45 protein-coding genes, 2 tRNA genes and 1 pseudogene (2 of these 48 running past the window's edge) are annotated in these 57,166 nt (G+C 68.9%); 20 read left to right on the top strand and 28 right to left on the bottom strand.

Annotation, left to right across the window (positions count from 1 at the left end):
- On the top strand, window positions 1-2,125 hold the 3' portion of the coding sequence (locus JTE92_RS07970; RefSeq protein ID WP_063240631.1) for a heavy metal translocating P-type ATPase. It extends 260 nt beyond the left edge of the window; only the last 2,125 of its 2,385 coding nucleotides appear in the window; its start codon lies off the left edge, out of view; its stop codon occupies window positions 2,123-2,125.
- 72 nt (window positions 2,126-2,197) lie between these two features.
- Here JTE92_RS07970 and JTE92_RS07965 read toward each other — a convergent pair whose 3' ends face one another.
- The 7 genes from JTE92_RS07965 to JTE92_RS07935 all read right to left on the bottom strand — a co-directional run bounded on the left by JTE92_RS07965 (window position 2,198) and on the right by JTE92_RS07935 (window position 9,462).
- Window positions 2,198-3,097: a polysaccharide deacetylase family protein gene (locus JTE92_RS07965; protein ID WP_063240630.1), complete on the bottom strand. Its 900-nt coding sequence runs from the start codon at window positions 3,095-3,097 to the stop codon at window positions 2,198-2,200.
- A gap of 12 nt (window positions 3,098-3,109) precedes the next feature.
- Window positions 3,110-4,162 carry a bifunctional UDP-4-keto-pentose/UDP-xylose synthase gene (locus JTE92_RS07960; RefSeq protein ID WP_063240629.1) on the bottom strand — a complete coding sequence of 351 codons (1,053 nt, stop codon included), beginning with the start codon at window positions 4,160-4,162 and terminating at the stop codon, window positions 3,110-3,112.
- Complete coding sequence (locus JTE92_RS07955) at window positions 4,159-5,088, bottom strand: formyltransferase (RefSeq protein ID WP_063240628.1); 930 nt, start codon at window positions 5,086-5,088, stop codon at window positions 4,159-4,161. The genes JTE92_RS07960 and JTE92_RS07955 overlap by 4 nt, the downstream gene beginning before the upstream one ends.
- Entirely contained in the window at window positions 5,088-6,083 is a 996-nt protein-coding gene (locus JTE92_RS07950; protein ID WP_063240627.1) for a glycosyltransferase, read from the bottom strand. The genes JTE92_RS07955 and JTE92_RS07950 overlap by 1 nt, the downstream gene beginning before the upstream one ends.
- Complete coding sequence (locus tag JTE92_RS07945; protein ID WP_063240626.1) at window positions 6,062-7,234, bottom strand: DegT/DnrJ/EryC1/StrS family aminotransferase; 1,173 nt, start codon at window positions 7,232-7,234, stop codon at window positions 6,062-6,064. Before JTE92_RS07945 ends, JTE92_RS07950 begins: the two co-directional genes overlap by 22 nt.
- 97 nt (window positions 7,235-7,331) lie before the next feature.
- Complete coding sequence (locus JTE92_RS07940) at window positions 7,332-7,703, bottom strand: EamA family transporter (RefSeq protein WP_063240625.1); 372 nt, start codon at window positions 7,701-7,703, stop codon at window positions 7,332-7,334.
- Window positions 7,704-7,722: 19 nt separating this feature from the next.
- Window positions 7,723-9,462, bottom strand: coding sequence for a glycosyltransferase family 39 protein (locus JTE92_RS07935; RefSeq protein ID WP_063240624.1), 1,740 nt, complete (start codon window positions 9,460-9,462; stop codon window positions 7,723-7,725).
- Window positions 9,463-9,863: 401 nt separating this feature from the next.
- Between JTE92_RS07935 and JTE92_RS07930 the strand changes: the two genes are divergently transcribed.
- Window positions 9,864-10,766: a hypothetical protein gene (locus tag JTE92_RS07930; protein ID WP_063240623.1), complete on the top strand. Its 903-nt coding sequence runs from the start codon at window positions 9,864-9,866 to the stop codon at window positions 10,764-10,766.
- A gap of 69 nt (window positions 10,767-10,835) precedes the next feature.
- On the opposite strand, the gene JTE92_RS07925 is transcribed toward JTE92_RS07930, so the two are convergent.
- The 3 genes from JTE92_RS07925 to JTE92_RS07915 form a co-directional block, all read right to left on the bottom strand.
- The gene (locus JTE92_RS07925) at window positions 10,836-11,144 is read right to left on the bottom strand and encodes a hypothetical protein (protein WP_063240622.1); all 309 of its coding nucleotides are present in this window, start codon (window positions 11,142-11,144) and stop codon (window positions 10,836-10,838) included.
- Between the two features lie 237 nt (window positions 11,145-11,381).
- A complete protein-coding gene (locus tag JTE92_RS07920) occupies window positions 11,382-11,669 on the bottom strand; it encodes a BrnA antitoxin family protein (RefSeq protein ID WP_063240621.1) in 288 nt (95 codons plus the stop codon).
- On the bottom strand, window positions 11,653-11,922 hold the full coding sequence (locus JTE92_RS07915) for a BrnT family toxin (RefSeq protein WP_063240620.1): 270 nt from the start codon (window positions 11,920-11,922) through the stop codon (window positions 11,653-11,655). The genes JTE92_RS07920 and JTE92_RS07915 overlap by 17 nt, the downstream gene beginning before the upstream one ends.
- Before the next feature lie 178 nt (window positions 11,923-12,100).
- On the opposite strand from JTE92_RS07915, the gene JTE92_RS07910 reads away from it, so the two are divergent.
- From JTE92_RS07910 to JTE92_RS07875, 8 genes are all read left to right on the top strand, one after another.
- Window positions 12,101-13,210, top strand: coding sequence for an acyltransferase family protein (locus JTE92_RS07910; protein WP_063240619.1), 1,110 nt, complete (start codon window positions 12,101-12,103; stop codon window positions 13,208-13,210).
- Window positions 13,211-13,443: 233 nt separating this feature from the next.
- The gene (locus tag JTE92_RS07905; protein WP_063240618.1) at window positions 13,444-14,682 is read left to right on the top strand and encodes a GTP cyclohydrolase II; all 1,239 of its coding nucleotides are present in this window, start codon (window positions 13,444-13,446) and stop codon (window positions 14,680-14,682) included.
- Window positions 14,679-16,001, top strand: coding sequence for a URC4/urg3 family protein (locus JTE92_RS07900; protein ID WP_063240617.1), 1,323 nt, complete (start codon window positions 14,679-14,681; stop codon window positions 15,999-16,001). Before JTE92_RS07905 ends, JTE92_RS07900 begins: the two co-directional genes overlap by 4 nt.
- A gap of 99 nt (window positions 16,002-16,100) precedes the next feature.
- The gene (gene upp / locus JTE92_RS07895; protein ID WP_063240616.1) at window positions 16,101-16,811 is read left to right on the top strand and encodes a uracil phosphoribosyltransferase; all 711 of its coding nucleotides are present in this window, start codon (window positions 16,101-16,103) and stop codon (window positions 16,809-16,811) included.
- The gene (locus JTE92_RS07890; protein ID WP_063240615.1) at window positions 16,811-17,533 is read left to right on the top strand and encodes a TetR/AcrR family transcriptional regulator; all 723 of its coding nucleotides are present in this window, start codon (window positions 16,811-16,813) and stop codon (window positions 17,531-17,533) included. Before upp ends, JTE92_RS07890 begins: the two co-directional genes overlap by 1 nt.
- Window positions 17,534-17,596: 63 nt before the next feature.
- Window positions 17,597-18,883 (top strand): amidohydrolase family protein, encoded by a 1,287-nt coding sequence (locus JTE92_RS07885; RefSeq protein ID WP_063240614.1) that lies wholly within the window; start codon window positions 17,597-17,599, stop codon window positions 18,881-18,883.
- 108 nt (window positions 18,884-18,991) lie between these two features.
- Window positions 18,992-19,078 (top strand) — tRNA-Leu (locus tag JTE92_RS07880).
- Window positions 19,079-19,458: 380 nt separating this feature from the next.
- Entirely contained in the window at window positions 19,459-20,361 is a 903-nt protein-coding gene (locus JTE92_RS07875; RefSeq protein ID WP_063240613.1) for a hypothetical protein, read from the top strand.
- A 183-nt stretch (window positions 20,362-20,544) separates the two neighbouring features.
- Here the strand turns inward: JTE92_RS07875 and JTE92_RS07870 are convergent, their stop codons facing one another.
- The 4 genes from JTE92_RS07870 to JTE92_RS07855 all read right to left on the bottom strand — a co-directional run bounded on the left by JTE92_RS07870 (window position 20,545) and on the right by JTE92_RS07855 (window position 23,129).
- Complete coding sequence (locus tag JTE92_RS07870) at window positions 20,545-20,718, bottom strand: hypothetical protein (RefSeq protein ID WP_157096934.1); 174 nt, start codon at window positions 20,716-20,718, stop codon at window positions 20,545-20,547.
- Window positions 20,715-20,945, bottom strand: a complete 231-nt coding sequence (locus JTE92_RS07865; protein WP_157096933.1) for a helix-turn-helix transcriptional regulator — start codon at window positions 20,943-20,945, stop codon at window positions 20,715-20,717. Before JTE92_RS07865 ends, JTE92_RS07870 begins: the two co-directional genes overlap by 4 nt.
- A 307-nt stretch (window positions 20,946-21,252) precedes the next feature.
- A tRNA-Arg gene (locus JTE92_RS07860) sits at window positions 21,253-21,329 on the bottom strand.
- Window positions 21,330-21,410: 81 nt separating this feature from the next.
- On the bottom strand, window positions 21,411-23,129 hold the full coding sequence (locus JTE92_RS07855) for an MBL fold metallo-hydrolase (RefSeq protein WP_063240612.1): 1,719 nt from the start codon (window positions 23,127-23,129) through the stop codon (window positions 21,411-21,413).
- A 218-nt stretch (window positions 23,130-23,347) separates the two neighbouring features.
- Between JTE92_RS07855 and JTE92_RS07850 the strand changes: the two genes are divergently transcribed.
- Together JTE92_RS07850 and JTE92_RS07845 are read left to right on the top strand one after the other, a co-directional pair.
- Window positions 23,348-23,725, top strand: coding sequence for a hypothetical protein (locus JTE92_RS07850; protein WP_063240611.1), 378 nt, complete (start codon window positions 23,348-23,350; stop codon window positions 23,723-23,725).
- Between the two features lie 253 nt (window positions 23,726-23,978).
- On the top strand, window positions 23,979-25,397 hold the full coding sequence (locus JTE92_RS07845; RefSeq protein ID WP_063240610.1) for a DUF1254 domain-containing protein: 1,419 nt from the start codon (window positions 23,979-23,981) through the stop codon (window positions 25,395-25,397).
- A gap of 139 nt (window positions 25,398-25,536) precedes the next feature.
- Here JTE92_RS07845 and metE read toward each other — a convergent pair whose 3' ends face one another.
- Window positions 25,537-27,912, bottom strand: coding sequence for a 5-methyltetrahydropteroyltriglutamate--homocysteine S-methyltransferase (gene metE / locus JTE92_RS07840; RefSeq protein WP_063240609.1), 2,376 nt, complete (start codon window positions 27,910-27,912; stop codon window positions 25,537-25,539).
- 135 nt (window positions 27,913-28,047) lie between these two features.
- Here metE and JTE92_RS07835 point away from each other — a divergent pair, with 135 nt between their 5' ends.
- Complete coding sequence (locus JTE92_RS07835; protein ID WP_063240608.1) at window positions 28,048-28,965, top strand: LysR family transcriptional regulator; 918 nt, start codon at window positions 28,048-28,050, stop codon at window positions 28,963-28,965.
- Between the two features lie 9 nt (window positions 28,966-28,974).
- On the opposite strand, the gene JTE92_RS07830 is transcribed toward JTE92_RS07835, so the two are convergent.
- Window positions 28,975-29,337, bottom strand: a complete 363-nt coding sequence (locus tag JTE92_RS07830) for a hypothetical protein (RefSeq protein ID WP_063240607.1) — start codon at window positions 29,335-29,337, stop codon at window positions 28,975-28,977.
- A gap of 152 nt (window positions 29,338-29,489) precedes the next feature.
- Between JTE92_RS07830 and JTE92_RS07825 the strand changes: the two genes are divergently transcribed.
- Complete coding sequence (locus JTE92_RS07825; RefSeq protein ID WP_063240606.1) at window positions 29,490-29,960, top strand: Lrp/AsnC family transcriptional regulator; 471 nt, start codon at window positions 29,490-29,492, stop codon at window positions 29,958-29,960.
- 180 nt (window positions 29,961-30,140) lie between these two features.
- Window positions 30,141-30,737, top strand: coding sequence for a GTP cyclohydrolase II (gene ribA / locus JTE92_RS07820; protein WP_063240605.1), 597 nt, complete (start codon window positions 30,141-30,143; stop codon window positions 30,735-30,737).
- Window positions 30,738-30,826: 89 nt separating this feature from the next.
- Here ribA and JTE92_RS07815 read toward each other — a convergent pair whose 3' ends face one another.
- Together JTE92_RS07815 and JTE92_RS07810 are read right to left on the bottom strand one after the other, a co-directional pair.
- A complete protein-coding gene (locus tag JTE92_RS07815; RefSeq protein WP_063240604.1) occupies window positions 30,827-31,156 on the bottom strand; it encodes a HigA family addiction module antitoxin in 330 nt (109 codons plus the stop codon).
- A gap of 10 nt (window positions 31,157-31,166) precedes the next feature.
- On the bottom strand, window positions 31,167-31,445 hold the full coding sequence (locus tag JTE92_RS07810; protein ID WP_063240603.1) for a type II toxin-antitoxin system RelE/ParE family toxin: 279 nt from the start codon (window positions 31,443-31,445) through the stop codon (window positions 31,167-31,169).
- A 296-nt stretch (window positions 31,446-31,741) separates the two neighbouring features.
- Here JTE92_RS07810 and uvrA point away from each other — a divergent pair, with 296 nt between their 5' ends.
- The 4 genes from uvrA (at window position 31,742) to JTE92_RS07790 (ending at window position 39,904) form a co-directional block, all read left to right on the top strand.
- On the top strand, window positions 31,742-37,648 hold the full coding sequence (gene uvrA, locus JTE92_RS07805) for an excinuclease ABC subunit UvrA (protein WP_116386924.1): 5,907 nt from the start codon (window positions 31,742-31,744) through the stop codon (window positions 37,646-37,648).
- Window positions 37,649-37,756: 108 nt separating this feature from the next.
- Window positions 37,757-38,107 carry a hypothetical protein gene (locus JTE92_RS07800; RefSeq protein WP_063240601.1) on the top strand — a complete coding sequence of 117 codons (351 nt, stop codon included), beginning with the start codon at window positions 37,757-37,759 and terminating at the stop codon, window positions 38,105-38,107.
- Window positions 38,108-38,221: 114 nt separating this feature from the next.
- On the top strand, window positions 38,222-39,115 hold the full coding sequence (locus JTE92_RS07795; protein WP_063240600.1) for an endonuclease/exonuclease/phosphatase family protein: 894 nt from the start codon (window positions 38,222-38,224) through the stop codon (window positions 39,113-39,115).
- 54 nt (window positions 39,116-39,169) lie between these two features.
- The gene (locus JTE92_RS07790) at window positions 39,170-39,904 is read left to right on the top strand and encodes a BON domain-containing protein (RefSeq protein ID WP_063240599.1); all 735 of its coding nucleotides are present in this window, start codon (window positions 39,170-39,172) and stop codon (window positions 39,902-39,904) included.
- Between the two features lie 133 nt (window positions 39,905-40,037).
- Here JTE92_RS07790 and JTE92_RS07785 read toward each other — a convergent pair whose 3' ends face one another.
- From JTE92_RS07785 to JTE92_RS07775, 3 genes are read right to left on the bottom strand one after another with little or no spacing between them, the layout of a single operon-like run.
- Complete coding sequence (locus JTE92_RS07785) at window positions 40,038-40,430, bottom strand: hypothetical protein (RefSeq protein WP_063240598.1); 393 nt, start codon at window positions 40,428-40,430, stop codon at window positions 40,038-40,040.
- A gap of 40 nt (window positions 40,431-40,470) precedes the next feature.
- Window positions 40,471-40,704 carry a hypothetical protein gene (locus JTE92_RS07780; protein WP_063240597.1) on the bottom strand — a complete coding sequence of 78 codons (234 nt, stop codon included), beginning with the start codon at window positions 40,702-40,704 and terminating at the stop codon, window positions 40,471-40,473.
- A 39-nt stretch (window positions 40,705-40,743) separates the two neighbouring features.
- Window positions 40,744-41,115 carry a BON domain-containing protein gene (locus JTE92_RS07775; RefSeq protein ID WP_063240596.1) on the bottom strand — a complete coding sequence of 124 codons (372 nt, stop codon included), beginning with the start codon at window positions 41,113-41,115 and terminating at the stop codon, window positions 40,744-40,746.
- 473 nt (window positions 41,116-41,588) lie between these two features.
- Here JTE92_RS07775 and JTE92_RS07770 point away from each other — a divergent pair.
- Window positions 41,589-42,116, top strand: a pseudogene (locus tag JTE92_RS07770) (malto-oligosyltrehalose synthase); the annotation flags it as partial.
- Between the two features lie 179 nt (window positions 42,117-42,295).
- On the opposite strand, the gene treY reads toward JTE92_RS07770, so the two are convergent.
- From treY to treS, 7 genes are all read right to left on the bottom strand, one after another.
- Entirely contained in the window at window positions 42,296-45,022 is a 2,727-nt protein-coding gene (gene treY, locus JTE92_RS07765) for a malto-oligosyltrehalose synthase (protein ID WP_063240595.1), read from the bottom strand.
- The gene (gene treZ, locus JTE92_RS07760) at window positions 45,022-47,019 is read right to left on the bottom strand and encodes a malto-oligosyltrehalose trehalohydrolase (RefSeq protein ID WP_063240594.1); all 1,998 of its coding nucleotides are present in this window, start codon (window positions 47,017-47,019) and stop codon (window positions 45,022-45,024) included. Before treZ ends, treY begins: the two co-directional genes overlap by 1 nt.
- Before the next feature lie 239 nt (window positions 47,020-47,258).
- Entirely contained in the window at window positions 47,259-49,802 is a 2,544-nt protein-coding gene (locus JTE92_RS07755) for a glycogen/starch/alpha-glucan phosphorylase (protein ID WP_063240593.1), read from the bottom strand.
- A gap of 114 nt (window positions 49,803-49,916) precedes the next feature.
- Entirely contained in the window at window positions 49,917-52,184 is a 2,268-nt protein-coding gene (malQ, locus tag JTE92_RS07750) for a 4-alpha-glucanotransferase (protein ID WP_063240592.1), read from the bottom strand.
- Window positions 52,181-54,424 (bottom strand): glycogen debranching protein GlgX, encoded by a 2,244-nt coding sequence (gene glgX, locus JTE92_RS07745; RefSeq protein ID WP_063240591.1) that lies wholly within the window; start codon window positions 54,422-54,424, stop codon window positions 52,181-52,183. Before glgX ends, malQ begins: the two co-directional genes overlap by 4 nt.
- On the bottom strand, window positions 54,421-56,709 hold the full coding sequence (gene glgB / locus JTE92_RS07740; RefSeq protein WP_063240590.1) for a 1,4-alpha-glucan branching protein GlgB: 2,289 nt from the start codon (window positions 56,707-56,709) through the stop codon (window positions 54,421-54,423). The genes glgX and glgB overlap by 4 nt, the downstream gene beginning before the upstream one ends.
- Window positions 56,706-57,166: the final stretch of a maltose alpha-D-glucosyltransferase gene (gene treS, locus JTE92_RS07735; RefSeq protein ID WP_063240589.1), read on the bottom strand. It continues 2,902 nt past the right edge of the window; only the last 461 of its 3,363 coding nucleotides appear in the window; its start codon lies beyond the right edge, outside the window; its stop codon occupies window positions 56,706-56,708. Before treS ends, glgB begins: the two co-directional genes overlap by 4 nt.

The raw sequence follows: 57,166 nt of genomic DNA, 5'->3' as shown, positions 1-57,166 counted from the left end.
CGCCTATCGCATCGACGCGATGGACTGCCCGACCGAGGAAACGCTGATCCGCAACAAGCTGGGCAATATGGCCGGCGTGGCGGCGCTGGAGTTCAACCTGATCCAGCGGGTGCTGACGGTCCACCATACGCTGCCGTCGCCGGAGCCGGTGGTCGCGGCCATCCGCAGCCTCGGCATGCAGGCGGTGCCGCTGGATGCCGAAGCCGCGCAGCAGGTGCTGCCCGAGACCACCGCACGCAAGCCGTGGTGGCCGCTGGCGCTGGCCGGCGTGGCAGCGGTCGGCGCGGAAGTGGCCGAATGGCTGGCGCTCGGCCTGCCCTGGTTGCCGGCCGCGCTGGCGCTGGCGGCGGTGGCGCTGGGCGGCCTGACCACTTACCGCAAGGGCTGGATCGCGCTGCGCAACGGCAACCTCAATATCAATGCGTTGATGAGCATCGCCGTCACCGGCGCGCTGCTGCTGCGCCTGTGGCCCGAAGCGGCGATGGTGATGGTGCTGTTCGCCCTGGCCGAGCGCATCGAGGCCGCCTCGCTGGACCGCGCGCGCAATGCGATCCGCGGGCTGATGGCGATGGCGCCGGAGCAGGCGACGGTGCGCCGCGACGACGGCAGCTGGGAAGCCGTGTCCGCGGCCAGCGTCGCCGTCGGCGCGCTGGTGCGGCTGCGCCCCGGCGAGCGCGTGGCGCTGGACGGCAAGGTCGTGCGCGGCCAGTCGGCGCTGGACCAGGCGCCCATCACCGGCGAAAGCGTGCCGGTCGACAAGGCCGAGGGCGACCCGCTCTTCGCCGGATCGATCAACCAGTCGGGCGAGCTGGAATACACCGTGACCGCGCCCGCCAGCGACTCGACGCTGGCGCGCATCATCCACGCGGTGGAAGCCGCGCAGGGCAGCCGCGCGCCGACGCAGCGCTTCGTCGACCGGTTCTCGCGCATCTACACCCCGACCGTGTTCGCGATTGCCGTGGCGGTGGCGGTGGTGCCGCCGCTGCTGGCCGGCGGCGGCTGGGTCGACTGGATCTACAAGGCGCTGGTGCTGCTGGTGATCGCCTGCCCGTGCGCGCTGGTGATCTCCACGCCGGTGACCATCGTCAGCGGCCTGGCGGCGGCCGCTCGCCGCGGCATCCTGGTCAAGGGCGGGGTCTACCTGGAGCAGGGCCGGCACCTGGCCTGGGTAGCGCTGGACAAGACCGGCACGATCACGCACGGCAAGCCGGTGCAGACCGGCCATGCGCTGCTGGCCGACGCGCCGCCGCAGGCGCGCGCCATCGCCGCCAGCCTGGCCGCGCGCTCGGACCACCCGGTGTCGCGCGCGGTGGCGGCCGCGGCGGCGGAAGCGGGCATTGCGACGCTGCCGGTGGACGATTTCGAGGCGCTCGCCGGACGCGGCACGCGCGGGAAGGTGCAGGGCGTTGAATACCAGCTGGGCAACCACCGGCTGGTGCATGACCTGGGCGCCTGCTCGCCGGCGCTGGAGGCGCGCCTGGAAGCGATCGAGCGCGAAGGTCGGACCGTGGTGCTGCTGGCGCGCGTCGAAGACAACGGCGCTGCCACCGCGCTGGCGCTCTTTGCGGTGGCCGACACGGTGCGCCAGACCAGCCGGCAGGCGATTGCCGAACTGCATGCGCTGGGCGTGAAGACGCTGATGCTGTCGGGCGACAACCCGCATACCGCGCAGGCCATCGCGGCCGAGGTCGGCATCGACGAGGTGCGCGGCAACCAGCTGCCGCAGGACAAGGCCGACGGCATCGCCGCCCTCACCGACGCCGCGCACGCGCGCGGCGGCCGCATCGGCATGGTCGGCGATGGCATCAACGACGCACCGGCGCTGGCGCGCGCCGATATCGGCTTCGCCATGGGCGCGGCCGGCACCGACACCGCCATCGAGACCGCCGACGTGGCGCTGATGGACGACGACCTGCGCAAGATCCCGGAGTTCGTCCGGCTGTCGCGCCGCACCTCGCGCATCCTGGTGCAGAACATCACGCTGGCGCTGGGCATCAAGGCGGTGTTCCTGGCGCTGACGGTGATGGGGATGGGGACGATGTGGATGGCGGTGTTCGCCGATATGGGGGCGAGCTTGCTGGTGGTGTTCAATGGGCTGCGGGTGGGGGCGCAGCGCGGGGCTTGACTACTGCTGACGGTTTGCTCCCTCTCCCGCTTGCGGAAGAGGGAGCACGCAATCGGTATAGGGGAGGCCTCGTCAGCGCACTGGCGGCTGGATAATCAACTCCCCGCTCCGCCCCGGAATCTCCCCCCACGTGACCGGCAACTGCGGCAACCCGCTCCGCTCCAGCCCGCGATACCACGCCGCCATCGACACCAGCTCGTGCCCCTGCGCGCGCCATCCCGCCAGCAGCCGCTCGAACACCGGCGCCAGCTTGCCGCCTTCGAGCTCGGTATGCAGCGTAAAGACATGGTCGCGCGGGCCTTCGGTCAGCTTCAGCAGCGCGGTATGGACATTGTCTTCGGCCAGCCCGTCCGTGCCGATCAGTTCGTCCAGCGTCGGCAGCGTGGTCGGCATCTGCACGTGCCGGCACGGCACGCCGCCGATCGTGGGAATATAAGGCGCCGTGCCGCGGCCATCCGACGCATAGGCCATGCCCCAGTCGTCGATCTGGCGGAACGCGTCCTCGTTCATCTGCCAGCCCGCTGCGCCATGCGTCGCCGGCGCTTCGCCGAAGACCTCGGTGTAGCGCGCGAAGGCCTGCTGCATCTGGCGCCGGGTCCATGCCGCATCGCGCTCGCGCACGTTGTCCTGCCAATAGACGTGGTCCCAGGTATGGATACCGCATTCATGGCCGGCGGCGCGGGCCGCGCGCATTTGTGCCGCGCCCTTGCGCCCGATGTCGGGGCCCGGCAGCAGCACACCGTACATCAGCGTGCGCAGGCCGTAGTTGGAGACCACCGAGGTGCGCGACACCTTCTTCAGGAAGCCGGGCCGGAAGACGCGCCGCAGCGCCCACCCGGTATGGTCAGGCCCGAGGCTGAACAGGAACGTGGCCTGCGCCTGCGCGGCCTCCAGCATCGACAGCAGCTTCGGCACGCCTTCGCGCGTGCCGCGCAGCGTGTCGACATCGACCTTCAGTGCAATGCGTGCCATCTGCGTGCGCGCTCAGTAGGCCGAGTCGACCAGCGTGCGGGCTTCGACCACCTTGCCGCGATACGCCTCGAAGATGCGCCGCAGCGACTGCTCCATCGTGACCTCGGGCTTCCAGCCCAGCTCTTCGATGGTGTTGTCGATCTTCGGCACGCGGTGCTGCACGTCCTGGTAGCCCTTGCCGTAGAAGTCGCCCGACGTGGTCTCGACGATCTGCGTCTTGCGCGCCTCCCCGGCGTATTCGGGATAATCCCCCGCCATTTTCAGCATCATCTCCGCCAGCTCTCGCACCGAATGGATATTGGCCGGATTGCCGATATTGAAGATCTTGCCGCTGGCGATGCCGTCGGGGTTCTCGATGATGCGCATCAGCGCGCCGATGCCGTCCGAGATATCGGCGAACGCACGCTTCTGCGCGCCGCCGTCGACCAGCCTGATCGGCTCGCCGCGCACGATATGGCCGAGGAACTGCGTCACCACGCGCGACGATCCTTCCTTCGACTCGAAGATCGAGTCCAGGCCCGCACCGATCCAGTTGAAGGGGCGGAACAGCGTGTAGTTCAGGCCCTGCTCCATGCCGTAGGCGTGGATCACGCGGTCCATCAGCTGCTTGGAGCACGCATAGATCCAGCGCGGCTTGTTGATCGGGCCGTAGACCAGCGGCGAGGCTTCGGGGTCGAACTCCTCGTCGGCGCACATGCCGTAGACCTCCGAGGTCGACGGGAACACCAGGTGCTTGCCGTACTTGACCGCGGCGCGCACGATCGGCAGGTTGGCCTCGAAATCCAGCTCGAACACGCGCAGCGGCTGGCGCACGTAGGTGGCCGGCGTGGCGATGGCGACCAGCGGCAGCACCACGTCGCACTTGCGGATGTTGTACTCGATCCACTCCTTGTTGATGGTGATGTCGCCTTCGAAGAAGTGCATGCGCGGGTGGTCGACGAGGTCGCCGAGGCGGTCCGCGTTCATGTCCATGCCGTAGACCTCCCACGGCGTGGTTTCCAGGATGCGGCGCGTCAGGTGATGGCCGATGAAGCCGTTGACGCCGAGAATCAGGACCTTTTTCATCGGCTTTCCTCGTTGGTCTGTTTTCTGAGAATCCGGGAAAAGGCATCGGGCGTGACCGGCGCCCCGTCATGCGCCAGCAATTCGGTCACGAGCACCGCACCGCCATCTCCGCACAGGCCAAGCAGCTTGCCGTCGTGCACGTGCAGGCCGGGCGGCAACCCGCCGGCGGTGCTTCCGGCCTGGAGGCGGCGCGCCCGCGCCACGATAAAGCGCGCTCCGGCCACCTCGGTGAACGCGCCGGGGTAGGGCGGCGCGACGGCGCGGATCAGGTTGTAGACGCTGGCAGCCGGCTGGCTCCAGTCGATGCGGCCGTCTTCCGGCTTGCGCCCCGAGAAATAGCTGCCTTCCGCAAGCCGGTTGGGCCGCTGCGGCGTGTGACCGGCGATCATCGCCGGCAACACGCGCCACAAGGTCTGCTCGGCCGCCACGGTGACCTTTTCGAAGACTTCGCCGGCGGTGTCGTCCGGCAGGATCGGCACGGCGGTCTGGTCGACGATATAGCCGGCGTCGGGCCTGGCCTCCATCGCATGCAGCGTCGCGCCGGTTTCGGTCTCGCCGTGCAGCACCGCCCAGTTCACCGGCACGCGGCCGCGGTACTTCGGCAGCAGCGAGCCGTGCATGTTGAAGGCGCCGCAAGGGGCCAGCGCCAGCACTGCCGCGGGGATCATCGCGCGGTAGTAGAAGGAAAAGATCACGTCCGGACGCGCATCGCGCACGGCCTGCGCGATCGCCGGATCGCAAGGATCCTCGCCGTAGAGAAAGGGAATGCCCAGCTCCGCGGCGGTGTCGGCAACACGGCGGAACCAGATGTTCTCGTCGGGGCGGTCGCGGTGGGTGATCACCAGCGCCACCTCCACGCCGCGCGCATGCAGCACGCGCAGGCAGCGGTCGCCGACATTGTGGTAGCCGAAGACGACGGCGCGCATCATGGCTCCACGCCCGTGCGGGCCGGTGTGGCGGGCGCCGGGTCAGCTTTTTCCAGCACCGCCTGGATGCGGTAGCGCGGGCGGCCGCGCACTTCCTGGTAGATGCGGCCGACATACTCGCCCAGCAGGCCCACGCCGAACAGCAGGATGCCGATCAGGAAGAAGTTCATGGCGAACAGCGTGAATACACCTTGCACTTCCGAGCCCAGTACGAAGCGGCGCAACAGCAGCATCACGAACAGCACGCCGGAGAACAGCGACAGGATCATGCCGATTGCCGAGAACCACTGCAGGGGCACGATCGAGAAGCCGGTCACCAGGTCGAAATTCAGGCGGATCAGCTGGTACAGCGAATACTTCGACTCACCCGCATGGCGCTGCTCGTGGCCGACCTCGATCTCGACCGGGTTGGCCGCAAAAGTGTAGGCCAGCGCGGGGATAAAGGTGTTGACCTCGCGGCAGGCGTTGATGGTGTCGATGACGTTGCGGTCATAGGCGCGCAGCATGCAGCCCTGGTCGGTCATGCGGATCTTGGTGATGCGTTCGCGCAGCCGGTTCATCGCGCGCGACGCGTAGCGGCGGAACGCCGTGTCGTTGCGCTGGCGGCGGATGGTGCCGACGTAGTCATGGCCGGCGCGCATCGCTTCGACCAGGCGCGGGATTTCTTCCGGCGGGTTTTGCAGGTCGGCGTCGAGGGTGATCACGATCTTGCCGCGGGTATGCTCGAAGCCCGCCAGGATCGCCATATGCTGGCCGAAGTTGCCGTTGAACAGCACCACCCGGGTCACCTCCGGGCGCTTGTGGAACTGCGCGGCCAGCAGCGCCGCCGAGCGGTCGGTGCTGCCGTCGTTGATGAAGATGATCTCGTACGAGGCGCCAAGGCCATCCAGCGCCGGGTAAAGGCGGTCGAACAGGGCTTGCAGCCCGTCTTCTTCGTTGTAGACCGGAATGACGACCGAAACTTCGACCGGGCTCATTTGGAGAGACGTTTGCATGTTTCGCTGAGGGTTGCGCAGACCCGCTCGACGTCGGCGGCTTGCATCGCCGGGAACAGCGGCAGCGTGACGATGCCGCGCCCGATGCGTTCGGCATGCGGCAGCATGCCTTCGCGCCAGCCGAGCGAGCGGTAGTAGGTAAAAAGATGGATGGGCGGGTAGTGCACGCCGGTGCCGATGCCGCGCTCGCGCATGGCTTCCATGACCTGCTGGCGCGCCTGCGCCGGGCCGCCCTGCAGGCGCCCGGTCGGCAGCACCACCTGGAACATGTGCCAGTTGGTGGTGGCGGCCTGGGCATCGAGCGGCAGCGGCAGCTCGATGCCCAGTCCGGCGAGCCCGTGGTCGGCGGCACAGCGGAAATAGGTTTCGGCCAGTTCGGCGCGGCGCGCGGTAATGGCGTCGAGCTTGTCGAGCTGGGCCAGGCCCACGGCGGCGTTGACGTCGGTCAGGTTGAACTTGCCGCCGGGTTCTTCCACGTCCATGCCGTCCATGCCGGTGCGGATCACGCCCTGCAGCCGCAGGCGTTCGGCGCGCACCGCTTCTTCCGGCGTGTTCATCACCAGGCAGCCGCCCTCGATGGTGGTGATGTTCTTGTTGGCCTGGAAGCTGAAGCTGACCAGGTCGCCGAAGGCGCCGATGCGCTGGCCCTGCCAGCGCGAGTCGATTGCCTGCGCGGCGTCTTCGATCACGCGCAGGCCATGCTTCGCAGCCATGGCGTAGAGCCGGTCCATGTCGACCGGCAGGCCCGACAGGTACACCGGCATGATCGCGCGCGTGCGCGGCGTGATCGCGGCCTCGACCGCGTCCAGGTCCAGGTTGCGCGTGCGCGGGTCGATGTCGACGAACACCGGGCGCGCGCCGACCGCGATCACCACGTTGGCGGTGGCGACCCAGGTGACCGGGGTGGTGATGACTTCATCGCCGGGGCCGATATCCGCAATGCGCAGCGCGATTTCCATCGTCGCCGAGCCGTTGGCGAAGGTGCGCACCGGGCGTCCGCCGAACAGGTCCGACAGCGCGGCCTCGAAGGCCTGCATTTTCGGCCCGGAGGTGATCCAGCCGGAGGCCAGCACCTTGCCGACGTCGGCAATGGCGGCGGCATCGATTTCGGGCCGGACGAAGGGCAGGAAGTCGGGAGCAGGAGCAGTCATGGGCTTAAGAACGAAAGATCGGCGAAAAATCGGCGAAAAATCCGCGAAAAAGCGGTCCCGGTCGGTGAGGGAGGGCAGGCAAGCCAGGGCGGCCAGGTCAGGAGCGGGCGATCAGGAAGACGCCAGCCAGTATCAGCAGGATGCCGGCCACGCGCAAGGGGCCGATCATCTCGCCGAACAGCCACCAGGCGGCGAGCGCGTTGACCACGTAGCCGAGCGACAGCATCGGGTAGGCGACCGACACGTCCACGCGCGACAGCCCCACGATCCACACGCCGACGCTGACCACGTACAGGGTCAGGCCGGCCAGCACCGGCCATTGCGTCAGCACGCGCAGCGCCGTGACGAGCAGCGTGCCGCGCTCCAGCGTGATCGCACCGATGGCGTTGACGCCGGCCTTGAGCAGCAGTTGGGCGGCTGCGTTGAGCAGCACGCCGGTCACGATAAACAGGAAAGTCGAAAGCGTCATGGCGCCGGGGCGTACTGGGTTACTGTCCTTGGGAGGGGGCTTGCGGGGCTTCGCCCGGCAGTGCGAAGTTGGCGACCGCCACGCGCCGGCGGTCGCCGGCGATCCGGTGCATCGGCACGCCGCGCGCTGCCAGCATCTCGTAGGTATCGGGCATCATGATCGCCACGGCGCGCTGCCCGTCCTGCCAGCGCGAGATAAAGCCGTCGATGGTGGGAAGCCACTTCTGCGGCTCCTGGCCGATGCCGAATGCCAGTTCGTCCTGGTGCGCGACCATGATGGCGGTGCGGCGCAGGTAGAACGGCAGCGTATGGTCCAGCATGCCGACGCTGTACAACGGCATCTGCGGCGTCAGCACGGCGTTGATCGCCGGCACCAGGTCCGCGCCGGAACTGGGCCGGCCCATCGCCTCGTGGCCACGCAGCGCCACCGTGCAGCACGCAAACATCGCCAGCGCGTACACCACGATGCTGGGAAACACGCCGCGCGTGCGCAGCAGCCGCCGGGCGGCCACGGCCCCGGCCAGCATGATGGCAAAGGCAATGGCGATCCAGAAGGTGAATTCGCGGTACACGGCATTGGGCGTGCTGGGCTTGTCCAGCATGGCGACGAAGGGGCACGCCAGCAGCCCGATCACGCCCAGCACAATCATGGCATTGACCTGCCAGCGCCACGCGCGTTCCGTGACCGTGTCCAGCGCCACGCCCGCCAGCAACGCCAGCGCCGGGAAGATCGGCACGATATAGCCCGGCAGCTTGGAGCCCGACAGGCTGAAGAACACGAAGATCGCCACGGCCCACAGCGCCGCCAGCAGCGCGGGCTGGAACGGCCGCGGCGAAGTGCCGCGCGCGACGCCGGCGCGCTCGCGCACCGCCTGCCACATCTGTGGCGCCAGCCCCAGCCAGGGCAGGAATCCGGCCAGCAGCAGCGGCACGAAGAACCAGATCGCGCCTTCGCGCTGGTGGACGTGCGAGGTATAGCGCTGCCAGTGCTCGTGGATAAAGAAGAAATGCGGGAATTCCGGGTTGCGCACCGATACCAGCCAGAACCACGGCACGGTGACCGCGAGCAGCACCGCCGTGCCGGCCAGCAGATGAAGCCTGCGCCACAGGCCGGGATCGCGCGTGGCGAGGGTATAGACCACCAGCACCAGCCCGGGCAGCGCCAGGCCGACCAGCCCCTTGACCAGCACCGCCACGCCCATGGCGGCCCAGCACGCCAGCATCCAGGCGCGGCGCGCCGCGGGCGTGGTGTCCGGGTGCTGCGCCAGCAGCATGCAGGCCAGCACGCACGCCATCGCGCCGGCTAGGGTCATGTCCAGCGAATTGAAATGCCCGGCGACATTCCACATCGGCGCCGCCACCAGCGCCAGGCCGGCCAGCAGCGCCACGCGCTGCCCGTACCACCGCGCCGCGGCCAGCATGGTCACGCCCAGGCCAAGCAGGCCGGACAACGCTACGCACAGGCGCGCCTGCCAGTCGCCGACGCCGAACAGCGAATAGGCCAGCGCGGTCACCCACAGGTGGAAGGGCGGTTTCTCGAAGTACTTGAGTTCGTGGTAGCGGATCGTCACCCAGTCGCCGGTGACGAACATCTCGCGCGCGATCTCGGCGTAGCGGCCCTCGTCGGAGCGCAGCAGGTGGCGCATGTCGAGCGTGCCGAACCAGACCAGCAGGACGGCAAGGCTGACCAGCACGACAGCACTGGTGGTGGTGGCACCAACGGACAGCCCGGCATACCGCGAGGTCGATGAACTACGCATGGAACTCCTGGAAAGACGACGGATTGGGATGGTCTTGCGTGGGGTGCGCGATGACGGGAAGCCATCACAACGCATCGTGCCGCCCTTTGGTGGACAGCCAACCGGAGGTTTGTTCAAAGCCAGGCCGGAAGCCATGCCGGTTGACTGCGCCGATGGCCGTTGCCGGGCGCCTGGAACGCCACAGCCGCGGCAGGGCCATGCGCGGCGGGCAATGGTAGCACGGCGGCTGGGGTGCCCCTTGAGACGCCGCGACCCGGTCGACAGGCAGCGACGGCCGGTGGGCCAAGGGTCAGCGAGATAGCCACTTGCACGAAAAACACGAATAATCTGAGTGGTCAGGCGGACGCCTGGCAGCCGGGCGCGATATCGGGGGCGCCAGGACATTCTAAACAGGGATTCATGTGAAGACAAAGGCGCCGCAGTTCCCGCTTGCAAGCCTTGCCGCGGTGGCAGGCATGCTGCTGGCCATGCCGGCGGCGGCACAGCCGGAGGCATCCGCCGGTGCGGCCGCGGCAGCCGTCAGCGCCGCCGCGCAGGTGGCCGCCACGCAGACGGCCGCGTCGGCGGCGGCCGTGCTGTGCAACGCGCCCTGGTTCCGCTCCGGCTCCCATGTGCAGATGGAGGGCGACGGCGCCTTGCCAATGTCGATCCGCATGACGCTGCGCGACGTCGGGCGCAGCGCATCCGGCTGCCGCGCGCAGCTGACGGTCAGCTCCAAGTCGGCGATGTCGGCGTTGATGGGGCCGCCGGTGATCATGGAACAGGTGCATGAGGTCGTGATCGACCGGCGCACGCCCAATGACCAGACCAGCATCGAAAGCCAGCATGCGGTCATCAATGCCCGCGCGCGCTATGCGCGCATGTACGGCGAAGCCTCGTTCCGGGGCAAGGGCGTTTTCAACTATGCCGGCATGGACCTGCGCGAAGGCAGCACGCTCGACGGCGAGACGTTTCAGTCCAGCGTATCGCTCAAGGTCTACCCCCTCGGCTCCGACGAAGTGGTCAGCACCATGCGCGCGCTGCATGCGTCGATCCATATCGGCTCGCGCCAGGTCGGCCGGCGCCAGGTGATCGAGACCGTCATGGGGCGCAAGGAGTGCCTGCCGATCACCTATGAGAAGCGCACTTCGCTGGGGCCGGTGTTGGTGGGCGAGGAAGTCGTGCAGGTCGAACCCTCGGTGATGCACGTGACCGACTGGTACTGCCCGTCCGATGCCTTCGTGCTGCGCACGGAGGTGCGGCAGGATGGCAATGTGCAGCGCATCGACGTCACCGCGCTGGAGCGCGACACGCAGGCTCCCTAAACAGGCTTTGGCCCGCGCAGGATACAAAAAACCCGCCGAGGCGGGTTCTTTCGTGGGAGCCGTTGCCGTTCAGCTGGCGGCCGGCGCGGGAGCGGCCTTCTTCTTTGCCTTCGGCTTGGATGACTTCTTGGCCGGCTTTTGCTCGGTGGCTGGCGCGGCCGGGTTCAGGTCGCTGCGCGTGCTCTTGTTCGCGCCCTGGCTGTACGGGTCGAACTTGTCGCCGGCCTTGGCACCCTGCGAGTACGGGTCGAACTTCTCGCCCGACTTGGCACCCTGGGAATACGGATCGAACTGCTTCTTGCCGGTACCCTGCGCGTGGACGGCCAGCGAGGCGGCGCCGAGGCAGAGCGCGATCGCGGTCGCGACAAACTTGTTCATGGTTTCTCCTGAGAAATGCCGCCGTCGGGCGGTCGTGTATGTGGCCTATCCCACGCAGGGATGGCTCGGGCCAGTGTCGCCAACATCGTTTGTCGCTGTCAACTTGGGGCTTGCCCGGCACGGCACTCTCATGGAAACCCTGAATTGCGGTGCCGCGGCAGCCGATCGGCTGCCGGAACCAGCGCTTGTGCGGCGCGATCACGTCCGGGCCGGTGAAGGCCGTGGCTGCTGCGCAACTTATGGCCTGTGCGTGCGAAGCCACTCTTTGAGTGCGCTGTTCATTCGTGTCTGCCAGCCTTCTCCGCTCGCACGGAAAGCTTCCAGAACTTCGGCATCGTAGCGGATGCTGACGAGTTCCTTGGTGTTGCCCAGTCTTGGCCGGCCCCGGCCGCGTTTGCCAAGAGGCTTCATCGCCATCATTTCATCGGCCGACACTTCATAGGTGTCCGGATCGGTGGCGATGCCGCGGTTGATTGCCGCGTCCTCCTCGTCGGTCGGCATCACGATCTTAGGTTTGCTCGACATAGTTTCGTACCTCGCGTTGGTTGGCCTTGCGCAGGCTGATGATGTGCATCGCATCCCCACGCTGAGTGAACACCACACAATAGAGGCGATCGGCAATCACGCCAAAGCCGATTTCGCGCACCTCCCTGTAGTCCCGTCTGGTATCAACGCCCGCCATGACCGCTGGCCAGTCCAGTTGAGCGGCCACGCGTAGCGATAAGCCGTGCTTGGAAAGATTGGCGGCGTCCTTGGCTACATCAAAGGTGATGTCCATGCGAATAATCGTAGCTATGAATATTCGGGGGCGCAATAATTTTTGTAGCTACGAATATAGCTCTGATGCTTAGGGAAGTATGTAACCAATCCGCAATTTGTGGATATTGCGCCGCATGTCACTCGGGGCAAACAGTTAGAATCGCGCCTTCCGTGCGCTTTGCCAGATTCCAAGAACAATGAGCCCCCGTCCGTCACGCCTGCCCTGCATCGACGCGCTCAAGGCGGTCAGTTCCCAGTTGATCGTGCTGCACCACCTCGCTTTCTACGGTCCGATGTCCGACACGGCATACCGCCTCGCCCCGGGGCTGGTGGACTGGCTGTACGACTACGCCCGCATCGCGGTCCAGGTGTTCCTGGTGATCAGCGGCTTCCTGGCGGCGCGCAGCCTGGCACCGCACGGCAGGCTGGAAATCCGCGAACATCCGCTGGCGATGCTGTGGCGCCGTTACCTGAAGCTGGTGGTGCCCTTCGCCGCCGCGCTGCTGCTGAGCATCGCCGGCGCCGCGCTGGCGCGGCAGTGGATGAGCCATGAATCGATCCCGGCACCTGCGCAGCTGATGCAGTTCCTGGCGCACCTCACGCTGCTGCATAACGTGCTGGGCGTCGATGCGCTCTCGGCCGGTGTCTGGTACGTCGCGATCGACCTGCAACTGTTCGGCCTGCTGCTGCTGGCGCTGTGGGCGGCCCGCACCTTTGCGCCGCGCCAGGCACAGGCCGGTGCCGTTGCCGGCATCGGCGTGGTTGCGCTGCTGGCGCTCGCGTCGCTGTTCTGGTTCAACCGGGATGCCGCCTGGGATATCTGGGCGGTGTACTTCTTCGGCGCCTATGGCATGGGTACGCTGGCATGGTGGGCCTCGAACCCGGGCCGGTTGGCCATGCCGCTGCTGGTGCTCGGCGCGGTGGCGCTGGCGGCGCTGAGCGTCGATTTCCGCCTGCGTATCGCCGTGGCGCTGGCCACCGCGCTGCTGCTGGCGGTCGCCCGCCGCGGCGGCTGGATGGAACGCTGGCCGCGCGGCCATGTGATCGGCTTCTTCGGCCGCATTTCCTATTCGGTCTTCCTGGTGCATTTCCCGGTGTGCCTGCTGGCCAATGCGCTGGTGTCGAACCTTGCGCCGGGGCAGCCGGTGCTGAACGCGCTGGGCATGGCGGCTGCGTGGGCGCTGAGCAACGTTGCCGGCGCGCTGTTCCATCGCTACGTGGAAAGCGCAAGCCCGCTGGCCGCGCTGCGCGCGGCGTGGGACTGGCTGTCGGACGCGCGCGGCTCGGCGAGCCGTCCTACCATGTAAGCCTTGCAAGGCTGCGCGCGCGGCAGGCTGCCTCTTGCCGGTGCGCGCGCACCGTCGGCGTCATGTCCGCGGCACGCCCTGCGTGCATGCGTGCCATCCCGTTAGCGTACGGCGCCATACAGAGCGCGGCAAAACTCGCGTAAACCGGCATTGGGCGATGGCATGAACGTTGCCTAGTATGGAATCGTAAACCTGACCGTTTGGTCAGGATTCCATCGGTAACCGAGGGTGCCATGTCCGACCATATCGTCCTCACTTCGCACGCCCGCCGCGACAAGCCGGCCGAGCCGATCCACTGGGGTGCGCCCACCGCCGCCGAACGCGGGCCAGTGATCGCCAGCCTGGCGAATCCCGCGCAGCGCAATGTGATCGGCACCCATGCCGGCGCCTATGCCATCTACCGCGCACTGGCGGTCGCCAGCGGCTCGCTGCAGCGCGACCATCGTCCCGACCTGACCGATACCGCCCCCGCCGAGTCCATCGGCCCGCACCCGCAATGGGCCGATCCGGAAAAGATCGTCTCGCTCGATCCCTGGGGCCACCTCGTTTCCGCGGTCTTCGCCGACCGCATCGCGGCGGGCGTGGATATCCGCCCGACCATCGCCGTCACGCGCGCGCATATCAACATGCCCGAACTGATATCGGCGATGGCAGCCGGCCGGCTGACGCCGGACGGCAGCATCCTCTATGCCAATGGCGACGTGCGCGTGACCAAGGCCGCGGTCGATCCGGTCTGGTACCTGCCGGGGCTGGCGGCGCGCTTCGGCATCAAGGAAAGCGCGTTGCGGCGCGGCCTGTTCGAGCAGACCGGCGGCATGTTCCCCGAGCTGGTCACGCGGCCCGACCTGAAAGTGTTCCTGCCGCCAATCGGCGGCATGACGCTGTACTTTTTCGGCGACGTCAGCCAACTCGGCAAGCCCGAGACAAAAGTGGCCTGCCGCGTGCACGATGAATGCAACGGATCCGACGTGTTCGGGTCAGACATCTGTACCTGCCGGCCATACCTGGCACATGGCATCGAGGTGTGCATCGAGATGGCGCAGCAGGGCGGTGTCGGGCTGGTGGTCTACAACCGCAAGGAGGGCCGCGCGCTGGGCGAGGTGACCAAGTTCCTGGTCTACAACGCCCGCAAGCGGCAGGCGGGCGGCGACCGGGCCGAGACTTACTTTGCCCGCACCGAATGCGTGGCAGGCGTGCAGGACATGCGTTTCCAGGAGCTGATGCCGGATGTGTTCCACTGGCTGGGCATCCGCCGCATCGACCGCTGGGCGTCGATGAGCAACATGAAGCATGGCGCGCTGGTGGCGCAGGGCATCGAGGTGGTCGAGCAGGTGGCGATCCCCGAAGCCCTGATCCCGGCCGACGCCCGTGTCGAGATCGACGCCAAGGTGGCGGCGGGCTACTTTACGCACTACACGCCGCCGGATGCCGATGAACTGGCCCTGGCAAAGGGCAGGGGGTTGAACGAATGACAATGTATCCCGAAGAGGATCGTGGCGGCATGGACCGTCGGGGAGCAGACGAGGAAATGCGTCCGGGCGGGGGCTGGCTGAGCCCCGTGCCGGAAGGGCACCCCGCTTCCGCGCTGCTGTGCGCGGAGGCCGTGCGCACGCATTGCGCGGCGATCACCGAGCATGTGGCCAGCGGCGCGTCCGAGCTGTTCACCTGGCATCCCGACCGTGTCCATGCGATCGCCGATTACGTGGCCAGCACCATCCGGCAGCGCTATCCGGACCTGCAGGTGCCGTACCACAGCCGCTGGCGCCACTTCGAGAGCGGCGGCGTCGACCAGCGCGCGGATCGCTGGCAGGTGCTGTGCGAGCGCGCCGGCCTGAGCGGGCCCGAGCACCGCGAAGAGCGCGCGCGCATCGGCATCGACCTGGTGGTCCCGAGCGTGCTGCTCGACGCCGGCGCGGGGCCCGACTGGCGCTACCGCGACCCGGCCAGCGACCTGGTGCTGACCCGGTCCGAGGGGCTGGGCGTGGCCAGCTTCGACCTGTTCGCACGCGGTGGCTTCTCCGCGGCGCCCGGCGACCCGCTGCGCGCGGATGCCGAGCGGCTGCAGCGCATCGACGCCGACAGCATCGCCCACGCCTTCCAGGTGGCGCAGCACAACCCGCTGGTGGGGCTGGAAGGCCGCGCCGGGCTGCTGCGCCGGCTGGGCGAGGTGATGGAGGCTACGCCGGCGCTGTTCGGGCGGCCCGCGCGCCTGGGCAACCTGTTCGACTACCTGAAGGCGCATGCGGTCAACGAGCGGCTCGATGCCAGCTTCCTGCTGCGCACGCTGCTGGTGGGGCTGGGGCCGGTCTGGCCGGGGCGCATCGTGATCGAGGGTGTGTCGCTGGGCGATTGCTGGCGTCATCCGGCCGCGCCGGGCGGACTGGTCCCGTTCCACAAGCTCACGCAATGGCTGACCTATTCGCTGCTGGAACCGCTGGAAGATGCGGGCCTGACGGTCACCGGGCTGGATGCGCTGACCGGGCTGCCCGAATACCGCAATGGCGGCCTGCTGTTCGACTTCGAACTGATGGTGCCGCGCGATGCATCCTTTGCCGCCGAGCCGCATGCGGTGGACGAGCCCGTGATCGTCGAATGGCGCGCGCTGACCGTGACCGGCCTGGACCTGGTGGCCGATGGCGTGCGCCAGGCGCTGGGACTGGCGGAAGCCGACTTCCCGTTGGCGCGCGTGCTGGAGGGCGGCACCTGGGCCGCAGGCCGGCGCATCGCCGCCAAGCGGCGCCCGGGCGGGGCGCCACCGTTCAGCATCGCCAGCGACGGCACGGTGTTCTGAGCAGGGCGGGCGCCCCGTGCGCCCGCCGCGATTGCGTCCGCAATCGGCAAGGTTTGCATTGGATAACGTGGCATCAAACATGGCATCAGGAGCGTCCCCATGAACGACATGTCCGCTGTTCCCGCCGCTGTTCCCACCGCTGTTCCCAGTGTAGCCGCCCGCGACGACGACGCTGCCGGCATGCCCGGCGTGCTGGTCGTCGACCATCCGCTCGTGCAGCACAAGGTCACGCTGGTGCGCAGCGAGGAAACCACCACCGACAATTTTCGCCGCCTGGTGCGCGAGATCAGCCAGTTGCTGACCTACGAAGCCACGCGCGACCTGGCGATGGAGACCATCGCCATCCGCACCCCGATCGCGCCGACGCAATCGCGCGTGCTGTCGGGCAAGAAGCTGTGCCTGGTGTCGATCCTGCGTGCCGGCAACGGTTTCATCGACGGCATGCTGGAGCTGCTGCCGGCGGCGCGCGTCGGCCATATCGGGCTGTACCGCGACCCCGAGACGCTGGAGCCGATCGAGTACTACTTCAAGATGCCCGAAGATATCCACGAGCGCATGGTCATCGTGGTGGATCCGATGCTGGCCACCGGCAATTCCGCCATTGCCGCGCTGAACCGGTTGAAGGAGGCGGGCGTCACCACCATGAAATACGTGTGCCTGATCGCCTCGCGTCCCGGCTTGCGCGCGCTGCGTGCCGCGCATCCCGAGGTGGGCATCGTCACCGCCGCGATCGACGACACGCTCAACGAGCACGGCTATATCGTGCCCGGCCTGGGCGATGCCGGCGACCGCCTCTACGGCACACGCTGATGGACCCGCGCGCCAGCGCCACCCTGCGGCGGGCGCTGTCGGCGCATGGCACGCCGCTTGCGCACGAAAGTCCCGCCGGCCGTATCCGGCAGGAGAACCAGGCCATGATCCTGCGCGCGGCCGAGCACGTGTTCGCGCGCGCGGGGTTTGCCGGCGCCACCATGGCCGAGATCGCGACGCGCGCCGGCGTGCCCAAGTCGAACCTGCACTACTACTTCCGCACCAAGCAGGCGCTGTACCGTGCGGTGCTGGCCCACACGCTGCAGCTGTGGCTGTCGGAGACCGATATCATCCGCGCCGAACTGCCGCCGCAGGTGGCGCTGGAGCAGTACATCCGCGCCAAGATGCGGCTGTCCGCCAGCCATCCCGATGCCTCGCGCGTGTTCGCCAACGAGTTGCTGCACGGCGCGCCGGAGATCGGCGAGATCCTGCGCCATGCGCTGCGCGAGCTGGTGGCGCGCAAGGCCGCGGTGGTGCAGCAATGGATCGACAGCGGCCAGATGGCGCCGGTGGACCCGCAGCACCTGTTCTTCACCATCTGGGCCGCAACGCAGACCTATGCCGATTTCGAGTCGCAGGTCTGCGCCGTGCTCGGCGTGAGCCGGCTGGGGCGGCAGGACTATGCGCAGGCGACCGAGCACCTGGTGGCGCTGCTGCTGCGCGGCTGCGGCCTCGCGCCCGAGGCCATGGCCATGCAGGTGCTGGCTGACAGGCAGGGGTGAGCGCATCGGCCATGCGATCATGCGCCGTGCTTTTCGTCCGAACCGTTCCCATCCAGAGACGCCATGCTCGACCTGATCCTGCGGCACTGCAACCTGCCCGACGGGCGCACCGGCATCGATATCGGCATTGCCAATGGCCGCATCGCCGCGGTGGAACCCGCGCTGGCCGCGCGGGCCGCCGAGGAGATCGATGCCGCCGGCCAATTGGTGACGCCGCCATTCGTCGACGCGCATTTCCATATGGACTCGACGCTGTCGTACGGGCTGCCCCGCGTGAACCAGTCCGGCACGCTGCTCGAAGGGATTGCGCTGTGGGGTGAACTCAAGCCGATGCTGACGCAGGAGGCGCTGGTCGAACGCGCGCTGGCCTACTGCGACTGGGCAGTCGCGCGCGGGCTGCTGGCGATCCGCTCGCACGTCGACATTTGCGACCCGCGCCTGCTCGCGGTGGAAGCGCTGCTGCATGTGCGCGAGCGCGTGCGTCCCTACCTCGACCTGCAACTGGTGGCGTTCCCGCAGGACGGCGTGCTGCGCGCGCCCGGCGCGCTGCAGAACCTGACGCGCGCGCTCGACATGGGCGTCGACGTGGTCGGCGGCATCCCGCATTTCGAGCGCACCATGGCGCAGGGCGCGGAATCGGTGCGGCTGCTGTGCGAGCTGGCGGCCGGGCGCGGGCTGCGCGTCGACATGCATTGCGACGAAAGCGACGACCCGCTGTCGCGCCATATCGAGACGCTGGCGAGCGAGACGGTGCGGCTCGGCCTGCATGGCCGCGTGGCCGGCTCGCACCTGACCTCGATGCACTCGATGGACAACTACTACGTGTCCAAGCTGATCCCGCTGATGCGCGAGGCCGGCGTCGCGGCGATCGCCAACCCGCTGATCAACATCACGCTGCAGGGGCGGCACGACAGCTACCCCAGGCGCCGCGGTATGACGCGCGTGCCCGAACTGCTGGCGGCGGGCGTGCCGGTCGCGTTCGGCCACGACTGCGTGATGGACCCGTGGTACGGCCTGGGCTCGGGCGACATGCTCGAAGTCGCGCATATGGGCCTGCATGTGGCGCAGATGACAGGGCAGGAGGCAATGCGTGCCTGCTTTGCCGCGGTGACCGCGACGCCGGCGCAAATCCTTGGCCTGGACGGCTACGGCATCGCGCCGGGCTGCCGGGCCGACCTGGTGCTGCTGCAGGCGCGCGACCCGGTCGAGGCGATCCGGCTGCGCGCCACGCGGCTGCGTGTGCTGCGGGCCGGCAGGACCATCGCCGCCACGCCGCCGGCGACGGCGGCGCTGCAGTTGCCCGGACGGCCGGCGCAAGTGGATTTCATGCGGCGGGGCGGCGAGGAGTAGGTTCACGCAGCATGGCCACGAAGATTTTCACCTGGGGCTGTTGACAGCGCGGGGCACTGGCGGCATAATTTCGTTCTTCGCATCGCAGCAGCAATGCAGCGAAACGAAGCCCAGATGGCGGAATTGGTAGACGCACTAGGTTCAGGTCCTAGCGGTGGCAACACTGTGGAGGTTCGAGTCCTCTTCTGGGCACCAATATTCGGAAAGGCTCGCGCAAGCGAGCCTTTCGTCGTTTACGGTCTCGGGCTTCGGATCCCGGGCCGCGGTGAAGGCCTCGCCGATCGAAATCCCTACGGCAAGCTCAGGTCCCCGGCGCGCTCAGCCGGATCGCTTCCATGTCGCGTTCTGCAAGGGGGCGCGGCCAGCCGGTCGCGCCATCGTGCCATGGATTCTGCTCCCGGCCGCCGATCTCCGGCCGCCAATCTCCGGTCGCCAATCTCCGGCCGCGGGCGTCGTCCGAAACGCGGCCATTGCCACCGCGCGGACACGAACATTCCGCGCTAACGCAAGCAGGCGGATTGACCTATGCTCAAGCTCATCGGGCAGGCAGACATAACGTCCCGAAGGTGGTTGCCATGACTATGGTCTTGTCATCATCAAACGAGAAGGAGGAAGCGGGACCTTGCCCCGGCTGGCACCCGTGTGCCGCGCATCCGGGCCCGATCCTGCACCACCTGCAATGCTGCAGCATCCTGGCCGTGCTGATGTGTGCGCTGGCCCATGCGGATGATGCGGTTCCCGAATGGGGGAGCGGCAGCCAGGGCGGCCTCTCCGGCTGGGACCAGCCGCTGCAGGCTCAGGCCGCGGAGGTGCCGGACGCGCTGATGGCCGCGACCGACGTACCGGCCGGTGCGCCCACTTTCTCCAGTGCTCCCGAACCGGTCGCCGTCGAGTATGCGGCGCGAATGCCCGAGCCCTTGCCGATGGCAATGGGTGCGGGGCCGGACTACGATGCACCGGGCCTCGCCGCGGTGGACCGCGATCTCGCCGCCATGGCCGAACGTCCGCGACGCGTGACGCTGCACCTGGACGATGTCACCAGCGCCGGCGGCTTCGTCGACAGCCGCGTGCGCACGATGGCGCTGGCGGTCGATGCAGTGGTGCCGCGCGGCGGCGGCCTGACGATCCAGCCGCGGCTGCAACTGGCCTACCAGCCCGGCATGTCCCCCGTCAGCGGCGAGCAGGCGCAGGGCATGCCCGGCGATTCCAGCGCCACCGGCATCGGCGTACGGCTCTATGGCGCGCAGCCGACGCGGCTGGCCGGCATCTACCCGTTCGTAGAGGCCGACTGGTGGCAGGACAGCCGCAAGCAAAGCATCAACATCAACGGCACCAAGATCGATGCCGACCTGCTGCGCGGGCTGTTCTCTTTCAATATCGGCGCGCACGGCAACACGGCTACCGGCGTGAAGCTGTGGTTCAAAGTGAGGGCGGGGCGCAATCCGGGCGGTACGGTAGGTGCGAGGTACCGCTGGTAGTTTCAGAACAGCGCGACGCGTGAGCGCGCTGGGGTCGGGAACGGGAACGCCTGACCGGCCCGGCGCCGACGTCCGACGCAACGGAGAACGAACCGCGCATCGCTGTCGCCGCCTAACGGCAGCAGCAACGAAGAAGCCCGCCATATCGGCGGGCTTGTTCGTTTGACAAAGCAACTCTCCCTATCAGTTGGGGCGATACGCTTTTAGTTTTCTAATGTCCGCCAAGACATAGTAAAGACGGATGAATGGCCGATTCTTCGTCGGGGGAAACTCCCCAACGAACGCCCCAACAGCAAACGCGGCGCTACCCTGACCGTTCGCAGCCGCCAGAAGCCGGGCTTCATCGCTGATGCTCATTCGTTCTCCTCATTGTGAAGAACGATTTCAATTTGGCAATTGCCGTTCGGCCCCAACTTGACCGACTGCGGCAGCGTGCCTGCCTTCATGCCCGCATATAGAGTCGGCTCACTGATCCGCAGCGGCGCGACGACTACTGTACGACCCGCATGATCTGCGGGGAATTCGATAGACGGCTTCGCATCCCCTGCAGGGACGCAGTTCGTCGTCGGGTACGAACAGGTCATTCCGCTGCTGCACGCCGTGCTGGAGAACACGCTGAAGCGCGTCGACGATCTGGAAGCGGAAGTCAGCTGCGCTGAAGATGAAGGCGGCGCAATGATGAACCCTGCACGGTTTGTCGACGCGTGTGTGTCTTCGATGGAACTGCGCGCGAATGGGCGGGATGACCCGGACAGGCAGGGGAAGACGGAGGGAAACGGGGAGGCGGAGACGCGACCCCGTCGACCGGGCAAGGTGGCCGAAGTCGGTACAGAATCGGTAACAAGAAAAAGGGGGTTAGTAATTACTAACCCCCAAACTCTTACTAATAGGTGGCGCGGCTGGCAGGATTCGAACCCACGACCCCTTGGTTCGTAGCCAAGTACTCTATCCAACTGAGCTACAGCCGCACACGAGAGGCCGAATTGTAGCGGAATTTCGGGATTGCGCAAGAGGTGCCCGAAAAAAACTTTTGCGGCCGCTTACGGCGGCTACGCCGCCACCTCCGACCAGCTTCCGTCCGCTTCGCGTGCCTTGCCTTCCTCCCGCAGCTTGAGCAGGTGCGCCAGCAGCGAGCGTTGCGCGACCGGGTGCATGCGTGGCGGCACGTCGTCATAGACGCGCAGCACCAGCGCTTCGATCGGCGCGGGCCCCAGTTCGCGCAGCGCGGCCGCGACCTTGGCTTCACGCTGCAGCCGGTGGCGGACCAGGAGGCGGATCGCGTCCTGCGGGCGCGCGATCAGGAAGCCGTGCCCGGGGGCGAGCCATTCCAGGTCTTCTTCCTGCAGGGCAGCCAGCGAATCGAGGTAGGCCCGCATGTCTCCGTCAGGCGGTCCGATCACGACCGTCGAGCCCTGCATCACGTGGTCCCCGGTAAACAGCGTCTTCTCTTCCTCGAGCAGGTAGCACAGGTGGTTCGACGCGTGGCCCGGCGTATGGCAGACGCGCAGCGTGCAGCCGTCGCCGATGGCGATGCGCTCGCCGTGCGCGAGTTCGCGCTGCGGCGCGAAGCTCGCATCCTGCCACTGGCCTGCGGGCGCGCCACGGCCCAGCACGGTTGCGCCGGTTGCAGCCTGCAGCGCGGCCGCCGCGGGCGAATGGTCGAGGTGCGTGTGCGTGGCGAAGATCCAGCGGACCGGACCCGGCGCAGCGGCCAGGATGGCGCGCACATGCCCGGCGTCATCGGGGCCGGGATCGATCACGGCCCATTCGTTGCGCGCGCCGCCGCCGACCAGGTAGGTGTTGGTGCCGGGGCCGGTCATCACGCTGCCGTTGTTCGCGGTCACGCGCCAGACGCGCTCGGACAGCTGCACCGGCAAGCCGGGGCACAGCTCGTAACGGCCATGGTGCCGGCCTTCGGGATCGATGCGGCCGATCTCGGCATAGCACGCCTCGTTGGGCATCACCGGGCGCATGCCCGCGGCGCCGGTGGCCAGGCGCGGCATGATGCAGGCGATGCCGCGCAATTGCGCTGCATACGCGAAGCAGGCCTCGGCGTTCTCGAATTGCGCGATCGCCGCCAGCGTGCGGCGCGTGACGTGCATCATCGGCAGGCCGCTGGCGGGATCGGCGGCTTCGGCAGGGCGGATCCAGCGGTGTTCGACGACCTCGTTGCCATCGGCGATCACCTGCTGGCCTTCCGGCGCGATCGCGACGAAGAAGCGCGTATCGAAGCGCTTGGGCAGGCCCGGCGGCGTGAGCCAGTAGCTGTGGTAGGCCAGCCGGTCGGCTGCCAGCCGCAGCCCGAGCTGCTCGCATGCATGCGCCAGGCCGGGTCCGCCGCGCTGCACGGCGGCGCGCAGCAGCGCCTGCTGTCCGGCGTCGAGGGCATCGGGAGGCAGCAGGCGTCCGTCGCTGCCACAGGCGAACAGCAGTCCGGCTTCTTCGAAGCATTCGCGTACCGCCGCAACATAGAAGTCCAGGCCGCCGGCGGGCAGCCCCAGGCGCTCGCTCGCGGCGATGTCGTCGAGGCCGTGGGCATGCGCATGCAGCGCCTTGTCGTGCAGCGCGTCGAGCGTGCCGCCGGGAAACACATAGGCGCCGCTGCTGCGGTCGTTGGCGCGCTCGACGCGGCGGACCAGCAGGACTTCCATGCCGGCGGGCGCGTCGCGCACGACCAGCAGGCTGGCGGCATTGCGCAGCAATGGCGCGGGGGTGGCGGTGGCGGCGGCGGTGGCAGGGCGTGCGCCGCTTGTCTCTGTGGTTGTCATTGTGTCGGCATCGTGGTGTCTTGCGGCGCCGCGCGCTGCGCGCTGCGCGCCGGGAGCCGATAGTTTAGCCGCGTTAGAAGATTCGCAATCGCGGGCAAATCCGGAGGCGCCAGGGATGCCCGGCTTTGGCTTTTCCGCCCGAAGGCATTAATCTGATAGCTCCGCTTCACTTTTTGGGAGGGCGCCAGGGTGCGCGCTTCCGCTGGGAGGAGGTCCGCGTGATCCGAGCTTCAATCCTGTGCCTGCCGCTGGCGTGCCTGCTGGCCGCCTGCGAGACGCCGCCGCAAACCGCGCCGCGCCCGGTCCCGCCCGCCACGACGCGCATCACGGTCGATCCCCAGGCCGTGTCCAGGGCGGCCTCTGCCGCCTGCGAGCCGGCCGTCGCCGAAGCGCTCAAGCGCCGCTATCCGCAGCCGGGCAGCGTCATGCTGATGGCCGATCGCGAGCAGTACTACCAGCGCCCGAACGCGCAGATGTCGGTCAACGGCGAAGGTGTGTTCGAGCCGGACGACAGCTCGTCGGCGATCGGTTTCCACTATGCCTGCCTGTACAACGCGCGCACGGGCAAGGTCGACGATGTGCAGATGCGGTACTGAGCGGTCGGTACCGGGCGCTGGTTCCGGGCTCCTGATCGGGTGATTCCGTCGTGCTGTGGCGGTGCCTTATCATCCACGTTCCGCAGCCGGCCGTCCTCTTCCGTGTGATCGCCCTCGCTCTCGTGCGTGCAAGGAATTGACATGGCGCAGGGGGAGGGACAAGATGCGGTAGCAAACAGATGCGCCTCCGGGACGACATGCCGGCAGTCATAGCCGCGCCTCCCGGACGGTCGCAAGAATTGGGATCGGGGTCATGAAGCCTTCATTTCGTCTTATGGCGAGCGCGGTCACGCTCGCTGTCATGCTGTCCGGCTGCGCCAGCGCGCCGGATTCAGCCGCCATCCAAACCGCCGCCGTCGAGCAGCCGCCGACCGACCAGGCCATGAAGGCCCTGTCGGCCGAGGTCTTTACCTATGCCTATCCGCTGGTGCTGATGGACGTGACGCGCGAGCTGATGACGCTGCGCACGCCGGTCAACACCTTCAGCCACAAGCGCACGTTCCCGGACGCCAGCTTCACCGACGTGGTCAGCCCCAATGCCGATACGCTGCATTCGTCGGCATGGCTGGACCTGTCGCGCGAGCCGGTGATCCTGTCCGTGCCCGACACGCAAGGGCGCTATTACCTGATGCCGCTGATGGATGCGTGGACCAATGTGTTTGCCTCGCCGGGCAAGCGCACCACCGGCACCCGCCGCGGCAATTTCGCCATCACCGGACCCGACTGGCGCGGCACGCTGCCCAAGGGCGTGCAGGAAATCCGTGCGCCGACGTCGACGGTCTGGCTGATCGGCCGTACCCAGGTCAATGGCAAGAAGGATCTCCCGGCCGTGCACCGGCTGCAGGACCAGTACCGGCTGACGCCGCTGTCCGCCTGGGGCGGCGGCCGCCGCGTGCCGGAGCGGCCCGCGCCGCGCGCCGCTGCGGTCGACACGCAGAGTTCGCCGGTGGAGCAGGTCGCGGCGATGGACGCGCAGGCCTTCTTCACGCGCTTTGCCGCGTTGCTGCCGGCCAATCCCCCGGCGCCGGCCGACAGCGCCATGGTGGAGAAACTGCGCCGCATGGGCATCCACCCGGGCGTGCCGTTCAAGACCACGGTGATGGAACCGACCACCGCGCGCGCGGTGCAGGAGGGCGCGACCGCGGCGCTGGCGGCGATCGTGCAGGGCGCGCGCAAGGGCAATGCCGATGCCGGCAACGGCTGGGTCATGCACCGCGATCTCGGCAACTATGGCACCAACTACGCCCGCCGCGCGGTGACCGCGTGGGTGGGGCTGGGCGCCAACCTGCCGGAGGATGCGATCTACGCATCGACACGCACCGATGCCAACGGCACGCCGCTGCAGGGTGGCGCGCGCTATGTGCTGCATTTCGACAAAAGCCAGCTGCCGCCGGCACGGGCGTTCTGGTCGCTGACGCTCTACAACGACCGGCAGGCGTTTGTGCCCAACCCGATCCACCGCTACGCCATCGGCAGCCGCGACCGCCTGCGTTACAACCGCGATGGCTCGCTCGACATCTATATCCAGCACGAACGCCCGACGGGATCCAGGGCCGCCAACTGGCTGCCGGCCCCGCCCGACGGCCTGAACATGATGCTGCGCGCGTACTGGCCGGAGCAGGCGCTGCTCGACGGCAACTGGATGCCGCCGGCGGTGATGCGGGTGAACTAGGTAGCCGACTACGCTTGTTTTCCCGCTTGTTTGCTCCCTCTCCCGCGTGCGGGAGAGGGAGCGCACCATCAGCACGCTGGTGCTGCCGCAGTGCCCACAGCAAGATTCCCCTTTGTTGGCGGATGCTGCGCGCCGTCGCTCAGTGCGCGTGCGTCGCGCACCCGGTGCAAGCGGTGCCGCCCACAGGCGTCGCGGCGGCATGGCCGGCCGGCTTGCCGATCCGCTTCCACGCCATCGTGCCGGTGCTGGACCAGCGCTCGCGCAGCGCGCGCGCCGCGCTGACCATGTTGGCCAGCGCCGCCTCGGTCTCTTCCCAGGCGCGCGTCTTCAGGCCGCAGTCAGGGTTGACCCACAGGCGCTGCGGCGGCACCACCTCGCAGGCACGGTCGAGCAGCCGCTCCATCGCCTGCACCGACGGCACGCGCGGCGAGTGGATGTCGTAGACGCCGGGCCCGATCTCGTTCGGGTAGTCGAAGTCGCCGAAGCCTTCCAGCAGTTCCATCGCCGAGCGCGAGGTTTCGATGGTGATCACGTCGGCGTCCAGCGCCGCGATCGACGGCAGGATGTCGTTGAACTCGGCGTAGCACATATGCGTGTGGATCTGGGTCTGGTCCCTGACGCCGCTGGCCGACAGGCGGAAAGCCGTGACCGCCCAGTCCAGGTAGGCGTCCCAGTCGCCGCGGCGCAGCGGCAGGCCTTCGCGCAGCGCGGGTTCGTCGATCTGGATCACGCGGATGCCGGCCTGTTCCAGGTCGCACACCTCGTCGCGGATGGCCAGTGCTAGCTGGCGCGCGGTGGTGGCGCGCGGCTGGTCGTCGCGCACGAACGACCATTGCAGCATGGTGATCGGACCGGTGAGCATGCCCTTCATCGGCCGCTCGGTCAGCGACTGCGCGTAGCGGGTGGTGTCTACCGTCATCGGCTCCGGCCGGTACACATCGCCATAGATCACCGGCGGCTTGACGCAGCGCGAGCCATAGCTCTGCACCCAGCCGTTCCCGGTAAAGCCATAGCCGCACAGCTGCTCGCCGAAATACTCGACCATGTCGTTGCGCTCGGCCTCGCCGTGGACCAGCACGTCGAGGCCCAGCTCTTCCTGCTTGCGCACGGCCAGCGCGATTTCGGCGCGGATGCGCTCCAGGTACTCCAGCGCGCCGATGTCGCCGCGCCTGAAGGCCGCACGGGTCTGGCGGATGGCCGCGGTCTGCGGAAACGAGCCGATGGTGGTGGTGGGCAGCAGCGGCAGCTGCAGCGCCTCGCGCTGGCGCTCGATGCGCTGCGCGAACGGGCTGGCGCGGCGCGCCATGTCGGCGGTGACGCCGACCAGGCGTTGCTGCACGCGCGGGTTGACCACGCGGCGCGATTGCCGGCGCGAGGCCTGCACGGCGTCGGACGCTGCCAGCTGCGCGGCGACGGTGGCATCGCCTTCATTGAGCGCGCGTGCCAGCACCTGCAGTTCATCAAGCTTCTCGGTGGCGAAGGCCAGCCACGACTTCAGTTCGGCATCGAGGCGCACTTCATGCGCCAGCGACACCGGCACATGCAGCAGCGAGCAGGATGGCGCCAGCCACAGGCGGTCGCCGAGCGCCGCGTGCACGGGGCGCAGCGTGTCGAGCACGCGGCGCAGGTCGGTGCGCCAGATATTGCGGCCGTCGATGACGCCGGCGGACAGCACGGCGTGCGCCGGCAGCGCGGCCTGCCATGCGGCCAGCTGGCCTGGTGCGCGCACCAGGTCGATATGGAAGCCATCGACCGGCAGCGCGGCGGCGCGCGCGGCGTGGTCGGCGGCGGTGTCGAAGTACGTTGCCAGCAGCAGCTTCGGGCCCGCATCGCGCAGGCCGGCGTAGGCGCTGTCGAAGGCGTCGAGCCACGCGGGCTCCAGGTCCAGGCACAGCGCGGGCTCGTCGACCTGCACCCACTCGATGCCGCGCGCCTTCAGCTGGCCGAGGATGCGGCGGTAGGCCTGCACCAGCTGCGGCAGCAGCGAGAGGCGGTCGAAGCCGGCCGCGTGGCTCTTGGACAGCCACAGGTAGGTGACCGGGCCCACCAGCACCGGGCGGGCGCGCAAGCCCTGCGCCAGCGCTTCGTCGGCTTCCTCGAAGAACCAGGCCGGGCCGCCGTCGAAGGTGGTGTCGGCATCCAGCTCGGGGACCAGGTAGTGGTAGTTGGTGTCGAACCACTTGGTCATTTCCATCGCCGGCTGCTCGCGGTTGCCGCGCGCCAGCTCGAAATACTGCGCCAGCGTCAGCTGCGCCGGGTCGAAGCCGAAGCGGCGCGGCAGGGCGCCCAGCAGCGCGGTCAGGCTGAGCATCTGGTCGTACCAGGCGAAGTCGCCGGTGGCGACGGTGTCCAGGCCGGCCCCGGCCTGCAGTTGCCAGTGCCGGCGGCGCAGCTGCGCGGCCACATCGCGCAGCGCGGCTTCGCTGCTTTCACCGCGCCAGAAGGCCTCCTGCGCGAATTTCAGTTCGCGGCGTGCGCCGATGCGGGGAAAGCCGAGGATATGGGTGCGTGCCATGGGGAACTTGCTCCGGAAGATGATGACTGGCGCACAGTGTCGGTTTCCCCATAAAATGAATCAAGCGACAAGTTTTAAACAACATATGAATTTATTTCATGCGACGGCGGGGCCGGCCCGCGCCCTGGACTGCGCATGATCGAGGTCCGTCATTTCCGCTCGCTGGTTGCCATTGCCGAATCCGGCAAGCTCGCCACCGCGGCCGAGCGCGTGCATGTCAGCCAGTCGGCGCTGTCACACCAGATCAAGGCGATCGAGGCCCACTACGGGCTGCCGCTGTTCGACCGGACCCGGCAGGGGCTGCGCTTCACGCCGGCGGGCGAACGCCTGCTGGCACTGGCGCGCGAGGTGCTGGCCGCGGTCAGCGCGGCCGACCGCGATATCGAACGGCTCAAGGGCGATACCCGCGGCGAACTGCGCGTGGTGCTGGAGTGCCATACCTGCTTCGACTGGCTGATGCCGGTGATGGATGAATTCCGCCGCCGCTGGCCCGAGGTGGAGGTGGACCTGGTGGCCGGCTTCCATGCGGACCCGATCTCGCTGCTCAGCGAAGGCCGCGCCGACATGGTGATCGGCTCGCAGCCGGCGGTGCGGCGCGGGCTCGACGTCGCGCCGCTGTTCCGCTTCGAGATCCTGGCGGTCATCGCCAACGAGCACCGGCTGCGCAACAAGCGCCGCATCGAAGCTGCCGACCTCGCCGGCGAGACGCTGATCACCTATCCGGTGCCGGAGCAGCGCATCGACCTGATCCGCGAGGTGCTGGAACCCGCCGGCATCCGGCTGCAGCGGCGCACCGCGGAACTGACGGTGGCGGTGCTGCAACTGGTGGCGAGCCGGCGCGGCGTGGCGGCATTGCCCAACTGGGGCGTGAAGAACTATGTCGACCACGACTACGTGCTGGCCAAGCGGATCGGCGCCAGGGGGCTGTGGAGCGAGCTCTACGCGACGGTGCCGGCGCCGCTGGCGCGCCGGCCTTATGTGGCCGACTTTGTCGCGATCGTGCGGGATACATGCGCGGCGCAGCTCGACGGCATCGAACTGCTGCCGGCATAACGCTGACGGCTAGGCCGTCAGCGCCAACCCTGCGTCACTGCGGACCTGCGGGGCAACGGTGCGCGGCGCGGGAGCTGGCTCGCTCGGCGCCTCGCTGTCCGGATCGTCGACATCCGCGCCCAGCACGGCCATGTCGATGCCACTTTCCAGCCGGCGCAGGAACAGCCACAGCAGGCTGGCATCGGCCGCGGTCAGGGTTGCATGGAGCACTGGCTGACTGGCCGGTTCGAAAGAGGCCGAGTCGAAGCGCAACTGCTCAGGCGCCAGTCCGGTACGGCGGGCGCTGGCAAACACCCACTCCATCGCGCCGAACGCGTCGGTGCCGTCGAGTTGCAGGGAAAGGCGCAGGGTGGGAAGGCGGGTCGCGGGCATGTGGTGTTTCCGGCAGGTCTTCTGATGTGGTTAATTTACCAGCCGGAGCGCAAAATGAGCTTCTTTGTATTCTCCGGTATTAGAGAGATTGGAAAAGAAACATCTGCATATGGCAAGATGTATAGATATTTCTTCCCTATTTTACGAAGGACATGGCGCAATCTCCCAAGCTCGATGACACCGACCGCCGCATCCTGCGCGAACTCCGCCGTGACGGCAGGCTGTCCAATGCGAAACTGGCCGAACAGGTCGGCCTCTCCGCCACACCCTGCTGGAACCGGGTGCGCGCACTCGAGGAAAGCGGGGTCATCGAAGGCTACGCCGCGCTGCTGAACCAGAAGGCGCTGGGATTGCCGGATACAGTGCTGATCGAGGTCACGCTGGAGCGCCACGACGACGACATGCTCTACCGCTTCGGCCAGGCGCTTGCCGAACTGCCGGAGGTGATGGAGGCCTACCTGCTGACCGGCGACTACGACTACCTGATCAAGGTCGCCGTGGCCGGCACGCAAGGCTATGAGGAGTTCCTGCGGCACAAGCTGTACAAGCTGCCCGGGCTGCGCCACAGCCGCTCGACCTTCGTGCTGCGCACGCTGAAGCGCGAGCCCTCCGTCGAACCCTGAGCCGCCAGCCGGTGCAGCCAGATTGTTATGCTGCATGAATCACTTATGTGCCGGTGTGTGTGGAGGCTGTATAGGGCCCGCAACGGTGTATTCCATGTCCGAATCAAGCGCGAACGCGCAATACCGCTCATAATGTCGCCGGTGCCGGGCCGCCCCGCACCCATTGAAAAGAATTCCGGTATGAACGACACAGAAATTGAGCTGATCGATTCGGCACGCCTGCCGACCCGATTTGGTGACTTTACGGCACACGCCTTCAAGGGCGCTCACTCAGGCATCGAGCATCTGGCCCTCAGCGTGGGCGAGGTGACTGGCGACGACGTGCTGATCCGCATGCATTCCGAATGCCTGACCGGAGACGTCTTCGGTTCCTGCCGCTGCGACTGCGGCCCGCAACTGGAACTGGCCATGGAAAAGATCGCGGCCGAAGGCCGCGGCATCCTGCTGTACCTGCGCGGCCACGAAGGCCGGGGCATCGGCCTGGCGGAGAAGATCCGCGCCTACCGCCTGCAGGACGGGGGGCTCGATACCGTCGACGCCAACCTGGCGCTGGGCCAGGCGATCGACGCGCGCAACTACGCCTTTGCGGCCGACCTGCTGCACCAGTGGGGCGTCACCTCGGTGCGGCTGATGAGCAATAACCCGCTCAAGGCCGCCGCGCTGGAAAAGGCCGGCATCAGGGTCAACGAGCAACTGCGGCACATCGTGCCGTCCAACGCCGAGAACGAGAAATACCTGGCGACCAAGCGCACGCGCATGGGACACCTGCTCGACTGACAGCGGCTGGCTGAAAAGGGCATTGGCCTGGTAACCGCCGCAATGCCCCTGGCCAGGAGGGCTGCGCCGTCCCCCAGCATTCTGTCTTCCTAGCTTTCCGGAATTTCCTGGTCGATACCCGCGCGCGGCACCACTTCCGCCGCGATGCGCTCGCCCAGGTCCCGCTGCGCCACCTTGAGGTCGTAGGTCACCTGCATATTCATCCACGAACGCGCATCGCCACCAAAATAGCGCGTCAGGCGCAGCGCGGTGTCGGGCGTGATGCCGCGCTGCTCGCGCACGATCTCGCTGATGCGGGCCGGCGTCACGCGCAGTGCCAGCGCCAGGGCGTTGGCGCTCATGTTCAGCGGCACCAGGTATTCCTCGCGCAGGATTTCGCCCGGATGGATGGGGCGCATGCCGTTTTCAAAGCGTGCCATGTTGCTGTCCTCAGTGATAGTCGATGATCTCGACAGCCGCGGGGCCGTCATGGGTCCAGATGAAGCAGATCCTCCACTGGCCGTTGATGCGGATGCTGTAGCGTCCCTTGCGATCGCCGCCGAGTTTTTCCAGGCGGTTTCCCGGCGGAAAGCGCAACGCGCCCAGGGTGGCGGCGTCGTCAAGCATCTCGAGCTTGCGCTGGGCAATGAACTCAATGCTCGCGAAGCGGGCAACGTAACGGCCGTCGAACAACGCAGCGGTGTCAAAGCATCTGAACGATTGGATCATATCGTATATCGATAATCGATAAATGGCAAATCAGCGAAAGTGGAAGGCGCGGATGCCATCCATGAAACCGCCGCCGCCATAGCGCCGCACCGTCACGACTCTGAAAGCGAGCGGCGCAAACGATACGAATCCTTTTCCAAACTGTTACACTGTATGGATGTACAGTACATGGACCACCCGTCCCGGACCTGTCCAAGCCCTGTGCTATGGTGGTTTGCTTCAGGCGCGCCTGATCCATCGCCACCACGCGTCCACGCCTGTCCCTCCCTTAACGCATTGATCCGAAAGAAAAAATCGTGTCGAGCAAGCAGCTGATTCGCATTCGCGGCGCCCGCCAGCACAACCTCAAGGATGTCGACCTCGACCTGCGCCCCGGCGAAATGACCGTGGTCACCGGGCCGTCCGGCTCGGGCAAGTCCAGCCTGGTGTTCGACACGCTTTATGCAGAGGGCCAGCGCCGCTACGTCGAGACCTTCAGCGCCTACGCGCGCCAGTTCCTGGACCGGATGGACCGCCCGCAAGTGGAGCGCGTCGACGGCGTGCCGCCGGCGATCGCCATCGACCAGACCAACCCGGTGCGCAGCTCGCGCTCGACGGTCGGCACCATGACGGAGCTGAACGACCACCTGAAGCTGCTGTACGCGCGCGCGGCGGAGCTGTTCGACAAGCAGACCGCGCACCCGGTGCGCCACGACTCGCCGGAGACGATCTACGCCGAGCTGCTGGCGCGCACGGCGCAAGGGCAGCCGCACCACGATGCGCGGCTGGTGGTGACGTTCCCGGTGGAGCTGCCGGAGTCGGCGACCGAGGAAGAGGTCCAGCAATGGCTTTCCGTCAGCGGCTACACGCGCGTGCAGGCGCAGCGCGTGGTGCAGTCGCCCACCGGCGCGCGCAAGCTGCTCGACGTAGTGGCCGACCGCTTCCGCATCGGCAATGCCGAGAAGGTGCGCGTGGTGGAGGCGATCGAGGCCTCGCTCAAGCGCGGCGGCGGACGCGTCAACATCTATGTGCTGGCCGATGGAGCCGATGGAGCCGATGGCGACGGCGGCCCCGTGTGGCGCTTCTCCACCGGCCTGCACAGCCCGGACAGCGACCTGCGCTATGCCGACCCGCAACCCGCGCTGTTCTCGTTCAACTCCGCCTACGGCGCCTGCGAAACCTGCCGGGGCTTCGGCCGCGTGATCGGGGTCGACCTGGGGCTGGTCATTCCCGATGCGCGCAAGTCGCTGCGCGAAGGCGCGATCAAGCCGATGCAGACCCCGGCCTGGAAGGAATGCCAGGACGACCTGATGCGCTACGCCGGCAAGGCCGGCATCCCGCGCGACACGCCCTGGGCCGACATGACCGAGGCCGAGCGCCACTGGGTCGTCCATGGCTCGCCGGACTGGAACGGCCAGTGGAACAAGCAGTGGTACGGCGTGATGCGGTTCTTCAGCTACCTGGAGTCGAAGGCGTACAAGATGCACATCCGGGTGCTGCTGTCCAAGTACCGCAGCTACACCCCGTGCGAAACCTGCGGCGGCGCGCGCCTGAAGACCGAGTCGCTGCTGTGGCGCCTGGGCTCGAAGGACAATGCCGACGCCGTGCTGGCGCCTGAACGCCGCTTCCTGCCGCGCGGCGTGGACTGGGACCGCACGCAGCTCGAAGCGCTGCCGGGCCTGACCGTGCACGACCTGATGCTGCTGCCGATCGAGCGCATCCGCCGCTTCTTCGACGAACTGACGCTGCCCAGCGCGATGCTCGACGACGCGCTCAAGCTGCTGCTGGCCGAGGTGCGCACGCGGCTGAAATACCTGTGCGACGTCGGCCTGGGCTACCTGACGCTGGACCGCCAGAGCCGCACGCTGTCCGGCGGCGAAGTGCAGCGCATCAACCTGACCACCGCGCTCGGCACCTCGCTGGTCAACACGCTGTTCGTGCTGGACGAGCCCAGCATCGGCCTGCATCCGCGCGACCTGAACCGCATCGTCGAGGCCATGCACCGGCTGCGCGACGCGGGCAATACGCTGGTGGTGGTCGAGCACGATCCCTCGGTGATGCTTGCCGCGGACCGCCTGATCGACATGGGCCCCGGGCCGGGCGAGCGCGGCGGCAACATCATCTTCGACGGCACGCCGTCGGATATCCGCAATGCCGACACGCTGACCGGTGCCTATCTCGGCGGGCGCCGCCGCGTGGCCGATGCCTCGCACTGGCAACGCCGTCCCGTCGACGACGCACTGCCGCGCATCGTGCTGGAAGGCGCGACCGAGCACAACCTGCAGGACGTCACCGTCGAGATCCCGCTGCAGCGGCTGGTGTGCGTGACCGGCGTGTCCGGCTCGGGCAAGTCCACGCTGCTGCAGGACGTGCTGCATCCGGCGATGGCGCGGCATTTCGGCAAGGCGACCGAATCGCCGGGCGCCTACCGCAAGCTGAGCGGCGCGGACCTGGTCGATGACGTGGTCTTCGTCGACCAGTCGCCGATCGGCAAGACCGCGCGCTCCAACCCGGCCAGCTACGTCGGCGCGTTCGACGAGATCCGCAAGCTCTTCGCCAAGGCGCCGATGGCGCTGCAGCGCAGCTATACCGCGGGCACCTTCAGCTTCAACTCCGGCGACGGGCGCTGCCCGACCTGCGGCGGCTCGGGCTTCGAGCATGTCGAGATGCAGTTCCTCAGCGACGTCTACCTGCGCTGCCCGGATTGCGACGGCACCCGCTATCGCGCCGAAGTGCTGGAGGTGAAGATCGAGCGCGCCATCGCCGGGCAGCCGCCGCGCGCGCTCAGCATCGCCGACGTGCTGGAGCTGACCGTCAGCGAAGCGGCGGCCTATTTTGCCGCCGACGCCGCGGTGCTGCGCGTGCTGCAGCCCATTGTCGATGTCGGCCTCGAATACATGAAGCTGGGCCAGCCCGTGCCGACGCTGTCGGGCGGCGAGGCGCAGCGCCTGAAGCTGGCCGGCTTCCTCGCCGAAGCCGCGCAGGCCACGCCGTCGCGCACGCGCGGCAACACGCTGCCGCGCCGGCTGTTCATGTTCGACGAGCCGACCACGGGTTTGCACTTCGACGATATCGCCAAGCTGATGCTGGCCTTCGGCAAGCTGCTCGACAGCGGCCATTCGCTGATCGTGATCGAGCACAACCTCGACGTGATCCGCGCCGCCGACTGGCTGGTCGACCTGGGTCCCGAAGGCGGCGATGCCGGCGGCCGCGTGGTCTGCACCGGCACGCCCGAAGACGTGAAGGGCTGCGCCGCATCGCATACCGGCCAGGCGCTGATCCACTATGATGCCGCGCTCGGCGAAGCCGGCACGCTTGCCGCCGAACGTGCCACCGGTGCCGAATCTGAAGGCGTGCCGCTGCAGGCGGTTTTGCAGGCCCGCCGTGCGCGCCGAGAGATCGAGGGCGAAGACGTGGTGCGCATCGTCAACGCGCACGAGCACAACCTGAAGTCGCTCAACGTCGATATCCCGCACGGCAAGTTCAACGTGGTCACCGGCGTGTCCGGCTCGGGCAAGTCGACGCTGGCGTTCGACATCCTGTTCCACGAAGGCCAGCGCCGCTACCTGGAATCGCTCAACGCGTACGCGCGCTCGATCGTGCAGCCGGCGGGGCGGCCCGAGGTCGATGCGGTCTACGGCATCCCGCCCACCGTCGCGATCGAGCAGCGCCTGTCGCGCGGCGGCCGCAAGAGCACGGTGGCGACCACGTCGGAAGTCTGGCACTTCCTGCGCCTGCTGTACGTCAAGCTGGGCATCCAGCACTGCGTGCATGACGGCGCGCCGGTGACGTCGCAGAGCCCGGAATCGATCGCCGCGCAGTTGCTGCGCGACCATCGCGGCCAGCACGTCGGTTTCCTCGCGCCGCTGGTGGTCAACCGCAAGGGCGTCTATACCGACCTGGCGAAATGGGCCAAGGCGCGCGGCAATACGCATCTGCGCGTCGACGGCGAGTTCCTGCCGGTGGATCCGTGGCCGCGCCTGGACCGCTTCCGCGAGCACACCATCGAGCTGCCGGTCGGCGACCTGGTCATCACGCCGGAGCACGAGCCGCAACTGCGCGCGCTGCTGGCGCAGGCGCTGGAGGCGGGCAAGGGCGTGATGCACCTGCTGGCGCCGCTCGACGGGCTGGACCACGCCATGACCAACGGCGGCACCGCGCACGTGGGCGAGGTCAAGGTGTTCTCGACCAAGCGCGCCTGCCCCGAATGCGGCACCAGCTATCCCGAGCTGGATCCGCGCATGTTCTCGTACAACAGCAAGCACGGCTGGTGCGGCAGCTGCGTCGGCACCGGCCTGGCGCTGACGCGCGAGCAGCGCGCGGCGTACGACGATACCGTGCTGGCCGACGACAACCGCGGCCGCGAGCAAAGCCTGCCGTCGGAGGAGCTGGAACCCGAAGGCGTGGGCGATGCGCCGTGCCCCGACTGCCATGGCACGCGCCTGAACCCGGTGGCGCGCGCGGTCACATTCGATACGCAGGCCATCGTCGACGTGGCGCAATGGACCGTGTCCGATACCCGCCGCTGGGTCGACGGCCTGCGCCTGGCCGGCCGCGACGCCGAGATCGCGCGCGACGTGATCAGCGAGATCGGCAGCCGGCTGCAGTTCCTGGAAGAAGTGGGGCTGGGCTACCTGAGCCTGGACCGCGCCGCGCCCAGCCTGTCCGGCGGCGAGGCGCAGCGCATCCGGCTGGCGGCGCAGCTCGGCAGCAACCTGCAGGGCGTGTGCTACGTGCTGGACGAGCCCACCATCGGCCTGCATCCGCGCGACAACCAGATCCTGCTCGATGCGTTGCGCAAGCTGGGCGACAAGGGCAATACGCTGGTCGTGGTGGAGCATGACGAAGACACGATCCGCCGTGCCGACCACATCATCGATATCGGCCCGGGCGCCGGCAAGCGCGGCGGCACGCTGGTGGCGCAGGGCGGGGTGGCGGACCTTGCCGCGGCGCCGGCTTCCACCACCGGCCAGTTCCTGGCACAGCCGATCATCCATCCGCTGCAGGCGCGCCGTCCGGTGCAGCCGGGCGCGGCCGGCAAGCCAGCCGATCCGGCCGCATGGCTGACCGTGCACGGCGCTTCGCTGCACAACCTGCGCAGCGTGACCGCGCGCATCCCGCTGTCGCGGCTGGTGGCGATCACCGGCGTGTCGGGCTCGGGCAAGTCGACGCTGGCGCGCGACGTGCTGATGACCAATCTGCTCGACGCGGTGGGCCGTTCGGTGCTGTCGTCGCCGGCCACGCGGCGCGCGCGCAATGCGGCCAAGGATGAGGCGAAGGGCGGCAAGGCAACGGCGAAGAAGCCGCTCAAGGTCGACCACGACTGGTATGGCTGCGACGCCATCACCGGCTGGGAATCGATCGACCGCGTGCTCGAAGTCGACCAGACCCCGATCGGCAAGACCCCTCGTTCATGCCCGGCGACGTACATCGGCGTATGGGACACGATCCGACGGCTGTTCGCCGATACGCTCGAGGCGCGTGCGCGCGGCTATACCGCGTCGCGCTTCTCGTTCAACACCGGCGATGGCCGCTGTCCCGCGTGCGAAGGGCAGGGCGTGCGCACCATCGGCATGAGCTTCCTGCCGGACGTGAAAGTGCCATGCGATGTCTGTCACGGACAGCGCTTCAATCCCGAGACGCTCGCCGTCACCTGGCGCGGCAAGAACATCGGCGACGTGCTGACCATGGAGATCGACGAAGCGGTGGAATTCTTTGCATCGATGTCCAATATTGCGCACCCGCTGCAGCTGATGAAGGACGTCGGGCTGGGCTACCTGACACTGGGCCAGCCGTCGCCGACGCTGTCCGGCGGCGAGGCGCAGCGCATCAAGCTGGTCACCGAACTGAGCAAGGTGCGCGACGACATCACACGCCGCGGCCAGAAGGCGCCGCATACGCTGTATGTGCTGGACGAGCCGACCGTCGGCCTGCACATGGCCGACGTGGCGCGCCTGATCCGCGTGCTGCATCGCCTCACCGACGGCGGCCACAGCGTGGTGGTGATCGAGCATGACCTCGACGTGATCGCCGAGGCCGACTGGATCATCGACCTGGGGCCGGAAGGCGGCGCGGGCGGCGGCACCATCATCGGCGCAGCCGATCCGGAGTCGCTGGCGCGGATCCCGGCCAGCCATACCGGCGCGGCGCTGGTGCCGGTGCTGGCGCGCGGCAAAAGCGGGACGCAGCAGGCCGGCGTGCGGGACAAGGTCAGCATGGCCTGAGCCGCTTGCCGCAAGCGAGGGGACGTAGCCGGGGCCACACGCCACAGGCACGCCTTTCGCTTGTTCATGGTTACTGGCGCGCACATCGCGCCCTGAACGGAGGTAACCATGAAGCATATCCGACCCAGCCGACTCCTCGCCGCTGTCGCGCTTGCCGCTGCGATTCCCGCCATGGCCCAGATGACGCCTGGCACGCCGGGCGGCACCTACGATCCTTATTCGCAGGGCGCGCGCAGCACCGACAAGTTCGACCCATATACGCAGGGCGCCAACACTTCCACGCGCCAGGACCTCGCGCCGGCGCCCGAGGCCCAGCCTTCTACCGTGCCGGCGCAGCCCGGCATGGCCAGCCCGTCCGTGCAGCGCACGGCTGACCCGTATATGGAGGGGACACGCTGGGTCAGTCCGGAGCTGGGCCGCCGCCTTGGCCCGCGCAGCGAGTTCCTGGACGGTGCCTGATTCTGAACGCCTGACAGGGAAATTTGCGCAACGGCCGCTAGCCACGTGTGCGGCGTCATGCCGCCGCGCGGGCAACGGCCTTGCCAGCCCTTCCAGCCATCGTGGCGCGGCAAAATGCGAATGCAACCGGACTTACCGCCTCTTGTAAATCCTGCGCAAGTGTGCGGACCTGCGAGCGCGCAAGCGGCCAATGACCAGTGCAGCGTGCCGGATGCCAGCCAGGCCCTGCACTGCGGCCCCATGCGGTCCGCCGGGCTCGCGCGGATGACGGTGGTCAGCTACAACATCCATCGCGCGGTCGGTACCGACCGCCGTTACCGGCCCGACCGGATCGCGACGGTGCTGGAAGAACTCCGCGCCGATATCGTCGCGCTGCAGGAAGTGGAATCGGGCAGCAGCAACGATCACACGCTCGAATACCTGGCCGGGCACACCGGCATGCACGTGGTGTCGGGCTTTACCCGCGTGCGCGGCAATGCGGATTATGGCAATGCCCTGCTGACGCGCTTCGCGCCGCAGGCGGTCAGCCAGATCGACCTCACGGTGAAGGGCTGCGAGGCGCGCGGCGCGATCGACGTCACGCTTGCCTGCATGGCAGCGGGGCACGCCAGCGCGCTGCGCGTGATTGCCACGCACCTGGGGCTGCGTCCCGGCGAACGGCGCCACCAGGTGCAGCAACTGCTGAACTACGTGGCCGCGGCCCCGCCTTTGCCCACCATCCTGGTGGGCGATGTCAACGAATGGTTCTTGTGGGGACGTCCGCTGCGCTGGCTGCACGCGTACTTCGAGCAGACCCCGCACACGGCGACGTTTCCCTCGCGGCTGCCGATCTTCGCGCTGGACCGGATCTGGGTCTCGCCGCGCGCGCACCTGGTCTCGGTGGCCAGCCACCGCTCGCCGCTGGCGCGGGTCGCCTCCGACCACCTGCCGCTGCTGGCCTGCTTCGAGGTGCCGTTGGCGGAAGTGCCTTCGGCTGCCGATGGCCCCGAGATCCGGACCGAAGCCTAGGCAAACATTAGGGCCAACATAGGACCAACATAGGGCCAACATAGGAGCACGACGATGAGACAGAGCGACGACAACTACCTGCGCAGGCGCGCCGACAGGCTGTACGGCAGCAACGACCAGGGCTACAGCGGCATCCCGGCCCAGTCGCGCAACCGGCGCCAGCGCGGGCTCAGCGGTGGCCGCTATGGCAACACCGCCGAGCGCCTGCCGCGCGACCAGACCCAGGACGTGACGCCAGGCGACGAGGAGTGGTATGGGATGTACATCGAGGAATGGCGCTGGCCGGCCGAGCGTCCCCCTTACGCCGCCAGTGGGCGTGACGATGCGCGCTACGAGGAGGAATGGTCGCGGCGCAGGCCAGCGGGCGCGGGCCGCAGCGCCTACGAGCGTCATCAGCGAGATGGAGACTATGGCGGCTATGGCGAGCCTGAGCGCTATGGCTACCGGCGCTGGCAAGACGAGCGCTATGAACGCGAGGCATTCGGCTATGACGACTTTGCCGACGAGTGGGACACCCCCTCGCAGCGCCGTCCCGCCGGCCCGCGCAACTACCGGCGCGACGACGACCGCATCCACGATGAGGTCTGCAACCGGCTGGCGCGCGATGACGAACTCGATGTCAGCGACGTCGAGGTGCGCGTGCAGGAGGGCGTGGTGACACTGGAAGGCAAGGTCAACGACCGCCACACCAAGTACGATATCGAGGACATTGCGGAGCGCGTGTTCGGGGTGCACGACGTGATCAACCACATCCGCGTGCAGCGCTACGGGTTGCTGGCTTCCGAATGAGGGGCAGGAGAATGGCGAGAGCGGCGGCGCAGGTTCACTGCGCCGCCGCTCTTTTCCCGCTCTTTTCCCGCTCTTTTCCCGCTCTTTTCCCGCTCTTTTCCCGCTCTTTCCCGCTCTTTCCCTTGCCTTGGCGTCAGTCCTTGCCCGTCCGCGGCGGATGGGGCGGGTGCTCGTCGCGATCGTCGGTACGGTCGGCCTTGTCGACCGGCACCTCGGCCGGCAGCCCTTCGGCCGCGCGCACCACCTCGTCGGCAATCTCTTCTTCGGGGGTTTCGTCTTCCGGCGGCATGTGCGCGTCTTCGTCGCGCTGCTCGATCTCGCTCTCGATGTCGCCGGTCTCTTGCTCGAGATCCGGATCCAGCGTGCTGGGGATACTACCGGCCTGTGCCCGCGCGGCGCCCGTCGCGGTCTTGTCGCGCGGCCGGCGGCCGCCGGCGGAAGCTTGTGCGCCGTCGCGCCGCGTGCCAACGATGCTGCGGCCGACACGGTCCCCGTGGCGCGCGCCGGTACGTACGGTCTTGCTCATGGTCTCTCCTGTGCGGTGCGGTATGGCATCGTGGCAGCGGTCAGGTGTTTTCCACCGGCGGTTCGCTTTCCTCCGGATTGCCGCCGCGGCGCTTGACCGAGGGCGGCTCGCCGTTCTCGTCGGGAATGTCGTGCTCGCGCTCGACATCGTGGCGGCGGTCGCGTCCCGGCTTGCCACGCTCATGTTCGGTGTCAGGCCCGCCCTTGTGCGGATCCGGCCGGGGCTCGCTGCGGCGCCGGGTGGTGTCATGGTCGGGTTGGCGATGGGTGCTCATGGTGTCTCCAGGGCAAAGGGTCATGCCAGATCGGCATCCTTAATCCGTACCGGCACGGAGTTCGTCGGATACCGCGGTCACGCCGCGCACCGAGCGTGCCAGCTCCATGGCCGTGGCGCGCTGCTTGTCGTCCCGCACCGAGCCTTCCAGCTTGACCACCCCGTCCATGGTCGACACGCGGATCCTGGCCGGATCCAGCGTGCCGGCGCTTGCCAGGCGCGCACGGACTTCGGAGGTGATGGCGCGGTCGCTGGCGATTTCGGTGTCGCGCGGCGCGGCGGTGCGGCCGGTCGAGGAGGGCGCCGCGGGGGCATCGGTGGGCGCCGCGGGCACGGCCGGCGCAACTGCCATGGCCAGTACCGCCAGCGGCAGCGCCAGGCGGCGAATGCGGGAGCGAGTACGTAGTTTCATGGCGATCCTCCTGTACGGCGCACCGTACTGCGTGAGCGGCGGGCGGCGCAACGTTGCCCGCACCTGCTCCAGACCTGCAAGCTCCGTTCCCGCCGGGCGGAAAAGCCGGTTGTGCGCCTTGCGCCGCAGGTTGGCAGATCATGCGGTGATGAGTCGCGGTCCGCGCGCGCCGTACTTTTTACAGTAGCTGCAGAAAGTGCATGCGTGCCGCGGCCAGCGTGAATGGTGGCGTCGGGGCCGCCGGCAGCGGTGCGCACCGCGGCAGGTGGCGCGCGGCTTGCGTAGCGTCGTGTGCTTGCGTGCCGTCCTGTCTATAGTGAAAGCAATGCTGGCCAGAACTGGCGTACGGCATGTGCCGCCGAGCACAACCCGCCACGCCGGCCCCCACGCCGCGGCGGCTCCGTTGGCCGCGTGCCGACGGGCCTATCAGCGCAGCCCCCGGGGGAGCGGCACATCCTGTTGCGAGGATAGAAATGAATTTCGCCAGCATCCTGTCCACCGTCATCCTGGCCTCGTCCGTGTCGGTTTCGTCGGCGCCGGTCGAACGCCAGCTGCTCGCGATCACCCCCCTGGATTTCGCCCAGCGCTTCAATACGGTCGCGCAGGACACGGGCTCGGGGTTGACGCTGCCCAGTTTCAAGATCAAGCCCGGCTGGCACCGTGCCGCGCCGAGTTCCGGCGTCTCGGTCCTGGTGCGTGCCAGCCGTTCCGGCTATGCGCTCGATGAAGTGGTGGTGGTCTGCCGCGAAGTCGAGCGCTGCTTCCTGACCATCTGCACGGCTGCGCTTGCGATCGACGACAGCGTCAACCCGCTGCTGCTGCAGCGCTTTATCGTGGCGCGCATCGCCACCGAACTGGGCGAAGTGGGGCTGGTCATGTCCGGGCTTGCCTATATCGTGGTGACGCCGAAGGAAGACGACTACGTCGCCGTCGTGATCCGGCCCTACCTGCCGCAGGAGCGCAGTGCCTCACCCACCCAGGCGCAGCGCGAGCCGCCCGCCGGGGCCCGGCCATTCCATCATGGCGAGGCGGTCCCGCACGACCCCCACGGGCTGCATGGTCCGAATGGAGTGCCGGGACTGCCTGGACCCTATGCAGCGCCGGGCGCCCCGCGGCCGCCGCTGACCCCAATCGTTTCGCAAGCCACGATTGCCCAGCTGCCCCGCTTGTGACGCGCGCTTCAGGGCTCGCGCAGCAGCAGCGCCACCGGCAGCCCGCCCAGCACGTCGCGCAGGCGCAGGCGCCCGGCCGGCGCATCGAGCCGGTGGCCCGTCAGCGCGTCGATCCAGCGTCCGGGCTGCGGCGCGCCAAGGTTCAGCGTGGTGTCGCCCCAGCACGCCGGCGGAATGCGCGGTACGGCCGGGTCGACCCGCGCCGCTGACAGCCGCGTGACCACGGTGACGGCCTGGCGCGAAGCGGTGCTGCGCGCAAAGGCCAGCACCTGCTGCGCCAGCGTGCCCTGTGCTGCCAGCATGCTGTACTGGCCGTCGGCAAACAGCGCGGGGTCGGCACCGCGTGCCGCGAGCACATGGCGCACCAGTTGCTGCTTGAGCCGGCCGTCGCGCCAGTGCGCCAGCCAGTGCGCCCAGCCCGCGCCGCACGCCAGCCGTGCCTGCAGCCGCCCGAAGTCCGGGGCGCAGCGGTTGTCGGGGTCGACCAGGCTCAGGTCCCAGCCTTCGGTGCCCTGGTAACGGTCAGGGATGCCGGGGGCGGTCAGTTGCACCAGCACCTGCGCCAGGCTGTTGACGGCACCGGCGGTGGCAATACGCTGCGCAAAGCGGCCGATCTGCGCCAGCACGCCCCGCGGCCATGCCGCCGCGATACCACGCAGGAAGGCCTCGCATGCCGCTTCGTATTCGGCATCGGGACAGGTCCAGTTGCCGTGGCGCTTGGCTTCGCGGATAGCCTTGACCTGCCATGCGGAAATCCGCGCGAGCAGGGCTTCAGGTACCGGCGCCGCGTCGCCTGAATGGACCTTCGGGTCCATCGGGTCGATTGGGTCCATCGGGTCCATCGGGTCCATCGGGTCGGTCAGGTCCATCGGCCATGCGCCGACCAGCGCCTGGTACAGCATCAGCCGGTCGGCCGCGTCGGGCGCGCGCGGCAGCGTGGCGAGCAGCGGCGCGCAGTCGCGCTCCCACGCGGCGACCGCGTCGGCGTAAGTGCCCGGCAGCTCGCTCAGCACGGCCAGCCGCATGCGCGCGTCCTCGCCGCGCTTGTGGTCGTGCGTGGCGGTGGCCAGCATCGCATGCGGGCCGGCCAGCCGGCGCGACGCCATGCGGGCGTGGAACTGTGCCGGCGGCATCGCCAGTTGCGCCGGGTCGCTGCCCACCTCGTTGCGCGACAGCAGCCGGCCGTAGCGGTAGAAGGCGGTGTCCTCGCCGGCCTTGGCCGCCAGCGCCGGCATCAGCTGCTGCAGGCGGCGGCGCAGCACGCCGGTGTCGCTGTCCGGCGCTGCCTGCGTGCGCAGGCAGCCGGCGATGAATGCCAGCGCCACGGCCTCGTCCGGCGCCAGGCCGCTGCGCGCGGACTGCAGGGCCTGATCGACCATGGCGTCATCGGCATGCGCCGCGGCGGCGTCACGTGCCGACGGCTGCGCGTCGTAGTAGCTGCGGTAGACCGGCACGGCCGCCATCAGCGCCATCAGCGCCTGCCGCAGCGCCGCCGGCGTGAGGTCGCGCGTGCCAGGCTCATGCTGCGCGCTGGCGTGCAGGCGGGCGGTCACGGCCTCGCATTCGGTGACGAGGTGCCGCTGCAGCACCAGGCAGCGGGCCGCGCGCAGGTGCGCGGCGTACGGGCGCCCATCGCCGCTGGTCATGGCCCACAGCGCCGTCAGCGCGGCGTCGCCAGCCTCGTCGTGCAGCACCGCGGCCACTTCATCCATGAAGTCGTAGCCGGTGGTGCCGTCGACCTGCCAGTCAGTCGGCAGCCGCTCGCCGCTGCCGAGGATTTTCTCGACCACCAGCCACGGGCGCTGCAACGGCAGCAGCGGCGGCCGCGCGGCGGCATGCCGTTCGAGTTCAGCGCGCAGGCGGCGGCAGTAGCCGGCGGGATCGGCGAGCCCGTCGACATGATCCACGCGTACGCCGTCGATCCAGCCCTCGCGCAGCAGGCGGAAGACCAGCGCATGGACCGCGTCGAAGACCTGCGGGTCCTCCTCGCACAGGCCGACCAGGTCGCTGATCTCGAAAAAGCGGCGCCAGTTCAGCGCGGCGGCCGCGGTGCGCCACCAGGCCAGCCGGTAGTGCTGGCGTTCGAGCAGCGCGTGCAGACGGGTGCGTCCGGCGGGCTGGGTGGTGTCGTACCAGCCGGGGTCGGCGCTGGCCTCGGCGTCAGGGCTGTCCGGCGCCAGCGGCAGCACATGGTCGAAGTAGCGTACGTGGGCCGGCTGCTCGCCGCTGGCAGGCACCCACTGCAGCTCGCCGGCGACGACCGTGTCCCAGTACGACTGCCCCAGGATCGGCAGCAGGACCTTGCCATGCAGCGCCGGGTCGCACGGCGTCCAGTCGATATCGAAGCAGCCGGCATGGGGACTGGCGCGTCCGTGCGCCAGCACGTCGCGCCACCAGCCGTTGTGGGTGCAGTCCGCTGCCATGTGGTTGGGCACGATATCGACGAGCAGCCCGAGGCCGGCGCTGCGCGCGCGCGCGGCCAGCGCCTTCAGGCCCGGCTCGCCGCCCAGTTCCTCGCGCACGCGGGTGAAGTCGGTGACATCGTAGCCGTGCGTGGAGCCAGGCCTGGCCTCGCAGACCGGCGACAGGTACAGGTGGCTGACTCCAAGCGCGGCGTAGTAGTCGACCACGCCGGCGGCGTCGGCGAAGGTGAAGCCGGGGTGCAGCTGCAGCCGGGCGGTGGCGCGCGGCAGGCCGCGCGCGGTTGCCGGCGCGGTGGCTGCCGTGGCCGGCATTACCTGGCGCGCGCCGCGGCGGGCTCGCACAGGGTGGCGACGCAGGCCAGCGGCGGCAGCATGCCGGCGAACAGTTCCGCGGCAGCGCCCGGCGCGCTCTCGTGCAGCGCCGTGCGCTGGTCGCGGCAGGCGTGCGTAGCGGGCGCCGCTTCGTCGCCCAGGTTCAGCCACAGGCTCAGCTCCACGCCGTCCACCAGGCGCCAGCGCGCGCACAGCGCTGCGGGGCCGAGGATATCGACGCCGGCAGCCTGGCAGCCCGCCAGCCGGTGCAGCAGTTCGCGCCGCCGGATCGACAGCAGCTCACGGTAGTACGGGGCCCAGTCGGCATCGTCCGCCAGCAACGGCCGCGATGCTTCGAAGGTGGCCGGGTCGTTGGGATCGGGGATGGCGGCGGCACGCGCATCGTCGCCGAAGGCCGCGCTGGCGGCGAATTCGCGGCGGCGGCCATCGCGCACGGCCCTGGCCAGTTCCGGCGGATGGCTGGTGAAGTAGAGGAATGGCTGCCGCGCGCCGGTCTCCTCACCCATGAACACCAGCGGCACCTGTGGACACAGCAGCTGCAGTGCCACCGCGGCGCGCAGCGCGCGCGGGTCGGCCAGGCTGGCCAGCCGTTCGCCGTACGCGCGGTTGCCGGCCTGGTCGTGGTTCTGCAGGAAGCAGACGAAGGCGGTAGGCGGCAAATGCGCGCTGGGCTGGCCGCGGCACACGGCGGCGCTGGCGAGGGTGGTGGCGGCGGTGGCGCCGCCGGAACGGTGCAGCGACGGCTCGCCCTGGTAGGCGAAGCCTTCGGCCAGCACGCGCGCGAGATGGCGCAGCGCGGGTCGGCCACGCTCGCCCGGATCGGTGGCACTGCGGGCGGGGCCGGCGTAGTCGCGATAGTAGCCGTCGTCCTCGCCGGTCAGCAGCACATGCAGCGCATGGTGGGCGTCATCGTTCCATTGCGCGTCGAAGCCCTGCGCCAGCAGCGCGGCGTCGTTGTCGTCGTTCTCCAGCACCAGGTGCAGGTGGCGGTCGCCGCCAGCGCCCTCGGCCAGCATGGTGCGCAATTCGCCAGGCAGCGCCGCGAGCCAGCCTTCGTCCTCGATGGCGTGGACCGCGTCGAGCCGCAGTCCGTCAAAGCGGAACTGTTCCAGCCAGTAGCGCGCGTTCTCGGTGAAGAAGCGCCGTACCTGCGGGCGCCGGAAATCGATGGCCGGGCCCCACGGGGTGCGCCGGTCGGCACGGAAGAACGCGCTGGCATAGCGGTGCAGGTAGTTGCCTTCCGGCCCGAAGTGGTTGTAGACCACGTCCAGCAGCACCATCAGGCCGAGCGCGTGAGCGCGGTCGACCAGCGCGCGCAACTCGTCGGGCGTGCCGTAGCTGGACTCCGGCGCGAACGGCAGTACGCCGTCATAACCCCAGTTGCGACCGCCGGGAAACTCCGCCACCGGCATCAGTTCGATGGCGGTGAAGCCCAGCGCGGCCAGCCGCGGCAATTGCTGCGCGGCGCCCGCAAAGCCGCCGCACAGGCCGACGTGCATTTCATAGACGATGGCTTCATGCCACGGCCGGCCACGCCAGTCGGGGCAGGTCCACGCGTACGAGGCAGCGGCGTCGCGTGCCGGCACGATACTCGGGCCATGCACGTCGTCGGCCTGCCAGCGCGAGGCCGGGTCGGGCACCGTGGTGCCGTCGTCGAGCCGGAACCAGTAGCGCACGCCTTCGCAGCACGGCACGATCGCCTCGAACCAGCCGTTGGGCCCCGCCGCCATGTGGACCGGTCCCAGGCCGGCGATCTCCAGCCGCACGGCATGGCCCTGCTCGGCCGCGTCGGGCGCCCACAGGCGGAAGCGCACGCGCCCGTCGGGCAGCCAGGCCGGCCCGAACAGGTAATCCTGCGCATGTTCGTCGTTGGACGAGAAGGTCCGTGAAGCAGGCGCGGCAAAGCAGTCGTGCGGGGCCAGGCTGGGCAGGGCGGACCTGGCACCCGGGGCGAGTAGAAACGGGTTCGCGTTCAAATTCGGCTCCTGCCATCGGTTGGCGTCCGAGTCTGCGGACTGGAAGCTGCCTTGCGGCGGCCCTAGCGCAATGCGAACTCCATGCCAGCAGAACGGCGCTTTTTCGGCGCGGCGCGCCGGCAGGGGGGCGACCGGGCCGAAAGCTTTGTTACATGGGCGATTGTAGAAAGTACTGCCCGGCATGCGGCGCCCCGCGCATGCGATACCGCACACTGTGCGCGAGTCTTGCGCGTGCATGGCTATGCCGCGCGCGGCCCGCGCGCGCCCGGATCGGCCTGCCACGGCGCGCCGCTGGCACGGTGCAGCAGCCGCACCGGCACCGGCTCGACGTTCCAGATGCGCTCGCAGTATTCGCGGATGGCGCGGTCCGACGAAAAGCGGCCGGAACGCGCGCACGACAACACCGACATGCGTTGCCAGCGATCCGGGTCGATATAGGCGTCGGAGACAATCTGCTGGCATTCGAGATAGGAAGCGAAGTCGGCCAGCAGCAGGTAGGGATCGTGCCCCGCCTGCGGATCGAACAGCGGCCGGAACAGCGCCGGATCGCCGCGCGAGAAGAACCCCTGCTGCACCAGGTCGATCACCGCGCGCAGTTGCGGGTTGCTGTGGTAGTAGGCGGCCGGGTCGTAGCCGCTCGCGCGCAGCGCATAGACCTCGGGCGCGGTCAGCCCGAACGGGAAGAAGTTGTCGTTGCCGACGGCCTCGCGCAGCTCGATATTGGCGCCGTCCATGGTGCCGATGTTGAGCGCGCCGTTCATCGCGAACTTCATGTTGCCGGTGCCGGAGGCTTCCTTGCCCGCCAGCGAGATCTGCTCGGACAGGTCCGCCGCCGGGTAGATGCGCTGGCCGTAGGTGACGTTGAAGTTCGGCAGGAACACCACCTTGAGCCGGTCGCGCACCTGCGGGTCGCGGTTGATCACGTCGGCGACCGAGGTGATGAAGCGGATCATCAGCTTGGCGTATTCGTAGCCCGGCGCGGCCTTGCCGCCGAACAGGAAGGTGCGCGGCTGGATCTCGGCGTGCGCGTCGGACTTGATGCGGTGGTACAGCGCGATCACGTGCAGCACCGCCAGGTGCTGGCGCTTGTATTCGTGGATGCGCTTGACCATCACATCGAACATCGACGACGGGTCCACCACCACGCCGGTGGTATCGCGGATCAGCTGCGCCAGGTCTTCCTTGTTGGCGCGCCGCATCGCCTGCCATTGCTGGCGGAAGCCGGCATCGTCGGCATAGGGCTCGAGCACGCGGATCCGCTCCAGGTCGGAGATCCAGCCATCGCCGATCGCATCGGTCACCAGCCGCGTCAGCCTCGGGTTGGACAGCGCCAGCCAGCGCCGCGGCGTGACGCCGTTGGTGATGCTGGTGAACTTCTCCGGCCACATCGCATAGAAGTCCTTGAGCACGTCCTCGCGCATCAGCTGCGAGTGCAGCTCGGCCACGCCGTTGATGGCATGGCTGCCGACGCACGCCAGGTTGGCCATGCGCACATGGCGCTCGCCGTGCTCGTCGATCAGCGACAGCCGCGACAGCCGCGATTCGTCGCCGTAGAAGCGGATGCGCACCTCGTCGAGGAAGCGCGCGTTGATCTCCAGGATGATTTCCAGGTGGCGCGGCAGCACGCGGCGGAACAGCGGCAGCGGCCAGCGCTCGAGCGCCTCGGGCAGCAGCGTGTGGTTGGTGTAGGCGAAGGCACGTTGGGTGATGTCCCAGGCCTGGTTCCATGGCAGGTCGTTCTCGTCGACCAGCAGCCGCATCAGTTCGGCGATGCCGACCGCCGGGTGCGTGTCGTTCAGCTGCACCGCGAACTTCTCGTGGAAGCGCGTCACCGGGATGCCGTCGACGGCCAGCAGCCGCAGCATGTCCTGCAGCGAGCAGGCGACGAAGAAGTACTGCTGCTCCAGCCGCAGTTCCTTGCCCTGCTCGGTCTCGTCGTTGGGGTAGAGCACCTTGGTCAGGTTTTCCGACGTCACCTTCTTGCTCACGGCGCCGAGGTAGTCGCCGCGGTTGAAGGTATGGAAGTCGAAGGCTTCGGTGGCGTCGGCGCGCCACAGCCGCAGCGTGTTCACGGTGTTGACGCGGTAGCCCAGGATCGGCGAGTCGAAGGGGACGCCGGCCACGGTCTTGGCCGGCACCCAGCGCACGCGGTAGTGGCCGCGGTCGTCGGTGTAGTGCTCGGTATGGCCGCCCAGGCGCACCTGCACCGCCCATTCGGAGCGCTGGATCTCCCACGGGTTGCCGTTGCGCAGCCAGGTATCGGTCTTCTCCACCTGCATGCCATCCATGATGATCTGCTGGAAGATGCCGTACTCGTAACGGATGCCGTAGCCGAGCGCCGGGATCTCCAGCGTCGCCAGCGAATCCATGAAGCAGGCCGCCAGCCGGCCCAGGCCGCCGTTGCCGAGCCCCGGCTCGACTTCCTGCTCCAGGATGCGTTCGAGGTCGAGTCCGGCCGCCGCCATGGCCTCGTGCACTTCGTCGAAGATGCCGAGGTTGACCAGGTTGTTGCCCAGGTGCGGGCCCATCAGGAATTCGGCCGACAGGTAGGCCACGGTGCGCGAAGGCTGGCCCAGGTAGGCTTCCGCGGTGCTGATCCAGCGTTGCACCAGGCGGTCGCGCACGGTATGCGCCGCAGCCTGGTAGAGGTCGTTCTGGCTGGCGTGGCCGGGCAGCTTGCCCTGGGTATGGAACACGTGGTCCAGGAACGCGCGGCGCAGGCTGGCGCCGGACAGGGCGGTACGGGTGTCGTCGGCGTGTTCGGGCCGGATCACTTCCTTCATGGCGGGACCTCCTGCACATGCTGGTGGGTCAAGCTTAGCGGATCGGGAGAACAGTACGCGCCCGGATCGCGGCGCGGGTGGGGCCGGCGCCACCCTGGCAGCCGACACCGGCGGCTAGCCGCGCGGCGGCGGATGCAGGGTGCCGTGGCGGCCACTGCGAATGGCTTGCCGGATCGCTTGCACGCGGGCGCGCAGCGCCGGCGCGTCGGCCAGCGCGCGCACGTCGGGATCGAGCCGGCGCTGCCAGTTGGGATGGACGCTGGTGGTGCCGGGCAGGTTGGGCTGCTCGGCCTCGCCCAGCAGGTCTTCCAGCGGCACCACGCGCAGCGCCGTGCGCGCGGTGCCCAGCCAGGCCAGCACGGCATCCAGCGGCGCGTGCGCCGGGCCGGGCTCCGGGCCGTGGCACAGCCCCGCGTCGTTCAGCGCCTGCCACAGCGCGCCGCGCTCGCGGGCGCGGGCTGCCTGGGCCTGCGCCAGGGTTTCACCGGGTGCGAGCAGCTTCAGCCGGGCGCGCCATTCGAGGTCGCGTCCGGACCACCAGCCGGCGACGGTGGGCAGGTCGTGCGTGGATGTGGTGGCGATGGCCTCGGGCGGCCACTGGGCGGGGGGCTGGAACGGCGCCGGACCGGCCTCGATGGCTGGATCGACCGTGGCCGCGGCCGCCTCTACTGCCTCGCGCTGGAACCACAGCACGTCGATGCCGAGCACGCCGCGCGCGGCCAGCGTCGCGTTCAGCTCGGGCGGGACCGTGCCGAGGTTCTCGCCGATGATGATGGCGCGGTGCCGCCAGGATTCCAGCGCCACCAGCCGCAGCAGGTCTTCGAGCGGGTAGCGCAGGTAGGCGCCGTCGCTGGCGGATGCGCCCGCGGGCACCAGCCACATCCGCGCCAGGCCCAGCACATGGTCGATGCGCAGCCCGCCGCAATGGGCGAGGTTGGCGCGCAGCATTTCCAGGAAGGCGGCGTAGCCTTGCCGGCGCAGGCCGCGCGGCGAGAACACCGCCACGCCCCAGTCCTGGCCGAGCGGGTTGTACAGGTCAGGCGGCGCGCCGGCATGGAAGCCGGCCAGGATTTCCTGCTGGCGGGTCCATGCCTGGCTGCCGCCGGGGTCGGCGCCGACCGCCAGGTCGCAGACCACGCCCACCGCCATGCCGGCGTCGCGCGCGGCGCGCTGCGCACGCGCCATGCCATCGGCGGCGAGCCATTGCAGGAAGGCGTGGTAGGCCACCTCGTCGGCGTGGTCGCGGGCAAAGGCCGCCACCGCGGCATCGGCGGGCGAGCGCAGCGTGACCGGCCAGCAGCGCCAGTCAGGCGCCGCAGCGTGGTTCATGCCGTTACCGGCCGTGGCGAGCCGCTGCGCCTGGATCGCTTCATAGCAGGCATGCGCATGCAGTGCCGTGCCGCCGCGGGCACGCAAGGCGGCGCAGTCATCCAGCGCGGCGCGCGGCAGCAGGGTCTCGCGCCGCTGCCAGAGCCAGTGCAGCACGGCGTAGCGCAATGGCGCCAGCGTGACCCAGTCGATCTGCGTGAGCGCTTCGAGCGCCGCCAGCCGCTCGCCGAGCCCTAGCGCGGCGATGGCGGCGTCCAGCGCTTGCTGGCCGAACACCGCGGCGGGATCGGCGTACAGCGGGTTCAGGAACAGCCGGCTGGAGGGCGCGTACGGGCTGTAGCGCTGTGGCAGCGCGGCAAAGCCGGCATGCAGCGGGTTGATCGCGACCGCGTCGGCGTGCAGGGCGGCGGCGCTGGTGCAGCACTGGGCCAGCGCGGTCAGGTCGCCCATGCCGCAGGCGGCGCCGCGGCGCAGGCTGTAGAGCTGCACCGCCAGCCCCCATGGGCGTGCGCCGGCGCCAGCGGCAGTGCGGCCGGCGTGGCCGGCGTGACGTAGCGCGTCCGCTACGCCGTAGCAGCGCGCAGGTGCCACCGCCAGCACCGTCCGTGCATCGCCCAGTTCGAGCCGGTGGTAGCCGCAGACGTCGACCGGTGGCAGCAGCATGGTGCCGGCCGGATTGCCCTCCGCGCGCACGGCCGTGCCGGTCACGATGGCGCCGTCTTCCAGCGTCAGCCGGTAAGCGCGCTGCGGCAGCGTGTGCGGCCACGGCACCGCCACCGGCTGGCCGCGTTCGGCGGTGACCAGCGGCGGCAGCGCATGGGCGGCGTCATCGGCCGCGAGCCAGGCGCGCGCGGCCTCGCACTGGCCGGGGGTGGAGCAGGGCAGGCCAAGGCCGTCCAGCACGCGCCGCAGCGCATCGTCGGATACGGTCCGCGGCTGGTTCCAGGCATCCGTCCAATGCGGCAGCAGGTCCGCGTGCAGCGCGAGCTTCTGCAGTGGCGTGGGGGGCGGTGCGGAGTGTGGCGCGGCGCTGCGGTGCGTGCGTCGGGTCATTCCTGTGTCTCCTGCGGCGCGCCCAGCGGCGGGCTTTCCTGGTGCGGGCTCTCGCGGCTGCGGGCCGGGGCGGCCAGCAGCACCAGCGAATGGCCTGGCACCACCTGGCTTTCTCCCACCGCGTCGCCGGCAAGCTCGGACTCGGTGGCTTCCGGCCGGCTGCTGTCGAAGAGCAGGGTCCAGGCCAGCCGGGGCTCGGGCAGCAGGAACGACGCGTCGGCCTCGCCGGCGTTGAGCAGCAGCAGTGTCACCTGCACGGTGCGCGCATCGTCCTCGTCTTCCTCCTCTTCTTCCGGCAGCGAGCCCAGTTGCCGGCGTTCAGGTTGCGGCGGCAGGGCAGCGCGGCGCAGCGCCAGCGTGCGGACTTCCGGATCGGCCCATTCCTCGGGGGTGGGCGGCTTGCCGTCAGTATCGAACCAGGCAATGTCGGCGATGCCGCGCGCCGGTTCCTGGCGCCCGTGGGCGAAGCGGTCGCCGGTGAGCGCGTGCAGCCGCCGGCGCAGCGCGAGCAGGCGCCGCACCATGTGCTGCAGCGGCTGCGCAGCGGGCGTCTGGGCCTGCTTCCAGTCCAGCCACGAGATCTCGTTGTCCTGGCAGTAGGCATTGTTGTTGCCGTGCTGGGTGCGGCCCCATTCGTCACCGGCGGTCAGCATCGGCGTGCCTTGCGCGAGCAGCAGCGTGGCCATCAGCGCCTGCGCCACGCGGCTGCGGCGCTCCAGGATGTCCGGGTCGTCGGTCGGGCCTTCAACGCTGCCGTCCGGGCTCCAGTTGGCGCTGGCGTTGTCGTCGGTGCCGTCGCGGTTGTCCTCGCCGTTGGCCTCGTTGTGCTTGGTGCCGTAGCTGACCAGGTCGGCCAGCGTAAAGCCGTCGTGCGCGGTGATGAAGTTGACGCTGGCCCACGGGCGCCGGTGGCGCCGGTCGAACAGGTCGGCCGAGGCCGCCAGCCGCGCGGCCAGTTCGCCGCGCTTGCCGGCATCGCCGCGCCAGAAGCGGCGCGCAGTGTCGCGGAACTTGTCGTTCCACTCGGCAAAGCCGGGCGGGTGGTTGCCGAGCTGGTAACCGCCCGGGCCCAGGTCCCACGGTTCCGAGATCAGCTTGACGCGGCTCAGCACCGGGTCCTGCATCAGCGCATCGAAGAAGCCCGAGCCCTGGTCGAAGCCGTTGCCTTCGCGCCCGAGCGTGCTGCCCAGGTCGAAACGGAAGCCGTCCACGTGGTAGCACTCCACCCAGTAGCGCAGCGAATCCATCACCATCTGCAGCACGCGCGGGTGCGACAGGTTGAGCGTGTTGCCGCAGCCGGTGTCGTTGATGTAGTGGCGCGCCTCGCCCGGCATCAGGCGGTAGTAGCTGGCATTGTCCAGGCCGCGCCACGATACCGTCGGCCCCAGTTCGTTGCCCTCGCAGGTGTGGTTGTAGACCACGTCCAGGATCACTTCGATGCCGGCCGCATGCAGGCGCCGCATGGCTACCTTGCATTCCTGCAGCTGCCCGGTGCCCAGGTAGGCCGGTTCCGGGGCGAAGTACGCCATGGTGTTGTAGCCCCAGTAGTTGCGCAGCCCGCGCTCCAGCAGGAAGCGGTCCTGCAGGATGGCGTGCACCGGCAGCAGCTCGACGGTGGTGATGCCCATCTGCACCAGGTGGTCGATAAAGCGCGGGTCGCACAGCGAGGCGAAGGAGCCGCGCAGGTTGGGCAACAGGTCGCCGCGCAGCATCGACAGGCCGCGCAGGTGGGCTTCATAGATGACGGTGGCGGGCCACGGCACGGCGGGCGGGCGGTCGTCGCCCCAGTGGAAGCTTTCGTCGATCACCACCGCCTTGGGCATGCTCTGGGCGCTGTCGCGGCGGTCCGGCGTCAGGTCGCCACGCGCGCTCTGCAGGCGGTAGCCGAACAGCACGTCGGCCCAGCGCACCGGGCCGCTCAGCTGGCGCGCGTACGGGTCCAGCAGCAGCTTGTGCGGGTTGAAGCGGTGCCCGTGCGCGGGATCGTAGGGGCCGTGCGCGCGGTAGCCGTACAGCGTGCCGAGCGCCGCGTTGGGCAGGTAGCCGTGCCAGATCTCGTCGGTGCATTCCGGCAGCGGCAGGCGTGCCAGTTCCTTGCGGCCGTTGTCGGAGAACAGGCACAGGTCGATGCGCGAGGCATGCGCCGAAAACACCGCGAAGTTGACCCCCAGCCCGTCCCAGTGGGCGCCCAGGGGGTACGGCTTGCCCGGCAGCAGCCGGTCCGCGAAAGGTCGGGTCATGTCGTCGCGCCCTGTTCACCCTCTGCATGGCCGAGCCGCAGCACGAGCGTGGCCAGCGGCGGCAGCGTCAGCGCCAGCGACGCCGGCTGGCCGTGCGAGGGCACGTCCAGCGCCGTCACCGTGCCGCCGTTGCCGACATTGCTGCCGCCGTAGCACCCGGCGTCGGTGTTCAGGCATTCGTGCCAGGTGCCGGCAAAGGGTACGCCGACCCGGTAGCCCTGGCGCGGCACCGGCGTCATGTTGACCACCACCAGCACCACCTCGCGGCTGCCCGGCGCGGCGCGGCGCAGCCACGCGAACACGCTGTTGTGGTTGTCGTCGCCGACCACCCACTGGAAGCCCTCGGGGCTGTGATCGAGCGCGTGCAGCGCCGGCAGTTCGCGGTAGAGCCGGTTCAGGTCGCGCACCAGCGTGTGCATGCCGCGGTGCATGGGATGGTCCAGCAGCGCCCAGTCGAGCTCGGCGTCGTGGTTCCACTCCTGCCACTGCGCCAGCTCGCCGCCCATGAACAGCAGCTTCTTGCCGGGATGGGTCCACATGAAGCCGTAGTAGGCGCGCAGGCCGGCAAAGCGCTGCCAGTCGTCGCCGGGCACCTTGCCGAGCATCGAGCCCTTGCCGTGCACGACCTCGTCGTGCGACAGCGGCAGCACGAAGGCCTCGGACCACGCATAGACCAGCCCGAAGGTCATGTCCTGGTGGTGCCAGGCGCGGTGTACCGGCTCATGGCCGAGGTAGCGCAGCGTGTCGTGCATCCAGCCCATGTTCCACTTGAAGTCGAAGCCGAGCCCGCCGCTGGCCACGCTGGCGGTGACGCCGGGCCACGCGGTGGATTCCTCGGCGATGGTCAGCGCACCGGGGCAGCGTTCGTGGACCACGCTGTTGAGTTCGCGCAGGAAGGCGACCGCCTCCAGGTTCTCGCGGCCGCCGTAGCGGTTCGGCACCCATTGCCCCGGCTGGCGGCTGTAGTCGCGGTAGAGCATGGACGCGACCGCGTCGACGCGCAGCCCGTCGGCATGGAAGTGCTCGAGCCAGTGCAGCGCCCCGGCCAGCAGGAAGCCGCGCACCTCGTTGCGGCCGAGGTTGTAGATCAGCGTGTTCCAGTCCTGGTGGAAGCCCTCGCGCGGATCCATGTGCTCGTAGAGCGCGGTGCCGTCGAAGCGCGCGAGCCCGTGCGGGTCGGTCGGGAAATGCGCCGGCACCCAGTCCAGGATCACGCCGATGCCGGCCTGGTGGCAGCGGTCGACAAACGCGGCGAAGGCCTGCGGCGGGCCCAGCCGCGCGGTCGGCGCGTACAGCGACAGCGGCTGGTAGCCCCATGAGCCGCCGAAGGGGTGTTCGGTGACGGGCAGCAGCTCGATATGCGTGAAGCCCAGCTCCTGCACGTACGGCACCAGCCGCTCGGCCAGGATGTCCCAGCCGTGGCGGCTGTCGTTGGCGGCGCGCAGCCACGAGCCGACATGGACTTCGTAGACCGACATCGGCAGGGTGTAGGGATCGGCGGCCGCGCGGCGCGCCATCCAGTCGGCGTCGTGCCATGCGAACGGCGGCGCGCCCTGGCCCGGCGCGGTCACCACCGAGGCGGTCTCCGGCGGCGCTTCGGTGGCAAGCGCGAGCGGGTCGGCCTTGTCGGGCAGTTCGGTGCCGTGCGGGTCGAGCAGGTCGTACTTGTAGCGGCTGCCGGGCTGCGCGCCCAGCGCGGCCGGCACGAACAGCTCCCAGATGCCGCTGGGATGGCGCAGCCGCATCGGGTGGCGCGCCTGGTGCCAGCCGTTGAATTCGCCGATCACCGACACGCGCCGCGCATTCGGCGCCCACACCGCGAAGCGCACGCCGTCGATGCCGTCCACGCGCTGCCATTGCGCGCCCAGGCACTCGCCCAGCTCGAAGTGGCGGCCCTCGGCGATCAGGTGCAGGTCCAGTTCGCCCAGCAGCAGGTCGAAGGCATACGGGTCGGCGCTGCACTGCTCGGTGCCGTCCGGCCAGGTCACGCGGATGCGGTAGTCCGACGCCGCGGCGCGGCGCTCGTTGCCGGGCAGGCGCGCGGCGAAGATACCGCCGGGGTGCAGCCGTTCCATCTCGGCCAGCGTGGCGCCGTCGGCAGCGGCCAGCTGCACCGCGACCGCGCCGGGCAGGCAGGCGCGCACCAGCAGGCCGTCGCCGTCAGGGTGGGGGCCCAGCACCGCGAACGGGTCGTGGTGGCGCGCGCCCAGCAGCGCGTCGAGTTCGTGTCCCGGCAGCATGCCGGCGCGCGGCGCGCCGCGCGCTGCGGGGGTCGGGGGGCTCATGGCTGGCCTCCCGGGTGTGCCAGCAGCTTGCGCAGCAGGCGTGCCAGCCCGCTGACCGGCAGGTCGATCCACGCCACCCGGTTGGCGGCTTCGTAGTCGACCTCGTAGGCGGCGCGTTCAAGCAGGAACAGGTCCAGCAGCGGCTGCAACTGGTCCGGGTCGACCCAGGGTGCGGGCGATGCCTCCATATGCAGGCGGTAGCAGTTCAGGAAGGCCTCGTTGGCGGTGGCGCGGAAGCGCTCGAGCAGCAGCGCGCGGCGTTCCGCCAGTTGCGGCGGCAGTTCGGTATGGGTGCGTTCCTGGCGGTCGGTGCCGACCGTGGCGGCGGCATAATCGAGCGAGCGCAGCAATCCGGCCACGTCGCGCAGCGGCGAGGTCTTGCGCCGGCGCCAGTCCAGCGGCATGCCCGGCTCGCCCTCGAAATCGACCACGTAGGTGTCGTTCTGCGCGATCAGCA

It is taken from the genome of Cupriavidus oxalaticus, from assembly GCF_016894385.1.
GTDB classification, from domain to species: domain Bacteria; phylum Pseudomonadota; class Gammaproteobacteria; order Burkholderiales; family Burkholderiaceae; genus Cupriavidus; species Cupriavidus oxalaticus.
Note: the sequence above shows the minus strand (reverse complement) of the source record. Positions and strands in the feature narration are given on the sequence as shown.

Excerpts from the sequence above, each read along its gene's own strand:
- JTE92_RS07965 (WP_063240630.1), bottom strand. The coding sequence starts at position 3,097 with ATGGCACGCATTGCACTGAAGGTCGATGTCGACACGCTGCGCGGCACG.
- JTE92_RS07960 (WP_063240629.1), bottom strand. The coding sequence starts at position 4,162 with ATGAAAAAGGTCCTGATTCTCGGCGTCAACGGCTTCATCGGCCATCAC.
- JTE92_RS07955 (WP_063240628.1), bottom strand. The coding sequence starts at position 5,088 with ATGCGCGCCGTCGTCTTCGGCTACCACAATGTCGGCGACCGCTGCCTG.
- JTE92_RS07950 (WP_063240627.1), bottom strand. The coding sequence starts at position 6,083 with ATGCAAACGTCTCTCCAAATGAGCCCGGTCGAAGTTTCGGTCGTCATT.
- JTE92_RS07945 (WP_063240626.1), bottom strand. The coding sequence starts at position 7,234 with ATGACTGCTCCTGCTCCCGACTTCCTGCCCTTCGTCCGGCCCGAAATC.
- JTE92_RS07940 (WP_063240625.1), bottom strand. The coding sequence starts at position 7,703 with ATGACGCTTTCGACTTTCCTGTTTATCGTGACCGGCGTGCTGCTCAAC.
- JTE92_RS07935 (WP_063240624.1), bottom strand. The coding sequence starts at position 9,462 with ATGCGTAGTTCATCGACCTCGCGGTATGCCGGGCTGTCCGTTGGTGCC.
- JTE92_RS07925 (WP_063240622.1), bottom strand. The coding sequence starts at position 11,144 with ATGAACAAGTTTGTCGCGACCGCGATCGCGCTCTGCCTCGGCGCCGCC.
- JTE92_RS07920 (WP_063240621.1), bottom strand. The coding sequence starts at position 11,669 with ATGTCGAGCAAACCTAAGATCGTGATGCCGACCGACGAGGAGGACGCG.
- JTE92_RS07915 (WP_063240620.1), bottom strand. The coding sequence starts at position 11,922 with ATGGACATCACCTTTGATGTAGCCAAGGACGCCGCCAATCTTTCCAAG.
- JTE92_RS07910 (WP_063240619.1), top strand. The coding sequence starts at position 12,101 with ATGAGCCCCCGTCCGTCACGCCTGCCCTGCATCGACGCGCTCAAGGCG.
- JTE92_RS07905 (WP_063240618.1), top strand. The coding sequence starts at position 13,444 with ATGTCCGACCATATCGTCCTCACTTCGCACGCCCGCCGCGACAAGCCG.
- JTE92_RS07900 (WP_063240617.1), top strand. The coding sequence starts at position 14,679 with ATGACAATGTATCCCGAAGAGGATCGTGGCGGCATGGACCGTCGGGGA.
- upp (WP_063240616.1), top strand. The coding sequence starts at position 16,101 with ATGAACGACATGTCCGCTGTTCCCGCCGCTGTTCCCACCGCTGTTCCC.
- JTE92_RS07890 (WP_063240615.1), top strand. The coding sequence starts at position 16,811 with ATGGACCCGCGCGCCAGCGCCACCCTGCGGCGGGCGCTGTCGGCGCAT.
- JTE92_RS07885 (WP_063240614.1), top strand. The coding sequence starts at position 17,597 with ATGCTCGACCTGATCCTGCGGCACTGCAACCTGCCCGACGGGCGCACC.
- JTE92_RS07875 (WP_063240613.1), top strand. The coding sequence starts at position 19,459 with ATGACTATGGTCTTGTCATCATCAAACGAGAAGGAGGAAGCGGGACCT.
- JTE92_RS07870 (WP_157096934.1), bottom strand. The coding sequence starts at position 20,718 with ATGAGCATCAGCGATGAAGCCCGGCTTCTGGCGGCTGCGAACGGTCAG.
- JTE92_RS07865 (WP_157096933.1), bottom strand. The coding sequence starts at position 20,945 with ATGACCTGTTCGTACCCGACGACGAACTGCGTCCCTGCAGGGGATGCG.
- JTE92_RS07855 (WP_063240612.1), bottom strand. The coding sequence starts at position 23,129 with ATGACAACCACAGAGACAAGCGGCGCACGCCCTGCCACCGCCGCCGCC.
- JTE92_RS07845 (WP_063240610.1), top strand. The coding sequence starts at position 23,979 with ATGAAGCCTTCATTTCGTCTTATGGCGAGCGCGGTCACGCTCGCTGTC.
- metE (WP_063240609.1), bottom strand. The coding sequence starts at position 27,912 with ATGGCACGCACCCATATCCTCGGCTTTCCCCGCATCGGCGCACGCCGC.
- JTE92_RS07835 (WP_063240608.1), top strand. The coding sequence starts at position 28,048 with ATGATCGAGGTCCGTCATTTCCGCTCGCTGGTTGCCATTGCCGAATCC.
- JTE92_RS07830 (WP_063240607.1), bottom strand. The coding sequence starts at position 29,337 with ATGCCCGCGACCCGCCTTCCCACCCTGCGCCTTTCCCTGCAACTCGAC.
- JTE92_RS07825 (WP_063240606.1), top strand. The coding sequence starts at position 29,490 with ATGGCGCAATCTCCCAAGCTCGATGACACCGACCGCCGCATCCTGCGC.
- ribA (WP_063240605.1), top strand. The coding sequence starts at position 30,141 with ATGAACGACACAGAAATTGAGCTGATCGATTCGGCACGCCTGCCGACC.
- JTE92_RS07815 (WP_063240604.1), bottom strand. The coding sequence starts at position 31,156 with ATGGCACGCTTTGAAAACGGCATGCGCCCCATCCATCCGGGCGAAATC.
- JTE92_RS07810 (WP_063240603.1), bottom strand. The coding sequence starts at position 31,445 with ATGATCCAATCGTTCAGATGCTTTGACACCGCTGCGTTGTTCGACGGC.
- JTE92_RS07800 (WP_063240601.1), top strand. The coding sequence starts at position 37,757 with ATGAAGCATATCCGACCCAGCCGACTCCTCGCCGCTGTCGCGCTTGCC.
- JTE92_RS07795 (WP_063240600.1), top strand. The coding sequence starts at position 38,222 with ATGCGAATGCAACCGGACTTACCGCCTCTTGTAAATCCTGCGCAAGTG.
- JTE92_RS07790 (WP_063240599.1), top strand. The coding sequence starts at position 39,170 with ATGAGACAGAGCGACGACAACTACCTGCGCAGGCGCGCCGACAGGCTG.
- JTE92_RS07785 (WP_063240598.1), bottom strand. The coding sequence starts at position 40,430 with ATGAGCAAGACCGTACGTACCGGCGCGCGCCACGGGGACCGTGTCGGC.
- JTE92_RS07780 (WP_063240597.1), bottom strand. The coding sequence starts at position 40,704 with ATGAGCACCCATCGCCAACCCGACCATGACACCACCCGGCGCCGCAGC.
- JTE92_RS07775 (WP_063240596.1), bottom strand. The coding sequence starts at position 41,115 with ATGAAACTACGTACTCGCTCCCGCATTCGCCGCCTGGCGCTGCCGCTG.
- treY (WP_063240595.1), bottom strand. The coding sequence starts at position 45,022 with ATGCCGGCCACGGCAGCCACCGCGCCGGCAACCGCGCGCGGCCTGCCG.
- JTE92_RS07755 (WP_063240593.1), bottom strand. The coding sequence starts at position 49,802 with ATGAAGGAAGTGATCCGGCCCGAACACGCCGACGACACCCGTACCGCC.
- malQ (WP_063240592.1), bottom strand. The coding sequence starts at position 52,184 with ATGACCCGACGCACGCACCGCAGCGCCGCGCCACACTCCGCACCGCCC.
- glgX (WP_063240591.1), bottom strand. The coding sequence starts at position 54,424 with ATGACCCGACCTTTCGCGGACCGGCTGCTGCCGGGCAAGCCGTACCCC.
- glgB (WP_063240590.1), bottom strand. The coding sequence starts at position 56,709 with ATGAGCCCCCCGACCCCCGCAGCGCGCGGCGCGCCGCGCGCCGGCATG.